This window comes from Curtobacterium luteum (genome assembly GCF_001475545.1).
Taxonomy (GTDB): domain Bacteria; phylum Actinomycetota; class Actinomycetes; order Actinomycetales; family Microbacteriaceae; genus Curtobacterium; species Curtobacterium luteum_A.
Window position 1 is genome coordinate 1 of record NZ_LDQC01000043.1, and the last position, 57,671, is coordinate 57,671.

Genomic DNA, 57,671 nt, shown 5'->3' on the forward strand with positions numbered 1-57,671 from the left:
GGGCCGGACCCCGAGGACGGCCACGGCACCGGCCAGCCCGAGAACGACGACGCCCACACCCCCGGTGGTGCCGCGGACTCGGCTGGCAACCCCTGGGCAGGCCGGACGTTCGACCATCACGACACGGCCTTCGAGGACGACGACGGCCTCGCCGACCCGAGGCTCGTCGCGGCGATCCGTGCCGTCGCCGACGGAGCCTCGCAGTCGGGGGTCGTGGACGCACTGCGGAGCGCGCGGCTCCTCATCCCGCTCGTCGCCGAGGCAGGCGACGTCGGCCACACCGACACCGGCACGCGCGTCGACAAGACGCAGGAGCTCTCCATCGTCACCGTCGCCGGGCCCGACGGCCGGGCCGTGATGCCCGCGTTCACCTCCGTCGAGGCCATGCGCTCCTGGGACCCGGCGGCGCGTCCGGTCCCGGTCGAGTCCCGCCGTGTGGCGATGGCGGCCGCGAGCGAGGACACGCAGCTCGTCGTGCTCGACCCCACCGCTCCCACCGAGTTCGTGCTGCGCCGCCCCGCCGTGTGGGCACTCGGGCAGGACCTCCCCTGGACGCCGTGCTTCGAGGACCCCGAGGTCGGGCAGGCCTTCGCCGACTCGGTCGCGGGGGAGTCTGCCGTCGCGCGGGTCGAGCTCGCTCCCGGGGATCCGCTCGGCCGTTTCCAGGGCGCCGAGCTCACCGTCGGCCTCGCGCTGCACCCCGGTCTCGACCGGGCCGCGGTGCAGGAGCTCGTCGGTCGGTTGCAGGCGCGGTGGTCCTCGGCCACGATCATCGCCGACCGCGTGGACAGCATGAGGGTGGCGATCCGTCCGGCGTGATCTGGGCCTCCAGGTCGGGTCGCCACGTGCGGGTGGTGCGGTCCACGGCCGGCCGGGAGGCACGGTGCACGCCCGCAGGGCGGGTCGCGTCGCGTCGACCGCCCCCCCAGGCAGCGCAACCGCACCACGGGCGGTGCACCGCACCACCGGCGGTGCACCCGGGCCCGGACCCCGTCGCCGGTAGCATGGGCGCGTGAGCACGAACCCGTTGACGAAGCCCGGAGCCGGCGAGACCACCTTCGGTCCGACGGGGCGACCCGTCCGGCAGTTCGCGATCCCGGAGGAACTCGACCAGCACGGGCCGGCACGCATCATCGCGCTGTGCAACCAGAAGGGCGGCGTCGGCAAGACCACGACGTCGATCAACCTCGGGGCGGCGCTCGCCGAGTACGGGCGGAAAGTGCTCGCCGTCGACTTCGACCCGCAGGGCGCACTGTCGGCCGGGCTCGGGGTCCGCACGCACGACATCCCGACGGTCTACGACCTCCTCATGGGCGCCGTGAAGGACCCGCGCGAGGTCATCCAGCCGACCAACACGCCCTACCTCGACGTGATCCCGGCGAACATCGACCTGTCCGCGGCCGAGGTCCACCTCGTGAACGAGGTCGCGCGGGAGCAGATCCTCGCGAGCGTCCTCCGGAAGGTCGCGAACGACTACGACGTCATCCTCGTGGACTGCCAGCCCTCGCTCGGCCTGCTCACCGTGAACGCGCTGACGGCGGCGCACGGGGTGCTCATCCCGCTCGAGTGCGAGTTCTTCGCGCTGCGCGGCGTTGCGCTGCTCATCGAGACGATCGACAAGGTGCGGGACCGGCTCAACCCGGCACTGCGGCTCGACGGCATCCTCGCCACGATGTACGACTCGCGGACCCTGCACTCGCGCGAGGTCATGGAGCGCGTCGTCGAGACGTTCGACGACCGGGTGCTCGACACGGTCATCGGACGCACCGTGAAGTTCCCGGACGCCACGGTCTCGGCGCGGCCGATCACGCAGACCGCGCCCGACCACGCCGCCGCACACGCGTACCGGCAGCTCGCACGGGAGCTCGTCGAACGTGGCGCCGTCGCCTGAGCCGGAGGACCCCGACCACTCGGCCGTCGCGCCGGCGGGCACCCAGACCGCGCCGGGCTTCCGCGTCCGCCTGTCGAACTTCGACGGCCCGTTCGACCTGCTCCTGTCGCTGATCACGAAGCACGAGCTCGACATCACCGAGGTGTCGCTGGGTGCGGTGACGGGCGAGTTCATCGCGTACGTCCGACAGGCAGAGTCCGCCGACGAACTCGACGAGGCCAGCGAGTTCCTCGTCGTCGCGGCCACCCTGCTCGACCTGAAGATCGCGGGACTCCTGCCGCAGGGCGAGCTCGTCGACGCCGAGGACGTGGCCCTCCTGGAGGCCCGTGACCTCCTGTTCGCCAGACTGCTGCAGTACCGGGCGTTCAAGCAGGCGGCGGACTGGTTCGGGTCGCGCTGGACCGAGGAATCGCGCCGGCACGTTCGGAGGGTCCGACTCGAGGAGCGGTTCCGGGCCCGGACGCCGGAGCTCGTCTGGACGCTCTCGCTGCAGGACTTCGCCGCGCTCGCGACCCTGGCCTTCGCGCCGCGGGAGATCCCGACGGTCGGACTCGACCACCTGCACGCGCCGCTCGTCAGCATCCGGGAGCAGGCCGCGATCGTCGTGTCGATCCTCCGCACCCGGGCCGACGAGGACGTCTCGTTCCGGGAGCTGGTCGCCGGCGTCCACGAGACGGGTATCGTGGTGGCTCGTTTCCTCGCGATCCTCGAGCTGTACCGCAACGCGTCGATCACGTTCGAGCAGGACGAACCGCTCGGGGAACTGCTGCTCCGCTGGACCGCCGAGGACTGGTCCGACGAGAGCCTCGCCAACCTGGGAGCCGACTATGACGGATGACGCGCACGGCCACGCGCACGGTCACGACCGCGGTCACGACCGCGACTCGTCGAGCGCCGAGCCCGGTGGTGCGGACGAGCTGGCCGACGCCCGCGCGATCGAGCAGGAGATCCACGACGCTCACGACCGAGCCGCCCGGCCGGAGCTCCCGATCGACCGGCAGCTCGAGGCGATCCTCATGATCGCCGATGAACCCCAGTCCCTCGTCGCGCTCGGTGCCGCCGTCGGCGCACCCGTGCCCGCGGTCCGCCAGGCGGTCGAGCGGCTCGTCGCCGACTTCGACGGTGTCCACGGGACGGTCCGCCGGGGCTTCGAGCTCCGCGAGGTCGGCGGTGGCTGGCGCTTCTACGTCCGCCAGGAGCTCGACGACGTCGTCGAGCAGTTCGTCGAGCAGGAGCGCCCCTCGCGGCTGTCGCAGGCGGCGCTCGAGACCCTCGCGGTGGTCGCCTACAAGCAGCCGATCACCCGCTCGCAGATCGCCTCGATCCGGGCGGTGAACGTCGACGGGGTCGTCCGGACGCTCGTCGCGCGCGGCCTCGTCGAGGAGTCGTTCACGGACGCCGAGACCGGCGCCGTCAACTACGTCACGTCCGACCTGCTCCTGCAGCAGCTCGGCATCAACTCGCTCGACGAGCTGCCGCTCATCTCGCCCCTCCTGGACGACGGTGCGGACGGCTTCGGGCAGAACGAAGGGATCCCCGATGGCCGCGCATGAGGAAGAACGACGAGGCCCGCGGGGCGGGTCCGGTCGGCCGGGAGGCCCGTCACGCGACCGCGACGCCGGCTCCGGACGGGCAGGTGGCCGGTTCGGCGGCGGGGGCCGCGACGAGCGCGGCGACCGCGGTGGGTACCGCGGGCGTGATGACGGCGGCGAACGCAGTGACCGCGGCGGCCGTGGTGGGTACGAGCGCCGGGACGACCGTGGGTCGTCTGGTGGGTACCGCGGGCGTGACGAGCGTCCGTCGTCTGGTGGGTACCGCGGGCGTGACGAGCGTGGCGCGTCCGGCGGCTACCGGGGGCGCGAGGACCGCGGAGAGCGAGGCGGGTACGAGCGCCGGGACGACCGCGGTCCGTCCGGTGGGCAGCGAGGCCGTGACGAGCGTCCGTCGTCAGGTGGCGGCCACCGCGGCCGCGACGAGCGGTCCGGCGGTGTCCGCGGACGCTTCGTGAGCCGCGCCGACGACCGGCGGCAGGGCGACCGCGGGGGCTTCGTCCGCCGTGACGACGACCGTGGTGGGTACCGCGGGCGCGACGACCGACAGGGTGGTGGGTACCGCGGGCGCGACGACCGTCAGGGCGCTCCCCGTCGTGACGACGACCGACAGGGCGGTGGGTACCACGGCCGGGACGACCGACAGGGCGGTGGGTACCGCGGACACGACGACCGTCGTGACGGTGACCGTGGCGGGTACCGCGGCCGGGACGACCGCAAGGGTGCTCCCCGTCGTGACGACGACCGCCGGCGCGACCCCGCTCGCGAGGACCGTCGGTCGCCGGACGGCCGACCGAGCACGGTCTGGCACAACGGCCGCCGCTACGTCGGTGGCACGACGACGGCGCGCAACGCCGACCGGCCGCGTGGTGCCGACCAGCGTGCCGGCGCACGGCGCTCCGACGGTCCGCGAGGCGTCGACCGGAGCACGACGCCGCAGCCCGAGGGGGCCCGCGACGACCACGGGCAGCCGCTCGAGGGCACGCCCGAGCGCCCGATCATCCCGGACTGGGACGCCACGGACGGGACGGCGACCGCCGGGGCCGAGCCGAGCCTCCCGGCCGACGGCGAGCGTCTGCAGAAGGTGATCGCCGCTGCCGGCGTCGCGTCTCGCCGCGTCGCGGAGAACCTCATCGTGGAGGGTCGGGTGACGGTGAACGGCGAGGTCGTCGAGGCCCTCGGGCGCCGCGTCGACCCGGACGTCGACGAGGTGGCCGTCGACGGCGTGCCGGTGCAGACGGACACCTCGAAGCGCTACGTCGTGCTGAACAAGCCGGTCGGGATCGTGTCGAGCCTCCAGGACGAGCGGGGGCGTCGCGACCTGTCCGAGTTCGTCGACCGCTACGAGGAACGGCTCTTCAACGTCGGCAGGCTCGACGCCGAGACCTCGGGGCTGATCGTCCTGACGAACGATGGCGACCTGGCACACGTGCTCGCGCACCCGTCGTTCGGCGTCACGAAGACGTACATCGCGAAGGTGCAGGGGAACGTCAACCCGGCGACCGTGCAGCGACTGCTCGACGGGGTCGAGCTCGAGGACGGGCCGATCGCCGCCGACAAGGTGCGGCTGCTCGAGTCGTCCCGAGGCGAGTCGCTCGTCGAGATCACGCTGCACTCGGGCCGGAACCGGATCGTCCGTCGCATGCTCGACGAGGTCGGGCACCCGGTGCTCGAACTCGTCCGACGGTCGTTCGGGCCGCTGCAGCTCGGGAGCCTGCCCATCGGCAGGACGCGGGAGCTGTCCACGGTCGAGCTCGGGAAGCTGCTCGCCATCGCGCGCTCGGCGGAACGATCGTCGGGGGAGTGACCGTCCCGACCGCATTCGCATAGCGCATCGCATATATACAAGAATGCAACATATCGTTGGTTCGCTCCGTCAACCAACGAAAGTGAAGCAAGATGACGCAACGAAGGCGACTCCTCGCGACGGCCGGCACCGCTGCGACGGTCCTGGCGGTCGTCGGGTCCGGGTTCGTGGCCACCGGCGCCGCGGTGGCCGTCGACTCGGACGTCCCGCGCGAGGCGATCCCGCAGGGCGGCCTCACGCTGTCCGCGCAGAACGCGGCCGGCGCGACGATCGCGTGGACGGGGAACTCCGGGACGGGTGTCGACCTGCGCGAGTACGACACCCGTGCGGAGGCCGAGGCAGCGGGGCTCACGACGTTCCGGGCAGCAGCCGACGGCAACGGCTTCGTGAAGTTCATCACCGAGCGGACCGGGGAGTGCCTGACCGTCACGACCGACGGGGTCCGGGCCGGGGTCAGCGTGAGTGCCTTCTCCTGCCGCAGCTCGACCTCCAACTTCTCCGTCGATGACGGTCGCATCGTCTCGCCGTACGGGTGGAGCGTGCAGAACGAGCGCATCACGTTGCGCAACCAGCCCAAGGCCGCGTTCGCGTTCACCGCGGGCACCGGGGCGGACCTCGGCGTCCAGCTCCGGTACCGCGACGCTGTGCCCGCCACCGAGTTCGAGGTGACGCCCCCGGCGACCACCGACCCGAACGACCGTGCGCGGGTGTCGGGACACGCGACCCCCGACAGCTTCGTCGAGATCCACGACGGACTCGGCACGCTCCTCAGCGTCGGTCAGGTCGGCACCGACGCCGACGGGAACTGGAGCGCGGTCATCAACGGGCCGCAGCGCGGCACGTTCGAGCAGGACATCCTCGTCTCGGTGAGCAACGGGACCGGTCTCGTCCAGCGCAGCCGGGGCACCGTGAGCTACGGCCAGGGTGTCTCCGCCACCGCGAGCGAGGCGGCGGTCGCGACCGACGGTACGGCACTGGTCCGCGGTCACGGTGACGCTGGCGCCCGCGTCCGGGTCCTCGAGGGCGGTTCGGCCGACCCGGTCACCGTGGCCGCCGACGGCACGTGGGAGCTCCGGGTCACCCCGGCCAGGGCGCGGACCGCGTCGACGGTCGTGGTCGAGATGACCGGCATCGGCGGGGCACGGACCGTGGTGCCCGTCGAACTCGACTCGGTCGAGCTCGACCCCGACGTCGTCTTCCCCGCGGACGTGGCCGAGTCGGCCTACGTCGAGGGCGAGGCGCCCGCCGGCGCCGACATCGCGGTGCTCGACCAGGACGGCAGCGAGGTCGGCACGGGCCGGGTGCCCGCGAACGGCCACTTCGAGGTCGACATCGACCCCGCGGACGCCGCCGGCGAGGTGGCTCGCACCGTCGTCCTGCGCCAGGGCGGCACCGAGATCGCCCGTCAGGACGCCGAGGTCGACTACGGGGCCCCGGTCCGGATCACGTCCCCGTCGGACGGCGCGGACGTCACACCGTCGACGGTCATCCGGGGGACGGGCGAGCCGGGTGCCGAGGTGACCCTCGAGCTCGGTGACCGCACGCTCTCCACGCTGGTCGGGACGGACGGTACGTGGTCCGGACGCTTCGAGGACGCCGGTCGTCGTCCGTTCGCGCTGACGAGTCCGGCGGACGTGACCTTCACGGAACGCAGCAAGCCCGCGATCACGGGCACGGGCACGCCCGGGGCGACGGTTCGGTTCCAGCCGCACGGGACCGACCCGCGGGACGCCGTCGACACCTCCGTCGGCGAGGACGGCACCTGGCGCATCGCCGGTGCGGACCTCCCCGTCCAGCAGTTCGACGGTGACCGGGGTGCCGAGTACGACGCCCTCGTCGTCCACCGGTCGGGCGCCTCCGCCCAGCAGGCGACCGTGGACCTCGAGGGACGACTGGACCCGCTGCGGGTGACGAGCCCCGAGCAGGGCTCGACGGTCGTCGCGGACCGCGGGTTCGTGACCTTCACGGGGACCGGCACCCCTGGGGACGAGATCGTCACCCGTGGTTCCGGCAACGGCCCCGTGTCGAGCACGGTCGTCCGGGCCGACGGCACCTGGACGATCCGTGACGTCGTCTTCGCCGCCGGCGAGCACACCGCCAGGATCGTCGGGCACGGCGCCACCGCGGACGTCACCTTCACGGTCGGGTCCGACACCGGCTCTGACCTGACGGTCATCGAGCCGACCGACGGCAGCACCGTCACGCCGGACGACGACTTCGTGAACCCTGGCGTGCACTTCCGGGGGACCGGGGCGCCGGGAGCCCACGGCGCCGTCGTCGACCTGCGCAGCGGAGCGATCCACGGGTTCACCGTCGACGCGTTCGGCGGGTGGAGCAGGAACGTCCCGCTCCTCGCCGGCGAGTCCCGGGTGCGGGTGATCGACAACGTCAACGCGCCGGTCGAGCTGACGGTCACGACCGTGTACCCCTGACGCCGGCCGCCCGACACCGGTTCCACCCCTCCCACGGGTCACCCGACCGCCCCCGCCGCACCGCGGCGGGGGCGGTCGTCCTGTGCCCGGCCACGACCCGGACCGGCGTGATCGCTAGGCTGACGGGGTGACCGACGCCCCCGACCCGCTCGCCGAACCGGACATCGACCGGCGGCTCCGCGGACCCGTGCGCGTGGTCGGTGCCGGGCTCCTGGGCACGTCGATCGGCCTGGCGCTGCGCGAGAAGGGTGTCGACGTCGTCCTCGACGACGTGTCGCCCGCAGCGCTCGCCCTCGCCGTCGACTACGGTGCCGGACGCCGACCGGCCGAGGGCGACACCCCCGAGCTCGTCGTGGTCGCGGTCCCACCGGACGTCGTCGCGGCCGTCGTCGAGCGCGAGCTCGCGGCCCACCCGGACGCGGTCGTCACCGACGTCGCCAGCGTGAAGTCCGGGCCGCTCGCGGCACTCCGGGCAGCGGGCGCCGACGTCTCCCGGTACATCGGATCGCACCCGATGGCAGGGCGCGAGCGCAGTGGTCCGACCGCGGCGCGGGCCGACCTCTTCGTCGGGCAGCCGTGGGTGATCGCCGGGCACGCCGACATCACGTACCAGCAGGCCGCGGTGGTCGAGGACCTCGCGCTCGACCTCGGCGCGACCGTGGTGCCGATGGACCCGGAGTCGCACGACCTCGCGGTGGCGTACGTCTCGCACACGCCGCAGCTCGTGTCGACACTGATGGCCGCCCGGCTCCGCGACGCCCCGGACGGCTCGCTCGGTCTCGCCGGGGGCGGGGTCCGCGACGTCACCCGGATCGCCGCGAGCGACCCCGGGCTGTGGGTGCAGATCATCGGCGCGAACGCTGAACGGATTCGGCCCGTGCTCGCCGACCTCCGCGACGACCTCGACCGGGTGCTCGCTGCGCTCGACGACCCGCACGGCTCGGGTTCGCCCCGCGCCCTGGCCGAGGCGATCGCGGCCGGCAACCGCGGCGTCGAGCGGCTCCCGGGCAAGCACGGCACCACCAAGCGCTTCGCCCAGGTGGTCGTCCTCGTCGACGACACCCCCGGGCAGATCGCCGCGCTCCTCACGTTCATCGGGGAGATCGGCATCAACCTCGAGGACATGCGCCTCGAGCACTCACCGGGCGCGCAGATCGGCATCGTCGAGGTGTCGGTCGTGCCCGAGCAGGAACAGCGACTCGTCGAGGAACTCGAGGGTCGCGGATGGAGGATCGCAGCAGCATGGGCCTGAACGACGACACCAACCGAGCGGTGCAGGACTCCGGCGTGACCGGCGGCCCGGACGGACCGGACTCGGGACTCCCGACGCCGGGCGACCAGCCCGGTCCGATGGGCGGCGGCGACGTCGCCGGCGGTCTCGACGGCCAGGGTGGCGGCGAACCCGGTTCCACGAGTGCGCCGGTCCCGTCCGGTCTGCCCGACGGGGCCTTCGTCGCCAAGTTCGTGGTCGCGGTCGACGGTCCCGCGGGCAGCGGCAAGTCGAGCGTCTCGCGCGCGGCGGCCCGCGCGCTCGGGTTCGGCTACCAGGACACCGGCGCGGCCTACCGTGCGTTGGCGTGGCACGCCCTGCAGCAGCAGGTGGACCTCGACGACGCCGCGGCCGTCCTCGCGAGCTGGGACACCTTCGACTACGACATCGGCACCGACCCCGACGACTACTTCGTCCGGGTGAACGGCACCGACGTCACGGATGCGATCCGCACCCCCGAGGTGACCGCCGCGGTCGCGCACATCGCGAAGCTCCCCGAGGTCCGGCAGCGCCTCGTGCAGCTCTTCCGGCAGGTCATGCGCCGCACGGACGCGCAGGGCATCATCACCGAGGGGCGGGACATCACCACGGTCGTCGCACCCGACGCCGAGGTCCGCATCCTGCTGACGGCGGACGAGTCGGTTAGGATGGCCAGGCGCTCGGCCGAGGTCACGACCCAGTCGGCCGCCGAGACCTCCGCAGCACTCGCCCGTCGGGACGCCGCGGACGCGAAGGTCGTCGACTTCATGAACGCCGCGGACGGCGTCACGACGCTCGACTCCACCGACCTCGACTTCGACCAGACCGTGCAGGCGGTCGTCGAGCTGGCCCGAAGCACGGCCACGAACTGATCACCCGCGGCCACCGGGCCGCACGCGAGGAACCCACACCATGGCCCAGCTGGACAACGACAACCCGGCGAACGACGAATTCCCCGAGTACGACGCCGCCCTCGGCGAACGGCTCGCCGACCTCGACGAGACCGAGGCGGAGCAGCGCACGACCGCACTCCGCGCCGGCCTCGACGACTACGACCTCGACGAGGAGGACGTCGCGCTCCTCGATGCGGCCGAGATCGGCGAGGACGGCACCTACCTGCTGCCCGCGCTGCCCGTGCTCGCGATCGTCGGACGCCCGAACGTCGGCAAGTCGGCGCTCGTCAACCGCATCCTCGGTCGCCGTGAAGCCGTCGTGCAGGACGTCCCCGGCGTGACCCGTGACCGCGTGAGCTACAAGGCGGAGTGGAACGACAAGCGGTTCACCCTCGTCGACACCGGCGGGTGGGAGCCCGACGCGAAGGGCATCAACGCCTCCGTCGCCGCGCAGGCCGAGGTCGCGATCGACCTCGCCGACGCCGTCCTGTTCGTCGTCGACGTCACGGTCGGGATCACCGCCACCGACGAGCACGTCGTGAAGATGCTCCGCGGCACCGACCGCCCCGTCATCGTCGTGGCGAACAAGTCCGACGACGACCGCCGCGACCTCGACGCCTACGAGCTCTGGAACCTCGGCCTCGGCGAGCCGCACCCGGTCTCCGCGCTGCACGGTCGCGGGGTGGCGGACCTGCTCGACCTCATCGTGAAGACGCTGCCGGACACCTCGGCGGTCGCCAAGCAGGAGGTCGGCGGACCCCGTCGCGTCGCCATCCTCGGTCGTCCGAACGTCGGCAAGAGCTCGCTGCTCAACAAGGCCGCCGGCGAGGAGCGCGTCGTCGTCAACGAGCTCTCCGGCACCACCCGTGACCCGGTGGACGAGCAGGTCGAGCTCGGCGGACGTGTCTGGCGCTTCGTGGACACCGCCGGCATCCGGAAGCGTGTGCACCTGCAGCAGGGCGCCGACTTCTACGCCTCGCTCCGCACCACCGCGGCGCTCGAGAAGGCCGAGGTCGCGGTGGTCGTCCTCGACGTCACCGAGCCGATCTCCGTGCAGGACCTCCGCATCATCGACCTCGTGCTCGAGTCCGGCCGTGCGCTGGTCCTCGCGTACAACAAGTGGGACCTGCTCGACGACGACCGCCGGCGCTACCTCGAGCGCGAGATCGAGCAGGACCTCGCGCACGTCGCCTGGGCGCCCCGTGTCAACATCTCGGCGCGCACCGGTCGCCACCTCGAGAAGCTCGTGCCCGCGCTCGAGACCGCCCTCGACTCGTGGGACACCCGCATCCCGACGGGCAAGGTCAACGCGTTCATCGCCGAGCTCGTGCAGGAGCACCCGCACCCGGTCCGCGGCGGCAAGCAGCCCCGCATCCTGTTCGGCACGCAGGCATCGAGCCAGCCGCCGACGTTCGTCCTGTTCACGACCGGCTTCCTCGACCCGCAGTACCGCCGCTTCATCACGCGGCGACTCCGCGAGGTCTGGGGCTTCGAGGGCACGCCGATCAACGTCAACATGCGGGTGCGCGAGCGCCGCAAGCGGTAGGCGAGCCCGATCGTGTCCGACGACGCCCGCCGACGCGTCACCCCGAAGCGGGTGCTCGCGACGGCGGGCGTCGTCGTGCTGGTGGTCGGCGGGGCGGCGTGGGCCGTGGTGTCGTCACGTCCGCCCGCGCAGGACGCCGTCGGGGCGACACCGGTGGCGGCACGGACCCCGGCCGGCGCCGGCGTCGACCCGACCGCGCCGTGGGCGGAGCGCGTCCCGCCCGTGGCCGGGGACCTCATCCCCATCGACCGCTCCGCCGCCGGGCACGTGTCGATCACACGACACGGGGACGGTGGCCTCCGGATCACGATCGACCACTTCGACGTCGCATGGCCGAGCGTCGAGGGTCCGGTGGACGTCGGAGCGGTGCGCGTGCTGCTCTCCGACGGGCAGGTCGTCGGAGATCGCCGGGGGTACTGGGCGCACCACAGCGAGCCGGTCGACGTCGGCACGGTGGAGGTCCGACCGACCGTGGTCATCGACGTGCCGGCGTCGACGCGGCTCCCCGCCGATGTGCGGTCCCTCGTCCTCCTGCGTGGCTCCGAGGACCCCGAGATCGACGACCGCGTCATCGGCGGAGCGGCACTCTTCCTCACGGAGTGACCCGGCCGTCGTCGAGCGATCGGATCGTCCTTCGGTCGAGCGATCGGATCGTCCTTCGGTCGAGCGATCGGATCGTCCGTCGGCCGACCGACGCATCGCCACGAGGCCGGGTGCGGCACCATGGGGAGCGTGACCGTTCCGGAACACCGACCCCGTCGCCGTCGGGCACGTCGCCCTCGCCGCCTCGTCCGATGACGCGCGGGTGGTGGCTCGTGGTCGGGGGAGCGGCAGTGGCGGTCGTCGGGCTGGTCGTGCTCGGCCTCGGAGTGCCGCGCGGCGAGGACGCGACGCCGGACGGCTCGGACTCGGAGACCACCACGACGGCGCGGACGGCCACCGCTTCACCGGGGCCGGGGTGGCTCCGTCCGACGAACGGCCTCGGCGACGCGTCGTCCGGCGGGGGCGAGCCCGAGGACGGTCAGCCGGAGCAGCAGGCAGCAGACCACGGGCCCGGCACTGCTCCGTGGTGGCGCCGCGTGCCGCCGGTCGCCGGGACCCTCCGGACCATCGACGGCCGACGGATCGGCCACGCGACGGTGCTCGCCTCCGACGGCGACACACTGACCGTGACCGTCGTCGGCGACGGGCGGCTCCCTCGGACCGCGACCAGGGCCGTGCTCACGGAGGACGACCGCTTCGTCGTCGAGCTGGGCAGCGTCACGTCGGGCGTGCGCGGCGCGGGGTTCGTCCTCAAGGCGGCGGACGCGGACCAGCTCCCCGACCCGGTCACCACGCTCGAACTCCGGGACGCGGAGGGCCGCACCATCGCGACGGCCACGCTGCTCCCGGTCTGACACGCCGGCACCGTCGTCCGGGCGATCCGAGGCAGGCGTGCGCCGCATGGCGGGCGCGCGCCGTGCCTCCAGGCAGTCACCTCCGGGCACCGGACGGGAGGCACGGTGCGCGACCGCCCCGTCGGATGCGGCACCATGGTCTGGTGACCCTCCAGAGCAACGGCCTCGGCGCCGCCGCCGACCGGCTGTGGTGCCGCCTGCGGCTCGACCGCCTCGCCGGTGGTCGGCAGGCCGGGTACGTCATCCGCGAGGACATGCTCGAGCACCCCGACACCGTCCGCTCGTTCCGCTGGATCCGCTGGTTGCTCGTCGCGGAGACGATCGTGGGCATCACCGCGATCGCCGTCGCCGTGCTCCTGACGCGCGCGGGGGAGACCGTGCCGTGGGCGGTGTGGTTCCGGGCGACCGTCGTGCTGCTCATCACCCTGACGCTGTACGTGTTCGCGTGGCGGGCGCAGCTCGGGTACTACTGGGCCTACCAGCGACTGCGGTTGTTCAGCCGGATCTTCCCGATCGTCACGCTCGTCGTCGCTGCGATCCCCGGGCTCTACCCGTTCTGGATGGTCATCGAGCAGATCGTGTTCTCGCTGCTGATGATCGGGATCGGGGACGTGCTCACCTCGGACCACATGCGGTCGACGTTCCCGAAGCCCGTGCGGCGGTAGCCTGCGCGGTCAGTCCTCGGGACCGCGCGTGGCCCGTTCGTCGATCCGTCCCGCCACCCGCGCCGCGGCGAGCGAGGCCAACACCGCCAGCCCCTGCGCCGAAGCCGAGCCGGGCTCCGCGTGGTGGACGACGAGCAGCTGCCCGTCCGTCCCCCCGATGCCGAGCTTCTCCCGTCGCAGCTCCAGCGCGCCGACCTCCGGGTGCCACATCCGCACCGCAGCACCACCGAGCGGCCGGACGTCGTGTCGTGCCCAGAGGCGCCGGAAGTCCTCGCTGCCGAGGGACAGCTCGCCGACGAGCGCGGTGACCCCCGGGTCCCGCACGTCGGTGCCGATGGACGCCCGGAAGGCCGCGACCATGCCCGCCATCTGGTCCTGCCAGTCCGGGTACCGCGCGGTCTCCGCGTCGTCGAGGAACATCGTGCGGAGCCGGTTCTCGCCCGCCCGCAGACCGGGGGCGAGCTCGGTTGCGAGGGCGTTCGCCGCGAGGACGTCGAAGGACCTGCCCTCGACGAACGCGGGCAGTCCGATCACGTCGAGCAGCTGGAGCGTCCCGGTGGGCACCCGTTCGGTCCGAGCGGTCCGACGCCGGGGAACGGGAGAAGCCCCGGCGAGACCGTGCAGGTAGTCGCGGGCGACCTGGTCGAGGCCGAACACCCGCGCGAGTGCGTCGAGGACCTGGACGGACGGGTTGCGGTCACGTCCCTGCTCGAGCCGGAGGTAGTAGTCGGCGCTGATGCCGGCGAGGGTCGCGACCTCCTCGCGGCGGAGCCCCGGTGTCCGCCGTACGCCGGTCACCCGGATGCCGGCGTCCTCGGGGCGCACGAGGGCGCGCCGTGCCCGGAGGTACTCACCGAGGGTGTTGTCGTCCACGACCCCGATGCTACGGACCCGTCCGCTGCCGATCCTGGCCCCGGTGGTCCCAGGGACGCCGGGGGTCTGCCGGCGGGGCCGTCCGGCGCGCATCGTGGTGTCCATGACGAACACGACCCTCCCCGGCGGCACCTACCGCCTCGCCGACGACCTCGACCTCACCCGCGTCGGGTACGGCGCCATGCAGCTCGCCGGACCCGGGGTCTTCGGCCCGCCCACCGACCGCGACGAGGCCGTCCGGGTGCTGCGCACGGTCGTCGAGCTCGGGATCACCCACATCGACACGTCCGACTTCTACGGTCCGCACGTCACGAACGAGGTCATCCGCGAGGCCTTGCACCCCTACCCCGAAGCGCTGCACCTCGTCACGAAGGTCGGCGCTCGCCGCGACGCCGACGGTGGCTGGCCGCACGCCCGCGAGCCCCACGAACTCGTCGAGCAGGTGCACGACAACCTCCGGAACCTCGGGCTCGAGCAGCTCGACGTGGTGAACCTCCGGATGGGCGGCTTCGACGCTCCCGAAGCGGGCAGCATCGCGCCGCAGTTCGAGGCGCTCGCCGAACTGCAGCAGCAGGGACTCATCCGGCACCTCGGGCTGTCCACCGTCAACGCCGAGCAGCTCGCCGAGGCGCAGACGATCGCCCCGGTGGTCTGCGTGCAGAACATGTACAACGTCGCCCGCCGCGAGGACGACGCCCTCGTGGACGCCACCGCAGCGCAGGGCATCGCCTACGTGCCGTACTTCCCGCTCGGCGGGTTCTCGCCGATCCAGTCCGGCGCACTCGACGCCGTCGCCGCACGGCTCGGCGTCTCCCGCCTCACCGTGGCGCTGTCGTGGCTGCTCCAGCGTTCGCCCAACATGCTCCTCATCCCCGGCACCTCGTCGGTCGCGCACCTGCGGGACAACGTCGCCTCCGCCGGGTTCGTCCTGCCCGCGGACGCCGTGGCCGAACTGGACGCGATCGGCGCGGCCTGACGACGTCACCAGGTGCCGGCCTGGAGGCGCGGTGCGGACCTGCACAGCGCCTCCCGTCCGATGCTGGTCACGCCGCGCCCGAGGAGCGCTGCGCGCTGTCCGATCCCGTGGTGCCGGCTGCTCCGCTGTCGATGGCCGGCCCCGCCTGGGTGCCCGGGTCCGTCCGGGCGGACCCGGCCCCGCCCGGGTTCCGCCCGGTCGGGGGACGCGCGGCCTCGGCTCGTGCGCGGCCGGATGGCGCATCCTCGGTGCATGACCGACGACCACGCCCTTCCGCTCCCCGGCGGGACCCACCGCCTCGCCGACGACCTCGAGCTCACCCGGTTCGGGTACGGCGCCATGCAGCTCGCCGGCCCCAACGTGTTCGGTCCGCCGAAGGACCACGACGGAGCGGTGCGGGTCCTCCGAGCAGTCGTCGAGGCGGGCATCACCCACATCGACACGGCGGACTTCTACGGCCCGCACGTCACCAACGAGCTCATCCGGGAGGCCCTGCACCCGTACCCGGATGGGCTGCACATCGTGACGAAGGTCGGCACGCGCCGCGACGACAAGGGCCGGTGGCGGCAGTCCCGCGAGCCGGAGCAGCTCGTCGAGCAGGTGCACGACAACCTCCGGACGCTCGGGCTCGAGCAGCTCGAGGTGGTGAACCTCCGGGTGGGCGGGTTCGATGCGCCGGAGCCCGGCAGCCTGGCGCCGCAGTTCGAGGCGCTCGCCGACCTGCAGCAGCAGGGACTCATCCGGCACCTCGGCCTCTCGACCGTCACCGCCGAACAGCTCGCGGAGGCGCAGGGCATCGCACCGGTGGTGTGCGTCCAGAACATGTTCAACGTGGCGCGGCGGGAGGACGAAGCACTCGTGGAGGCGACGGCGGAGCAGGGCATCGCCTACGTGCCGTACTTCCCGCTCGGTGGCTTCTCCCCGATCGACTACGCCACGCTCGACCGGGTGGCGGAACGACTCCACGTGTCGCGGACGACCGTGGCGTTGTCGTGGCTGCTGAAGCGTTCGCCGAACATCCTGCTCATCCCGGGGACGTCGTCGGTCGAGCACCTGCACGAGAACATCACCTCGGCGGGGTTCGACCTGCCGCCGGACGCCGTGGCCGAGCTCGAAGCACTCGGCGCAGCCTGACGCCACTCCTGGCCGGGCCCGACGCCACGAGCAGCCGACTCCGCGCGGAGTCGACGCCGCACGGAGTCGACAGGGCCCGGAGTCGGCGCCGCGCGGAGTCGACAGGGCCCGGAGTCGGCGCCGCGCGGAGTCGACAGGGCCCGGAGTCGGCGCCGCGCGCCGCCGGCGCCAGGCGCCGCCGAGGCCAGACGCCGCCGACGCCAGGCGCCACGCGCCGACGCCGCAACCGCACTCGTCACTACCGGAACCTCAGCCCACGGTCGCGAGCGCGAACGGCAGCACGGCCGCCGCCCCGGCCCGCCGGAGTTCCCGCCCCGCAACGGTCACCGTCCACCGACTGTCGACGAGGTCGTCCACGAGGAGCACCGGCCCCTCGTGCGGCCGCAGGGCTGCCGCCAACTCCGGACCCACCACGAAGGTGTCCCACACGCCGGAGAGCCGGTACGCGCTGTTCGTCGCGCCGTCGCCCCGCGGGGTCCCACCGGACCGTTCGAGCGTCCCGAGGAACTGCAATCGCCCGATCGAGGACAACGCCTGCGCGAGCGAGGCGACCAGCTCCGGGCGGGATCGTGACGACATCGCCACGACGCCCGTCGGCCGCTCGGCCCACGGCCAGTCCTTGAGCGCACGGACACACCCGTCGACGAGCTCCTTCGACACCGGTCCGTCGGGCGTGGACGCGGCGAAGAGCGCGCGCAGTGGTCCGCCCCAGCCGAGGTCGGTCAGGCGGGCGACCGCACGCCCGGGCTCGACGAGCTCGTCCGCGCCGATCTTGCCGCGGACCGGGACACCGAGCGCGCTCATGCCCGACGGCCACTGGGCACGCGGCGCGATCTCGACCCCGACCTTGTCGAGCGCTGCGGCCGCACCGGAGGCGTCGGAGGACGACACGTCGGTCGGGTACCAGACGCCCGCGCAGTTGTCGCAGCGACCACAGGGCTCGGCCGAGGGGTCGTCGAGGTCCTGCTGCAGGAGCTGCATCCGGCACGCCGAGGTCGACTCGTACGTGAGCATCGAAGCCGCCTCGGCAGCGCGGGCGGCGGCGACGCGCTCGTACCGCGGTGCGTCGTACTCCCACGACTGCCCCGTCGCGACCCAGCCGCCTGTGACCCGCTGCACGGCGCCGTCGACGTCGAGGACCTTGAGCAGCAGCTCGAGCGTCGATCGCTTGATGTCGACCAGCCCCTCGAGTGCGACGGTCGAGAGTGCCGAGCCGGACACGGTCAGGGCGTCGAGCACTGCTGCAGCCCGGGCCTCGGTCGGCATCGAAGCACTCGCGAAGTACTGCCAGATCTCGGTGTCCTCGCGGCCGGGCAGGAGCAGGACGTCGGCGTTGTCCGTCGCTCGCCCGGCACGGCCGATCTGCTGGTAGTAGGCGACCGGGGAGGACGGCGCCCCGACGTGCACGACGAACCCGAGGTCGGGCTTGTCGAACCCCATGCCGAGCGCGCTCGTCGCGACCAGGGCCTTCAGCTCGTTGCCCTTGAGCTGCTGTTCGAGCTGTTCGCGCTCTTCGGTGTCGGTGCGCCCCGTGTAGGCGCGGACCGCGTACCCGTTCTCGCGCAGGAGTCGGGCGATGTCCTCGGCCGCGGAGACCGTCAGCGTGTAGATGATCCCGCTGCCGGGGAGGTCACCGAGGTGCGCCAGCAACCAGCCGAGGCGCTGCCGGGCATCCGGCAGCGTGAGCACCCCGAGCCGCAGCGACGCCCGCGCGAGGGACCCCCGGATCGTGAACACCGGGTCGTCCGGGCCGGCGGTCAGCTGCTCGGCGACGTCGTCGACCACGCGCTCGTTCGCGGTTGCGGTCGTCGCGAGCACCGGCACGCCGTGCGGCAGCGATCGGATGAGCTCGGCGAGCCGGCGGTAGTCCGGGCGGAAGTCGTGGCCCCAGTCGGAGATGCAGTGCGCCTCGTCCACGACGAGCATGCCCATGCGGGCGATCAGCGTCGGCAGCTGTTCGTCACGGAACCGCGGGTTGTTGAGTCGCTCGGGGGAGACGAGCAGCACGTCGACCTCGTCACGGGCGAGTGCCGCCTGCGTCTCGCCCCACTCGTGCGCGTTCGCGGAGTTGATCGACACCGCTCGGACCCCGGCTCGCGCCGCGGCTGCCACCTGGTCGCGCATCAGCGCGAGGAGCGGCGACACGAGCACGGTCGGCCCGCCGCCTCGTCGACGGAGCAGCAGCGTCGCGAGGAAGTACACCGCGGACTTGCCCCACCCGGTGCGCTGGACGACGAGCGCTCGCTGCCGGTGCTCGACGAGCGCCGAGATCGCCTCGAGCTGTCCGGGATGGAACACGGCGTCGGGCCGGCCCGTCAGCGCGGCGAGCGCCTGCTGCGCCTCGGCGGCGATGTCCGCCGAGGGCGGAGCGATGCCGACGGGCGGCGCGCCGCCGGCCAGCGCATCACCGGGACGGGGTGAGTCGACGGTCGAGGCCGTGTCGGGGGAGTCCATGACCCCATCGTGTCAGGAGCGACCGACGGAACCCGACCCGCGCCTCCCGGCTGTGGACGAGCGATCCCTGTCCACAGCGATCCTCACTGGTAGGTGATGAGCGCCGGGCTCGGGAGGACGTCCCGCATCGTCTGCTCCGGCGACAGCATCGGGTGGTCCTCGTCGATGAAGTTCTTCCAGCCCCAGTGCACGCCCGCCGGAGCGCCATCGTGCAGGGCCTTCCACGTCGCCTGCTTCTCCGGCTGCGACCCCTGCCCGTCGACGTGGATGAGCACGTCGAGCTCCGGGTGCTCCTCGAGCGACGAGCGGTCCTGGATCATCGCCGAGCGGAACTGGTGCAGCACGAAGGCCTTCGGCGGCAGCCCCTTCTCCCGCACGAGGTCGGCGAGCCAGTCGGACACGCGGTTCACCTCGTCGGCGCGCACGCTGCCGATCTGGCGGAGCGGCACCTGGTCCGCCGTGAGTCGCCACTCCGGGTCGAGCGCGAGCCACACGCCCGGCTTCGACAGCAGCGACTCGTACCGCTTCGCCTGGCTGAGGAAGTCCGACCGGCCCGGCTGCAGGTCGAGGACCACCGGCATCCCCGCGTCGTGCGCTGCGTCGACGTAGGGCTCGAGCGTCGACACGGGCAGCTCGGTCGAGTAGTCCCCGTCCGCGCCGGCGTCACCGGCCGCGACGGTCGCGATGACCTCCATCGCCGGCGTGACCGGCTCGTCCGAGACGTCGTCGTACCGGTGGGCCAGCGCCACTGCGCGCTCGACCGTCGCCTCCGGGTCCTGCTCGCCGAGCACACCGAGCACCGGCGCACCGGGCGCGCCGTAGAGGGCGACGTAGCGGTGCCCGTCGAAGGGCCGCTGTCCGCCGTGCGGCAACTGCCAGCCGTCGCGCGCGGCGCGGACCGTCCAGTCCGGGTCAGGCAGGTCGCCGAACGTCCTCCCCACGAGCACGGTCGGGTGGTCCTTCCGCTCGTGCAGCGCCGTCACGACGTCTTGTGCCGCCGCCGGGTCGGTGACACCCTCCGGCATCGACACGACCCGCGCACCCGCAGCGCGTGCCGTCGCGACGACGGCTGCGTCCGCGCTGCGGTCCGCCACCACCACGGTCGCCGGCCGGGAGGCACGGGTCGACCCCGGCGCGCGCGTCGCCTCGGGTGCCTCCCGCTGTTCGACGTCCGTGTCCAGCGACACGTCGCCCTCGGCCTGGTACCAGCGGGCGCCGAGGCGTTCGAGTTCGCGGGCGACGGCGAGCGCCGCGCTGCTCTCGTCGCCGTCGCCGTCGGTCACGAGTGCGGGCACGTGCGCGCGTTCCGCTGTCTTCGCTGCCGCCGCGACCGCGCTCGCATCGTCGGCCGACGCCACGATCGCGCCCGGAGCGGACGCGAACAGCGTGCGACTCGCCCGGACCGACCGGTCGGAAGCGCTCGCCTGGTCGACGACCGCCACCGCGTCCGATGCCGTCGAGGCGAGCGTGGCGCGGGCGGCGGTCTGTCCTGCTCCCGTGCAGCCCGCGGCTCCGAGCAGCAGTCCGGCGGTCGTCAGGGCGATGGCGAGACGGGTGGTGCGGGAGGGCATCCGGACACCCTACGAGCGACGGCTCCACGAGGCGTGCACGGGGAGGGTCCGGCGTCCGCTATGCTGGTCGGGCTGCTCCGGACGGGGCAGTGGGGTCCGCTCGTCGGGCCTCGCGGGCTGTGGCGCAGCTTGGTAGCGCACTTGACTGGGGGTCAAGGGGTCGCAGGTTCAAATCCTGTCAGCCCGACCGAAAAGCCCCGATGGGACCACGGTTCTGTCGGGGCTTGCTTGTTCGCCGAACTGCCAGCCCCTCCGCAACCCCTCGCAGGCGCGGCGTACTTTCGAAACGTCGCCGAGCTGTCATGCGATCTCGAGTGGCCCTTCGCTCAGGCCGTTGGCTTAACGGAGTGCGGTGCTTCACTCACAAAGCAGGCCAACTTCCGATAATCTGCGCTCACAGGTCTCCAATCTGCTGCTCAAGGGGTGATCCGATGGCCCAAGAGGGCGACAGGCCGCGTCGAGTTTACTTTTACGGTCCAGACGACGGCGCGGTGGGAATCTTCGTGCCACGTGTGGTCGAACTGGCATCCAATTTTGAATCTGGCACAGCCTTCGAGACCGCCACGGACGCTCTCGAGCATCACAACGTCCAGAAGTACCTTGAGCACAGATTGCTGCCCTCAGGTCTCGATGAGGAGGCAATCCAGCAACTATTGCAGAAAGTGCGGCCGCTCCGCGCAGCGATTGCTCGCTTTTTCTCAGCAATTTCTGAAGACAATATTCGGGACGTGTTCGCGAGTTTGGATCATCAGTACCATCGCGATCTGCTGGAAGTGCTTGGGCAGGTGAAGGCCTTTGAGCGCTTCGACGGACCGCGCATGTTGGGGGTGCTCAAAGAAACTGGTGTCCACATTGGAGACATGCTTGAAAGCGCTAAGTTGGTGCAGGCGTATGGCGAAGAGATCAGACTTGAGATCTTAGCATCCTCCCGTAATGCAGAGTTGATAGTGCGAAAGTACCTGGAAAGTGCTCCGCGGAGAGATCTTCATCTTCCTGTAGTTTTCACCCCAGACGACTCGCGGCATGTACTCGAAGATTACATCGATAGCGAGCAGGCAAACCTGAACTATGTTCGACTCATTGCCAATGCGAAAGAAAATGCCCGTGTTGGCATCGACCCTAAATTGAAGCTGCGCGCCAAGCGGCGAGCTCAAAAATTGAATGCTGCACTTTTCACCGACAATGACGGTCTTCGTGCTACCTACGAGGTGGCAATATCGGGCGATCAGGAACATCCCTCGATCGAGGAGCGCAAGCAGGGCGATGACTCGCATTGGTTGTATTCGTACAGTCGGACCTGGCTCGACTCGACGCGGGACAACTCGAGCATATTGAACAACTTCCAGCACCTTTTTGGCTTTGCAGATGATCAGGTTCTGCTCGGTCTGCCAGCCTTTGCAGCAGATCTTAGTGTCTTCGAACGCATGGCGGGACTTGCTGGCCTAGATGAGTACAAGCATGGCGTAGCATTTGACGCACTCGATTCGGTGTCCCTGCTCCAGACACAGATGTACACCCTCTATCTAAAGAAGGAGGGCCTAGATCTCGAAAGGGTGCTCGCATGGTTTTTCGTTGAGTACCTCCCGGAAGAGTTCGGCATCAGGAACTTCTCACTAAGGGCGTCTGGAGAGGGAGCGTCTTATCTGGAGAAAGTCAGACATCTTTTTGCCGAGATTGAAAGCGTCTCTGCGCAATTCGAGCTATACGCGGAGAACGGCGAGGTGGACCATGAGTTACTCAACATGAGGTCCGATCCAGTTGCTTATGGAGGCATTTCGAGCCTCGTCCAGGGCAAGTACGTGTACGCCGGCGACAATGACGGCTTCGCGGCGGTGCTTCGCTTGTTGTTTTTCGATCAGTCGCGGATTATTTATATCGATGAGAACCTGAATGCTAATGACTTCGTTCGCCTGATCCTACAGAACTCCGTCAAATACGCCGACTTTCACGAGTATCAGGTTTCGGCGATTGACTACCTCATTGACAAAGGCATCATCGAGAACTTTGATGGGTTGATACGCTTCGTAAACCTGGAGCAGATTCGGGTTCTCCACGCACTGTTCCACAAGGAGGCGGTGAGCTACTTCCGTCTCACAAAACCCGGTCGGGAAGCCGTGGATGACATGCTTGCCAAGGGTTGGCTAGTGCGACGGTCGACGCTTTTGACGGACGCCGAAGCGGCCTATTTCAACTATGTCCTGAATCGAACATTCAGTAACGGACTGAACCTGCGGAATCAGTATTTGCATGGGTCGCAGCCTTTCTCGGATGAGGATGGCGCGTACTACAAGGATTATTTGATTGCCTTGCGCCTCGCCGTCACTCTCGTGATCAAGATGAATGACGATATCTGTCTACTTCATCTTCTCAAGGATCGAGGCGACTCTTAGTGCTGACTAGCTCCGAAGGGTGCTTGTCGGGATGCGGCGCAAGAGTCGGCCCCTCGTCAAGCGCCTCTCAAGTAAGCGGAGAACCGCGCTCGCTGCGTTGAGTAGTCCTTCTTCCGCAGGTGCGCGTACACCTTGTCAGTGATTGCGACGGAGGCGTGACCCATGTGCCGGGACAGCTCGAACATGTCGAACGCGCCCGATTCCAGGACGAGCGTTGCGAACGTGTGCCGCAGCTCGTGCAACTTGAGCGTCGGTAAGCCGATGCTCCTCGCCGCGGGCTTGAACGTGTACCGGTAGAAGCCTTTTGGATCGAAGGGACGGTCGTAGGTCAAGATCGGGTGCCCCTTCACCTTGCCCGGCCAGAGGCCCGCGTCCGGGTCGCTGCGGTTCGGATGCTGTGTCAGGTACTCCCGTAGCTCAACTACCAGCGAGTCAACGAGGATCGGCACCTCACGCTTGCTGTTCGCTGTCTTCGGCATCCCGACCAAGTATCCGGCGGAGGTGTGCGTCATGTTCAGGTGCACCCGGACCTCCTTGTGGAGCAGGTCGATGTCGCGGACGCGGAGCGCCGCCAGTTCTCCGGCCCGGAGACCGGTGTACGCCGCGAGACGGACCATCAGTCCGTAGGGCGGCTGCGTGTCAAGCGCCGCTGCAAGCCGTTCCACTTCGGCCGGCGAGAGGAAGTGCGCCTCCTGGGTGTCGGCGCGCGGTTTGTCCACGGCCGCGCACGGGTTGTACGTGATGAGTCGGTTCACCGACCGAAGCCGGAAGGGGCACCGCGGTAGTCTCTGAACATGGCGAGTCCCGAGTTCTGGCGCGAGGTTGCGTCCAACCCTCCGCGCGTACATTTCCCTCCGACGCCTTACTCAGAAGTTGAACGCCTGCAGGTGCAGCTAGCAGCGCGGCTGGATCGAGCTCGTTTGCGCGCATTGGAACTCGATTCCGAGGTAGCAGATTGGCGTCACCTACAGCCGCTGCGACTCGAAACCGTCATCGACGAGGACTATCACGGTTGGGGGCTGCGCCTTCATGTTGAACACGAAGCAGACCTAGCAAGTTGGGGATTGACGTTCGGGGAGGCAATTCACCACCTTAGAAGCGCCCTAGACACCACGCTCGTCACGCTTGCCAAGGTGGAGGGACTAGCTCCAAAGCGTCGACTGCAGTACCCGATCGTGACGGATGAGAAGGACTGGGCAGATCAGCGCAAGCGACACCTACGCGAGGTTCCAGGCTGGGTGTGGAAGCCTGTCTACGCCGCCCAGCCATTCCTGTCGGAGGACCCCCTGAGGCATCCCCTCGCCCGTCTCAATGACCTGGACAACGACAACAAGCATCGAACGCCGTCTGTTGGCACCGTCTTGCCTGCCGAACTCGAACACGATTTCACTCCCGTTTTGCGGAGCGGACGCTCGGTCGGCCCATCCAGGCAGATCGAATACGACCTCTCGCTGTCGGACGGATCCATGCTTCTCCACGAGAGCGTTGGGGACGAGGAAGTAGAAGGCGTGATGGGCGACTTGTGGTGGAGCGCAAATATCGGAGTTGCGGATCGCCAAGGAGTCTACGTGTCGAGTGTCGATTTCTACCAGGAGGCAGAGAAAGCTGTGCAGGACGCGTGCGCGATGCTCCTCGCGGTTTGGGAAGGCCGACTGGCAGGTGAAGGCCCGTTCGTCAGTCAACCAGGTGACTCTTTTCGTCGCCGCAGGCCCGATGGAGCGGGCAATGGCTGAGCCGCGGCGCTTGAAGAAGGGTGTCCGACTCGGCGTGGTCCGAGGCGGCACCGGCGACTTCCGGACTATCGCTACCCTGAGCTTCGCATCGGACGGCGGCGTTCATATCACCCCTGCCCAGCTCCCCGGCGTGACGTGGCGATATGGGCTGCACCCTTCCGGTCGCAGGCTTCTGCGCAGCGAGTACTCGGAAACGGAGCACCGCCCGAAGCTGCACTACCACTACTCGGGGTACGTCGCCGCAACTCTCGACGGCCATACAATTGAGCACAGGTCCGCCCGATTTCCTGCACTGTCGTCACTCCGCAAAGGACAAATCTTCTCCGTGAGTGCGGTCCGCCCCTGGGAGCTGCCGAAGGTCGAGAAGCCACGAGCGGGCGATATGTGGACGCTCCAGCCTCGATGGCCCTGGGCAGTCGGCTGGACACTTTCACTCCTAGAGCTTCCCGAGTTCGACGGGACTCGTCTCCACCTAATGCGTAACCGCGGGCTGATAGCAGGCGACCGCACGCGATTCGTTCTCGACCTTCGCGAGTTTGGTAGAAGCGCCCTCTTAATGTGTCATGTGCTCATCGAGGAAGACTTCGGCTTTGACATGGAGGCTTCGGTCACGGTTGGCGCTTACGCAAACGGCCCGGGGCAGACGTTGGCTCAAGACCCGTTCCTGCTCTGGAGCTCTTCGGCGCGCAACCCGATGGTCGCCTGGGAACCACGGGAACACGACATCGACGTAGCTGACCTGGACGCCGCACTCGCGGGACCTGTGTCCAGTATGACGCTCGGGGAGCGTCTGGAGAAGCGATGGGGAATTCGACCGAGACGTCCCGACCCGCCAATCGACCCCTCCTAGAACCCCTCCAACCGCGCTCCACCACGCCCAACCGATCCGAACCGACGTGAGCCACTGCGGCTCTCTTCGAAGCCCGAGAATACGGGCCAGGACAGCTCCGCGAAGGTCGGGTCGGTTCGCGTCGGTTTGTGGCTCTGGGGTGTCACCGCCCGCCTGGGGGTCAAGGGGTCGCAGGTTCAAATCCTGTCAGCCCGACCGCGAAGGAGGCTCACAGCCGTCAGGCTGTGAGCCTCCCGTCGTTCTCGGGCTGAGTACCGCATTGCGGTGGACAGGTCTTGTACATGTACACTCCTGTTCATGCCCGTCTCATCCAAGCGACGCCTCGTCGCCGACGCCCTCCGCGACGCGATCGCCACCGGCCGGTACCGAGCTGGCGAGCGTCTCCCCGGCGAACAGGACCTCGCCGAGCGCTTCGCGGTGAGCCGTGGCACCGTTCGTGCAGCCCTCGCCGACCTCGCCGACCTCGAGTACATCGCCACCAGGGGCGGGGTCGGTTCGGTCGTCACGTTCGACGGCGCGACGCTCGACCCGCGCGGGGGTTGGGCCCGGTCGATCGCCGCGTCCGGCACCGAGGTGACGACCCGCATCCTGCGGCTCGAACGATCGGACGACCCGCGCCTCCAGACCGAGCTCGACGCGGCGGAGAGCACCTTCGTCGCCGTGGACCGTCTCCGCTCCGTGGTCGGCGGACGACCGGTGTCGCTCGAGCGGAGTGTCGTACCGAGCGTCGGCCGGCTGGCCGCCGCCGCCACCGACGGGCTCGTCGACGACTCGCTGACCGCGACCATCGCCGAGGCCGGACTCGTGCCCGCGAGCGCCGAGCAGTGGATCGATGTCGCGCCCCTCGAGGTCGACGACGCCGTTCTGCTCGACCGTCCCGCAGGCACTCCGTTCCTCCGGAGCCGCCGCGTCTCGCGAACCGCCGAGGGTGCGTTCGTCGAGCGCGTCGACAGCCTGCTCGACCCGGACCGGTTCCGAATGCACATGCGGTTCGGTACGGCCCGATGACCACCCTTCCCACCCGACAGGACCACCTCGTGCACCAGCAGTCAGCCCGCGCCCACGCCGCTCTGATCGGCCTCGCGCTCGGCGATGCACTCGGCATGCCGACCCAGTCCATGTCGCTCGCCCAGATCCGAGCCGACCACGGCACGATCACCGGCCTGGTCGATGCCGGCCCGCATCAGCGGATCGCCGCGGGGATGCCCGCCGGCACCGTCACGGACGACACCGAGCAGGCCGTGCTCGTCGCGGAGTTGCTGCTCGAGGGCGACGGACGAATCGATCCCACCCGCTTCGCCGAGGCGCTCATCGCGTGGGAGCGGGCGATGGAGGCGAAGGGGTCGCTCGACCTGCTCGGCCCAAGCACGAAGACGGCCGTGCAGCGGATCCTGGACGGCGTGCCCGCGTCCGAAGCGGGTTCGACCGGTACGACCAACGGTGCCGCGATGCGCATCGCCCCGGTCGGGATCGCGGTGCCGTCAGGAGACCCAGTCCGCCTGGTCGACGCCGTGCAGGACGCCTCGCGGGTCACCCATGACACCGGGCTCGGCATCGCCGGGGCAAGCGCGATCGCCGCCGGCGTGAGCGCGGGCGTCGACGGGGCCACCCGGTCAGAGGCGCTCGACGCCGCGATCGCTGCCGCCGCGATCGGTGCCGAGCGCGGCCACTGGATCGCGGGTGCCGACATCGCTGCCCGGACGACGTGGGCGCGCGGGCACCTGCCGACCGTGCCCGGCGAGGAGCGCATCGAAGCGGTCTCGCGGCTCATCGGCACGAGCGTTGCGAGTCAGGAGTCGGTCGTCGCCGCGCTCGCCCTCCTCGCGCTCGACCTCGCACCGTGGGAGACGCTCTGCACAGCCGCCTCGATCGGCGGGGACACGGACACGATCGCCGCGATGGCGGGCGCCGTCCTCGGCGCCGTGCACGGGCCCGAGGTCTGGCCAGAGGACGCGGTCGCAACCGTCACGACCGTCAACCGCCTCGATCTCGGTCCGCTGGCGGATGGCCTGCTCACGCTTCGTCGCCGCGCCTGATCGCCGGGGGAGACCGTAGTCACCGCGATCCGCCCCCCCACACTCTTCCTTCCATCTCCTTCCATCTCCACGCTTCCGCGCACCCTTCCGACGACGTAAGAGGACCCCATGGCACACGACACGACCACGCTCTCCAGCGGCACACTGACCACGGTCGAACAACGCGGGATCGAACCCGTTCCACACGACGAACGCAACGGGGCGCCGGGCGCCCTCTTCTGGGTCTGGTTCGCGGCGAACATCTCGATCCTCGGACTGCCCCTCGGCGCGACCCTCGTGGCGTTCCAGGGGTTGACGGTCTGGCAAGCACTCGTCGTCGCCGTGATCGGGGCCGCGGGGTCGTTCGCGGTCGTCGGCGTGATCTCGATCGCCGGCCGCCGCGGCGGTGCGCCCGGGCTGACGCTGAGCCGAGCGGTCTTCGGTGTCCGCGGCAACGTCGGGCCCACCGCCGTGTCGCTGCTGTCCCGCCTCGGTTGGGAGACGGTCAACACCACGACCGCGGCGTTCGTGCTCCTGTCCCTGTTCACGATCCTGTTCGGGACCGACGGCGACGCGAAGGCGAACCCGGCGCTCACGATCGTCGCGATCCTGGTGTTCGTCGCCGCTACCGTGCTCATCTCCGGACTCGGACACGCGTTCATCGTCGCCGTGCAGAAGTGGGCGACGTGGGTGTTCGGCGCGCTCAACGTCCTCGTGGCCGTCTTCCTGGTGCTCCGCGTCGACTGGGCCGTGGTGGGCTCGCAGCCGGCCGGCCCCGTCGCAGCGATGGTGATCGGCATCGGGACCATCGCCGCAGGTACCGGCATCGGCTGGGCGACCGCCGGTGCGGACATCGCCCGCTACACCCGCACCTCGGTGAGGGCCGGCGCGCTCATCGGCGCCAGTGCCGCCGGAGCGGGGATCCCGCTCGTGGTCCTGGTCGGCCTCGGTTCCCTGGTGTCCGCTGGCGACCCGACCCTCGCGAAGGCCGGTGACCCCGTCGCCGCGATCCGTGACCTGCTCCCGAGCTGGATGGCGGTCCCGTACCTCATCGCTGCGTTCGGCGGGTTGCTGCTGTCGAACCACCTCTCGGTGTACTCGGCGAGCCTCACGACGCTCACCCTCGGGATCAAGGTGCCCCGTGTCTGGGCGGTCGGGGTCGACGTGGTCGTCACGACGCTCGGCGCCATGTACTTCATGCTCGTCGCTGACGGCTTCTACGCGCCCTTCATCACCTTCATCTCCGTGCTCGCCGTCCCGATCACCGCTTGGCTCGGCGTGTTCATGGCCGACATGCTCCGGCGGCGGTGGTACGACCCGGCGGCACTGCTGGACCTGCGCGCCGGCGGCAGCTACTGGTACCGCGGCGGCGTCGCGTGGGGAGCGCTCGCCGCCTGGGTCGTCGCGATCGTCGTCGGCTTCCTCTTCACCTCGATCCAGGTCGGCAGCGCGCACCCGGTCTACGTCGGAGCGCTGTCGGACAGCTGGATCGGCGCGAACGGCCTCGGTTGGGTCGTCACCTTCGTCGTCGCAGCGGCCGCGTACCTGCTCACCGGCGGTGCACGCGGTCAGGTCGTCGCGCCCGCGGGGGCCCGTTCCTGATGGGGCGGCTCGTCTCCGTCGGCAACGTCATCGTCGACATCGTCCTGCGCGTCGACGCCGTCCCGGAGCCAGGCGGGGATGTCATCGCCTCAGCGTCGTCGATCACCGCGGGCGGTGGCCTCAACACCATGGTCGCAGCCGCCCGTGACGGTCTGCCGGTGGTCTTCGCCGGCCAGTACGGCACGGGGCCGTTCGGCGACATCGTCCGCGCGGCACTCGAAGCGTCGGGCGTCGAGGTCGTCCAGCCCGGGCTCGAGGACATCGACAGCGGCTACTGCGTCGCGCTCGTCGACGCGTCGACCGAGCGCACGTTCGTCACGAGTGTCGGGGCGGAGGGGCGCCTCACCAGGGCGGACCTCGAGCGGGTCGTGCTCCGCTCGGACGACACGGTGTTCGTCTCCGGCTACGGCCTCGCGCACGTCGTGAACGGCCCCGCGATCGCCGACTGGCTGACGACGGTGCCGGACGGGGTCCGCGTGGTCCTCGACCCCTCCCCGTTGGTCGACACGCTGTCCCCGTCGGTGCTCGGTCGCGTCACGGCCCGTGCGGACGTGGTCAGCGCCAACGGCCGGGAGGCGCGGCTCATGGCACCGACGGCCACGGGGCTCTCCCAGGCGGTCGCCGAGATCGCCACGTCCGCCCGCGGTTCCGCCCTCGTCCGCGACGGCGCGGCGGGCTGCTGGGTGGCTCAGCCTGGGCGGGTTCCTGTCCTGGTGCCCGGATTCGCGGTCGACGCGGTCGACTCGAACGGCGCGGGCGACGCCCACGGCGGTGTGCTCGTCGCAGCCCTGTCCCGCGGCGAATCGCTCGAGGACGCGGTGCGTCGTGCGAACGCCGCGGCCGCCCTCGCCGTGACGCAGCACGGACCGGCGACCGCACCGACCGCCGAGGAGACCGACACCTTCCTCGCGGCTCGCGTCTGAGCAGGCGCGCCGAGCAGCTGCGGAGGAGCTGGTCGACGGCTCGGCTCTGAATCCACGGCTGCGGGGTGGAGACCGGGGCGGACTCGCGCACGACCGGCCCGACTCCCGGTCGTGTTCCAGTTGCTCGCCTGCCCGATGATCGACGAAGGCTTGGACACGCACACGCAGTGGGGTGCGCCAGCCCGATGCGGGGGCGACGGACGGGAGGCCCGTGGCGGCGCCGCCACGGGCCTCCCGTCCGTCACGTGGTCGCGTCGGACCGCGACCGGCGTCTCACCGGACCGCAGCCGCCCGCCGACGCGCGCGCCGCGCGACGAGCCGGCTCCGCACCGTGAGCGCCACCACGACGGCCAGCACCGCGTAGAGCACGATCGGGATCGGCCCCGCCACGAGCACCGAGAAGTCCCCGTCCGCGCTCAGCGCAGCGTCGCGCAGGCTCGTCTCGGCGAGCGGACCGAGCACCATGCCGATGACGAGCGGCGCGAGCGGGACGTCGAGCGCCCGCATGAGGAACCCGATGATGCCGATGCCGAGCAGCATGAGCAGGTCGAAGACCGAGCCGCTCGTGGCGTAGATACCGAGGCCGCAGAACACCGCGATACCGGCGTAGAGGTACGCGCGCGGGATGCGGAGCAGCTTCGCCCAGAGCATCGCGAACGGCAGGTTGATGATGAGCAGCACGACCATGGCGATGAAGAACGACGCGAGCAGCGCCCAGACGAGGTCGGGGGACCGGTCGAACAGCAGCGGTCCGGGCTGCAGGCCGTACTGCCGGAAGGCGGCGAGCATGATCGCCGCGGTCGCGGAAACCGGGAGGCCGAGCGAGAGCAGCGCGCCCATCGCCATCCCGGTCGTCGAGTTGCCGGCCGCCTCGGGTGCCGCAAGACCCCGGATCGCGCCGCGGCCGAACTGCGGGTCCTTCCGTCGGGCGTCGAGCCGCTTCTCGAGGCCGAACGCCAGGAACGTCGGGATCTCGGAGCCGCCCGCGGGGACGACGCCGAACGGCAGTCCGATCGCGGTGCCGCGCAGCCACGCAGGTGTCGCTTCGCGGAGCTCCTGCTTCGAGAGCCACGGACGACCGGTCGCCTGCACCATCTTCCCGTCCTGCATGTGCCGGGCGAGGCAGGCGACGTGGATGACCTCGCCGAGCGCGAGGACCGCGACGGTCACGGTGACGAGCGAGATGCCGTCGAACAGCTCCGGGACGCCCATCGTGAAGCGGGGCGCGCCGGAGATGCCGTCGACGCCGATGACAGCGATGCCGAGGCCGAGGCACAGCGACCCGAGCCCCTTCAGCGCGTCGTCGGTCACGACCGAGGACGTCGTGACGAACGCGAAGAGTGCGAGGGCGAAGAACTCCGCCGGGCCGAAGCTCGACGAGAACGTCGCGAGGGCCGGCGCGAGGAACACGACGAGGACCGACGCGACCATGCCGCCGACGAACGCGCCGATCGCCGCGGTCGCCAACGCCTGCGCCGCCCGGCCGTTCAGCGCCATCCTGTGGCCCTCGAACGTCGACGCGATCGCCGAGGCCTGCCCCGGCGTGTTCATCAGGATGCCCATCGTCGAGTCGCCGAAGAGGCCGCCGAAGTAGACGCCGGCGAACATGATGAACGCCGCCGTCGGGTCGAGCGAGAACGTCACGGGCAGCAGCAGCGCCACCGCCATCGACGACCCGAGGCCGGGGAGCACGCCGACGGCGGTGCCGAGGAGGCAGCCGACGACGACCCAGAGCAGGTTGGCGGGAGTCAGCGCACCGGCGAAACCCTCGCCGAGCAGACCGAGCACGTCCACGTCAGAACCTCCATCCGACGATGCCCGAGGGCAGCGACAGGTCGAGCACCATGTCGAAGGCGATGTAGCTGAGCGCGGCCACCGTGAGCCCGACGACGAAGGGGCGGAGCCAGCCGGGGGCGCCGAGGCCCTTGGCGACGCCGAGGAACAGCAGGCCGGCGCCGACGATCCAGCCGAGCACGTGCAACAGCAGCGCGAACGCGGCGAACGACACGACGACCCAGGCGAGCGAGCGCCAGTCGACGCGGACCGACCGCTCCGGCGCCGCGTGCTCGGCGACGACGGTGTCGGCCTGGCCGGCGGTCGTGGGCACGGCCACGACCCGGGCTGGTGCAGCCGCGCTCGCCGCGTCCGGTGCTGCTGCGCTGGCCGGGGGTGGTGCTGCTGCGCTCGCCGCGACCGGTGGCCCGTCCTGGCCGCGTCGGAGCTGCCGGACGGAGCGGACGACGAGCAGGCCGGCGAGCAGCAGGAGCGCCGCGGCGACGATCCCCGGGAACACCGCGGGGCCCGGGAACGCGGTACCGGCGGGCACCTCCATCGTCACGATGCCGACGATGAGGTACACCGCGAAGGCCGTGAAGAGCGCGGGCGTGGTGAGTTCCTTCGCCACCTCGGCGGTACGACCGGGGTCGGCGCGGAGCGTGAGGCGCTGCCCGACGACCGCGGACGACGACGTGGGGTTGCTCGGACGCGTCATCGGCCCAGCTCCTCGTACAGCCCTCGGATGCGCCTGCGTTCCTCGTCGATGAACGCGTCGAGATCGCGGCCCGTGATGATCCGCTCGGTCCAGTGGTACCGGTCCATCGCGTCCCGCCACTCCGGCGTCCGCAGGGTGTCCCGCACGATGCCCGTCAGCTGCGTCCGTTGCGCGGTGTCGAGGCCCCCGGGTGCGGCGATCATGCGCCAGTTGGTCAGCGTCACGTCGTAGCCCTGGTCGACGGCGGTGGGGATGTCGATGCCCTCGACCGGCTGCTGCGCCACGAGCGCGAGCGCGCGCAGGCGGCCCGTCTCGATCTGGTCGATGTTGTCGGGGTAGCCGCCGGAGGCCGCCGCGGCGGTGCCGTTGAGCAGTGCCTGGATGGCCTCGCCACCGCCGTCCGAGGGGATGTAGTTCGTGTCCGCCGGGTCGAGACCCGCCGAGACCGCGAGGTCCGTGACGACGAGCTGGTCGAACGAGCCGCCACCCGTCCACGGCACGGAGCCAGGGCGCTCGCGCCAGGCGGCGACGAGGTCGTCGAGCGTCTCGTAGGGGGAGTCGGCGGGGACGACGATGACGTCGTACTCCTCCACGGTGACCGCGAGGGGCGTGATGTCGTCGTGGGTCACGGCGGAGCCGAACTGGACCTCGGCGGCGAGCAGGCCCGTGCCGCCGACGAGCAGTGTGTCCGTCTGGCCCTCGAGCCGTGCGACGTTGCCGAGCGCGATCGTGCCGCCGGCACCGGGCATGTTCACGACCTGCACCGAGTTCACGATCCCGTTCGCGCGCTGCGCCTGCTGCATCGAGCGCGCGACGCCGTCCCAGCCACCGCCGGCGGCAGCGGGCGCGACGATGGTGACCGACGTGGTGGGGTCGCCGCCGGCCGCGGCGGAGGTGATGGACCCGAACGCCGCGACACCGATGGACACCGCGGCGACGGCCGCGCCGACCGCGCGCGCGACGGTGCGACGCGCTCGGGGTGGACCGGACGTCGCCGGTGCTGACTGCTCTGTCATGGATGGCTCCCTCCTGCGCACGACGTCGTGTCGCAGGTCGAGAAGTACGATGGCAGCCGCCGCCCGGACCGGTGTCCGGCGGTGGAGTTGTGCTCATTGACGCTCACGACGACCAGAGAGGGGGCCACGGTGCGCCGAGCATCCGTCTCCCGACTCGGACGCGTCGCCGTGCTCGCCCTGCCGAGCGTCATCGTGCTGGCAGCCACCGGTGCGACCACCGGGGTCGCCGTCGCCGTGCAGGAGCAGAGCATCCGGGCGTCCGTCGTCGACCAGGCGTCCGGGGTCGCGTCGAGCCTCGCCGCCCTGCCCGAGGTCCGGGCCGCCGTCACGTCGGTCGTCGACGCCGGCGCTCCCGGAGCGCTCGCCGACACCGAGCGTCTCGCGTCGGCCACGGCGTCGCTCCAGCCGATCGCCTCCCTGGTCGAGGGTGCCTCGGGGGTCTCCTACGTCGTGGTCACCGACGACGAGGGCGTGCGCATCACCCACCCCGACCCGTCCGAACGCGGCGAGCTGGTCGGGACGACGATCGCGCCCGTGCTCGCGGGCGAGCGGTTCGTCGGCACCGAGACCGGTCCGTCCGGCGCGACCCTGCGTGCGAAGGTGCCGATCGTCGGCGACGACGGGGAGGTGGTCGGGGTCGTCGCGGTCGGCGTGCTCGAATCGGCGATCGCGGCCGACCGTGCGCGGGCGTTCGGCGCGCTGCTGCCCTGGAGCACGGGCGCCCTGGTCGTGGCGACCCTCGCGAGCGTGCTGCTGTCGCTCGGGATCGCACGCCGGCTGCGGCGCGCCGACGCCGTCGACGCGGAGAGCCGGCAGGTGCGGCGGACGACCGATGCGCTGCGCGAGCAGGCGCACGAGTTCGGGACGCGTCTGCACGTCGTGCGCGGACTCGTGGCGCAGGGCGACGGTCCGGACGCGCTCGCCTACATCGACGCGGTCGCGCCCGGCCTGACGAGCGGGGGTGGCGCGGGGTCCCCGCGGCGCGGCGCCGTGGCGACCGCGACGATCGAGGCGGTGCGCTCCGAGGTCGACGCACACGGAGCCGCGCTCGAGTTGCTGGTCGCCGACGACGTCGTGCTCGACGACGAGGTCCTGCTCGTCGTCGCGAACCTGTGCCGGAACGCCGCCGAGGCGGGTGCGGCTCGGGTGCGCTGCACGATCGGCACCCGGGACGACGTGGTGGCGGTGACCGTCGAGGACGACGGCCCCGGCATCGACCCGGCGGACGCCCACCGGGTGCTCGGGTCCGGATGGTCGTCGAAGGCCGACGAGACCGGCCTCGGTCGCGGCGTCGGCCTCGCGGTCGTGCGACGCACGGCGACCGACCGCGGTGGCTCGGTGGTGGTCGGGCGGTCGGCATCCCTCGGCGGCGCACGGATCGACGTCGAGATGGCGGTGGCCCCGTGACGGCGCCGGTCCGCGTGCTCGTCGTCGACGACGACGCCGGCGCCCGCGCACTGCACGTGCGGTGGGTCGCCGCGACCGAGGGGTTCGAGGTCGTCGGTGCTGCGGCGTCCGGCAGCGCTGCGCTGGCCCACGTCGAGCACGGCGTCGACCTCGTGCTGCTCGACGTGCGCCTGCCCGACATCAGCGGGATCGAGGTCCTGCACCGCATGCGCCTCGCGGGTCTCGCAGCCACCGACGTCCTGGTGGTCAGTTCGTCGCGCGACCAGGTCACCGTCCGACAGGCACTCGCGGCGCACCCGGTCGGCTACCTCATGAAGCCGTTCGACCGCGAAGCGCTCCGGGACCGGCTCCGTGCGTACGCCGCCGAGCGTCGCGGGCGGGACACTCCGCAGCGAGACGTGCCGATGGGACAGGGTGACGTCGACCGGCTGCTCGCCACCGGCTCGGTCCGGGTCGCCGCGCCGGCGCGCCGTGCTGCCGCGCCGACGGGTCGCGCTCTGCCCAAGGGTGTGAGCGCCCCGACGCTCGAGCGGGTCGTCGCAGCACTCGACCCCGCGGTCGCGCGGTCCGCCGACGAGGTCGCAGCCGCGACGGGGACCTCGCGTGCGACGGCGCGGCGGTACCTCGACCACCTCGTCGCGACGGGCGCGATCGACCTCGCGCACCGGTACGGACGGCGGGGGCGCCCGCAGGTGCTCTACCGGCTGGCGCCGGCTCCCTGACGTCCGCGCCGACGGACCGGCCTGGAGGCGCGACACGACCGGCGACGTCCACCGCCGGTCCGGGACGCCCACGGCGACGGCGCTCCGGGGCGTCGCCCCGTCCCCGCGCGCGCGACCTGCCAGGATGCCCCCATGGGAACGACGGCACCGGCAGAGGACACCCCGTCCTTCCGTCGCTTCCGCGTCGAGACCATCAGCGAGAACCGCAGCCCCGAGATCGACCGCGCCTACGGCATCGTCGACGGCGTCGGCGGCGCACTCGAGGCCTACCGCTACGTGGGCGCCGGCGACGCCGACGTGTCGATGCGCGGCGCCGAGGTCGAGGGCACCCGCTCCGGCCGGCTCGACCCCCGCCCGGACCACATCGTCTTCTGGATCGGTGACGGCACCGCCACCATCGAGGACTGCACCGACGGCACGACGCTCACGGCCGAGCCTGGACACCCCCTGGTGCTCTCGGCGTCCGTGCCGTACCGGTTCACCGCGGACACCCGCAAGGTCACCATGCTCCACCTGTCCGACCGGATCCTCCGTCAGGCCCTCGCCGGTCGGGACCAGACGGTGCACGGCCCGCTCGTGTTCGGCCAGCAGCCGGACATCGCGTCCGCGCTCGCACCCCTCCGAGCGATCCTCCGCAACCGCGCCGCCGCGCTGACCGACGAGCAGGTCGACGGCGAACACCGCGACGAACTCAACGCTGAGATCGCCGCATCGGTCGTCGACGCCTTCCCGCTGGTCACCCCGGACCCGGAGGAGCCGTCCTCAGCGGCGCTCCGTGCCGCCCACTGGATGCACGAGCACGCCGCGGACCCGATCGTCCTCCGCGACATCGCGGCCGCGGTCGGGCTGAGCGAACGCGGGCTGCAGAGCGCGTTCCGGCGCCGGTTCGACGAGACCCCCATGGAACGGCTCCGCGCCGAGCGACTCGACGGCGCCCGCACCGACCTCCGGTTCGCCCAGCCGGGTACGCACGTCCGCGACGTCGCTCGACGGTGGCGGTTCGGACACTTCGGCCGCTTCGCCGCGAACTACGCGGAGCGCTTCGGCGAGGCGCCGAGCGAGACGCTGCGACGCGCCCGTGGTGCTCGCGGTGACGGAACGTCGTCGGAACGGCGGCCGTAGGATCGGGCCACGCGTCCGTCGACGGAGATGAGAGACCGGCATGACCGACACCCAGCACAGCACCCGCCGTTCCCAGGCCACCGCCTCGGTGGCGGCGATCCTCGCCGAGTCGGCGCACCGGTTCCCGGACGACGTCGCCGTGGTGGTCGGTGACCGGCGCACCACCTACGCCGAGCTCTGGTCGCAGACGCTCGAGTACGCGGGTGCACTCCGGGCCCGTGGTGTCCGGGAGGGCTCGCGGGTCGCGATGCTCGTCCCGAACGTCGAGGACTTCCCCCGCGTCTACTACGCGACCCTCGCCCTCGGAGCCGTCGTCGTCCCGGTGCACGCGCTCCTGAAGCGTGGCGAGATCGAGTACGTGCTGCGGGACGCCGACGTCTCCCTGCTCGTGTGCGCGGCACCGCTCCTCGGCGAGGGTGCCGCGGGCGCGGCGCTCGCCGGGGTCGACGTGGTCACGGTCATGGCACCGCCAGCCGTCGGGGCCGACGCGCAGGCCGGTCCCGACGCGCAGGCCGGTCCCGACGCGCACGCCGGTCCCGACGCGCAGGCCGGTCCCGATGCGCAGGCCGCGAGCGACACACCCGATCGGCTCGAGGACCTCGCGCAGGCCGCCGAACCGCTCGACACCTACGTCCCCCGCGACCCGTTCGACACCGCCACGATCCTCTACACCAGCGGTACCACGGGCCACCCGAAGGGCGCCGAGGGCTCGCACTTCGCCCTGCTCGAGCAGGCGAACACGAACCTGCTCAGCACCTTCGACCTGCACCGCGGCGACGTCCTGCTCGGCGCGCTGCCGCTGTTCCACACGTTCGGGCAGACCTGCACGATGAACACCGGCTTCCGGGTCGGCGCGACGATCGTCCTGCTCCCGAAGTTCGACGGCGACGGCGCCCTCGCGGCGATGGTCGAGCACAGCACGGGCGTCTTCATGGGCGTGCCGACGATGTACATGGCGCTCCTCGACGCCGCCACCCGGAACGATGCCCGGCCGCCGCTGCGGTACGCGATCTCGGGAGGTGCGTCCCTGCCGCTCGCCGTGCTCGAGCAGTTCCAGCAGGTGTTCGACGCCCCGGTGCACGAGGGCTACGGCCTCACCGAGACCTCGCCGGTCGCGTCGTTCAACCACGTCGGCACCACCCCGCGTCCCGGCACGATCGGCACGCCGGTGTGGGGCGTCGACGTGGAGATCGCCGACCCGGAGACGCAGGACCGCATCGTGATGCTCCCGCACGGGCAGATCGGCGAGCTCGTCATCCGCGGCCACAACCTCATGAACGGCTACCTCGACCGGCCGGAGGACACCGCCGCCGCGATCGTCGACGGCTGGTTCCGCTCGGGCGACCTCGGCACGAAGGACGACGACGGCTACCTGACGATCGTCGACCGCACGAAGGACATGATCATCCGCAACGGGTACAACGTCTACCCGCGCCAGGTCGAGGAGGTCCTCGCCCGGCACCCCGACGTCGCGATGGCCGCCGTGTTCGGCACGCCGCACGAGCAGCACGGACAAGAGGTCGAGGCCGCGGTCGTGCTCCGAGCCGGCGCGACGGTCACGCCGCAGGAGCTGATCGACGTGGTGGCCGCGGAGATCGCCGCCTACAAGTACCCGCGCGTGGTGCACGTGCTCGACGCGCTGCCGCTGGGGCCGAGCGGCAAGGTGCTCAAGCGCGAGCTCGTGCAGCGGTTCAGCACGGCGCCCACGACGACCGCCTGACCCGGAGGTCGCGCCGGCGTGCCCGGCGGCCGCGTCACCGCCTGGAGGCGCGGTGCAGGTGAGCGGATCCGTTCACCTGCACCGTGCCTCCAGACCGCTCGTCCACGCCGATGCGGCGCGCCGCGGCCGTCCGGTACCGTGACGGCACGCACCGCCGCGGACCCGCGGCCCGACGTGACGAGGACGACACGACATGACGACGACCGACCGAACCCTCGACGGACCGCACGGGCCGCTGCGCATCCGGGTCCACACGACCGACGGGCCGGCGCGCGCTGCGCTCGTCTGGTCGCACGGTGGCGGCTTCGTGTTCGGCGACCTCGACATGCCGGAGTCCGCGCAGACCGCCCGCGAGCTCGCCGCCCGCGGTGTCACGACCGTCGAGGTCGAGTACCGCCTCGCGCCGAGCGACGAGCGCCCGGACGGCGTGCACTTCCCGGTGCCGCAGGACGAGGTACGGCACGTCCTCGCCACCGTCCGCGCCGACGCATCCCTCGACACCGGGGGCCGGGACTGGGCGATCGGGGGAGCGAGCGCCGGAGCCTCGATCACGGCCTCGGCGGCGCTCCGCCTCGTCGCCGACGGGCAGGCACCACGGCTGGTGCTGCTGGCGTACCCGACCGTGCACGCCGAGCTGCCCCCGCTGTCCGACGAACTCGCCGCGGCGATGGAGGGCGTCGATCCCGCACGACGGTTCACGCCCGAGTCGGTGCGGCAGATGAACGCGAACCACGCCAGCGGCGCCACCGCGGGGGTGTTCGCCGGCGGGGCTGACCTCACGGGTTTCCCGCCGACCTGCATCGTCGACTCCGAGCGCGACGACCTCCGGGCGAGCGGCGCCGCGTTCGCCGAAGAGCTGCGTGAGGCGGGCGTGCCCGTCACCTCCGTGGTGGAGCCTGGTACGTTCCACGGGCACCTCAACGACGAGGGCACCCCTGAGGCGCTGCGGACCATCGACCGGTTCGCGGCGTTCTTGCTGGCGGACTGACCGCGGGCACAGCCGGCGCGTCCGCGGCCGGGCGCGGGGCGGGGTCAGTCGCCGGTCTGGGCGTCGGGTGCCGCCACCGGCTTCGACTGGCTCGACCCGCGCTGTCGGAGCCACACGGTCGCCACCACCATCACCGTGATGACGAGGAACTCGGACTGCCAGTTCTGCATCGACTCGAACCAGAACTGCGACGTGCCGAGGTACTGCCAGCCGGTCACCACCGAGCCGCCGTGCTCGACCTGCTCCTCGTTGTACGCAGCGGCACCGCCGATGACGTGCCCGACGACGCTGCCGACGAAGAGCACGGCGAAGAGCAGCAGCAGCGAGTTCTCGTACAGCACGAGCGCCACTCCGCCGCGACGCACCGGCCACGGAGCGCGGTGCTCGACCGAGTGTTCCCGGGGATCGGCGTCCTGCGGTGCGTCGTCGTCGAGCGGCTTCGACTCGCTCGACCCCTTCTGGAAGAGGAACGTCGTGAGCACCACGTACGACCCCATCTGGAGGAACTCGCTCTCCCAGTTCTCGAACGTCGCCTCGGCGAAGTCACCGCTCGCCAGGAATCCCCAGAGCGACTCGACCGCCTCGCGGTGCAGGAGCGCGTCGTGCACGGACACCCGCCACCCCGCGAGCACCATACCGACGAAGCAGAGCAGGAACACGGTGGCGTTCGTGAGGAACAGGCCGTTCCGGCTCGCCCACGTCCACCTGCCTGGTCGGTCCCGGAGCACCACGGTCATCGGCTCGGCCTCCCGTCGTCGTCGGTCGGGCCCGAACGTACTGCGGTCGGCCCGACCGGTGGCGCAGGAGGGGACAGCGTGCGCGGGTGGCTCGAGCCGCCCGACGCACGGTGCCTCCTCGATGCCGGGCACAGTGCCTACTTGATGCCGGTCGACGCGATGCCCTGCACGAACTGCCGCTGGAAGGCCAGGAACACGACGAGCAGCGGCAGCACCGTCACCGTCGCGATCGCCATGACCGCGCCCCACGGTGAGCTGAACGCCGGGTTGTTCGTCAGCGTGGAGAGCGCGACCGGCACGGTCAGGTTCTCGTTGCCCTGGAGCACGACGAGCGGCCAGAGGAAGTCGTTCCACCGTGTCATGAAGCCGAGGATCACGAGCACGCCGACGAGCGGTCCGCACGATGGGAGCACGACCCGGAAGAAGGTCTGGAACTCTCCGGCGCCGTCGAGCCGAGCAGCCTCCATCAGGGCGTCGGGGACACCGAGCATGAACTGCCGGGCGATGAAGATCCCCACCACGTCGAACACCGTCGGCAGGATCACCGCCCACGGGGAGTCGACCAGGCCGATCTTCGCGACGACGAGGAAGCTCGGCACCAGGGTGACCTGGATCGGGATCATGATCGTCACGAGGAACGCGGAGTACAGCAGCCCGCGACCCCTGAAGCGGAACTTGGCGAGGGCGTACCCGGCCATCAGTGACACGACGACGCTGAGCGCGGTGCCGACGCTGGTGATGAGCGCGGAGTTGCCGAGCCAGCGCCAGACCGGCTGCGTGCTGAACACCTGCGCGTAGTTCTCGAACGTGGGCCTCGTCGGGAAGATCGAGAACGTGCCGCTCTGCGACTGGCCGCCCGGGGTGAGTGCGGACACGACCATCCAGTACAGCGGGAACACCATGAGGATCGCGAGTGCGGTGAGTCCCGCAACGAGCACCCAGCGGCCTGGGCGCTGCTTCCGCCGCGCGACGGTCGGACGGGAGGCACGGGTCGCGCCCGCAACGGACAGTGCCATCAGATGGCCTCCTCTGCTTTCTTGGTGGCCCGCTGTCGGAGCAGCGTGAACACGAGCAGGATCGCGACGAGCACCAGCCCGAGCGCTGCCGCGTAGCCCATGCGTGCGTCGATGAACGCCGACCGGAACACGTACTGGATGAGGACCGTGGTGGAGAAGCCCGGGCCGCCCCCCGTCATCACGTAGATGACGTCGAAGGCCTGCAGCGAGAACACCACGTTGAGGATGAGCAGGATCGACGTCGTCGGGCGCAGCAGCGGCCACGTGATCGTCCGGAACCGCACCCACCGCGAGGCACCGTCGATGGCCGCGGCCTCCTTCAGCTCGGCGGGGACGGACTGCAGGGCGCCGAGGTAGATCACCATGCAGAACCCGATCCGGGTCCACACGACGACGATCACCAGGGTCGCCATCGCCCAGCCCGGTGCGGTGAGCCACGGCACCCGGCCGAGCCCGAGGGCGTCGAGGAGGTTGTTCACGACGCCGTAGTCGCCGTTGAAGATCCACGACATGATCACGCCCACCACGACGCCGGCGGCGACCATCGGCACGAAGAACAACGCCCGGAACACCGAGCGCCCGGGGAGCGGTCGGTTCAGCGCCACGGCGAGGGCGAGGCCGATGGCCATCGCGGTCGGGACCGTGCCGATGGTGAACACGAGCGTGTTCCGGAGCGCGGTGCCGATGAGCGGGTCGGAGCCCATGTCGACGAAGTTCTTCCCGCCGACCCAGGTGCCGTCACCCAGCGACGTGCTCGAGTCCTGGAAGCTCAGGGCGATCGCGGTGACGATCGGGACGAGCGAGAACCCGAGGAAGAGCAGCGCCGCGGGACCGACGAAGACGTACGGCACGAACCGACCGTGTCGTCGACGGGCGGCGCTGCCGACGGCGAGCCCGCCGGTCGGGGGAGCGACGGACGTCGTCGTCCGCGCGGGGCCGGTCTCAGTTCGCAGTGACACTGCGCATCGCCTCCATCATCTGGGCCGAGGCCTCCTTCGGGCTGAGCTGCCCGAGCAGGCACAGGTCGAGGTAGTCGGCGAAGACCGCGTTCAGCGACGAGAAGTACTGGCCGCTCTCCGCCTTCACCATCGACAGCGGGATGGTCGATCCCTGGTCGATGAACCGCTGCATGGTGTCCGAGTTGGACGCGTAGCCGATGTCCGCCGCGTCGAGGGACTTCCGGGCGGGCAGCCAGTTGCCGTCGTGGCAGAACTGCTGCATCTTCGACCGTGAGGTGATCATCGCCACGAGTTCGGCCGCGAGCTCCGGGTGCTTGCTCGACCTGGTCACGGCCAGGGCGTTGCCGCCGAGGTCGCTCGCCTCGCCGACGTTCCGGATCATCGGCGCCGTGCCCCAGTTGTCCGGCATGTCGGTGTCGAGCTGCACGATCGACTCCGGGTTGTTCAGCATCATCCCGATCTGTCCGGTCAGGAACAGGTTGCGGGCGACGTCGCCACCGCCGCTCTTCGAGATGTTCCCGGTGGTGGCGAGCCCGTCGGCGTACCACTTCCGCCCGAAGGCGAGCGCGTCGATCGCCTCCGCCGTGTCCATCGAGGGGGTGGCGCCGTCCTCGCCGAGGAACGCGCCCCCGTTCTGGTACACGAACGGCAGCCAGCGGTACGCGGTCTCCGGCGCGGACCAGCCGTACCCGAACGCGTACTTGCCGGTGACCTGCTTGACCTCCTTCGCGACGTCGAGGAACTCGTCCCACGTCCAGGCGTCCGCGAGTGCGGTGGGAGGCGTCACCCCGACCTGCTCCATCAGGTCGCGGTTGTAGTAGGTGATGAAGTTGTCGGTGTGCTGGAAGACGCCGTAGATGCCGTCCTCACGGGCACCGATCGCCCAGAACGGGTCGCTGTAGTCCGAGTGGTAGTCCGCCGGGATCGCTCCGGAGATGTCGACCAGGCTGCCGTTCGCGGCGTACCGGCCGATCTGCTGCGGGGTGATCCGGATGACGTCGGGTGCGAGGTCTGCCGCGAGTCGGGTGATGAACCACTGGTGGAACTGGCCGGTCGTCACCTCGACGGCGACGCTCGTCCCGGGGTGCTTCGCGACGAACTCGTCCGCGATCGCCTGGTAGCTCGTGATGTCGGTCGGGATGTTCCAGGTGGACAGCCGGATGTGCTTCGTGCCGCCGGTGGCGGCCGTGCCCTGGCCGGCGCACGCCGCGAGCGCGCCGGCCATCGAGATGCCGGCGAGTGCGAGGAAGCCGCGTCTGGCGAGCTGCCCTCCGGCGGGTTGACGGGGTGGTCGGGTCGGCATGGTCCTCTCCTTCGAGGTCGTGGTGCCGTTCAGGTCGGCCGGGAGGCGCGGTGTGCGCACCCGGAGCGCCGCACGTCCGGTGTGGGGTCGCGTCCAGGACCCGACCCCACGTCGGGCGCGACGGTTCAGACCAGGGCGGGGCGGGCCTCCCGGCCGGTCGTCGCCTGCGGTGCCGCGACCGCGCCCGCCGGGCGCAGCGACTCCGGGAGCAGCGCCGCGTGGGCGTGCAGGAGTTCGTCGGTCATCGCGGCGATGCGGTCGAGCGTCAGGTGCGCCGCCGTCAGCGGGTCGAGCGCCACCGCGTGGTGCACGTGCTCGACGTTGCCGGTCAGCGCCGCGCGGACGGCCAGGGTCTGCACGTTCGTGTTCGTCCGGTTGAGGGCCGCGAGCTGCGGGGGGAGCTCGCCGAACGAGGTCGGGGTGACCCCGTTGCCGTCAGCGAGGCACGCGACCTCGACGCAGGCGTCCGCCGGGAGGTTGCTGATCACACCGGTGCTGTTCGGCACGTTGCCGTAGACCACCGCGGGGACGCCCGTGACGATCGCGTTGACGATGCTCGCGCCGTACTCGACGGACGGCGACAGGTCGGCCTTGAGCTTCTCGAGCTGCTGGTCGACGTCACCCTGCTCGTCGTGCGCGAGGCAGATCTCGTAGTAGTCCCAGCGCTCCGGGATGTACTCGAGCACCGTTTCCGGGTCCTTGCGGAAGTACGGCACGTACTCGCTCGCGTGGTGGCTCGACTCCGTCTCGAAGTACCCGAAGGACCGCATGAGCTGCGTGCGGACCTGCTCGTTGCCGCCCTCGTAGTTGCTCGCCGCGGCCGCGGCCTCGCTGTGGTCGCCGTCGTCGTCGTGCAGGTCCGCCGCCGCGACACCGCGTCGGTGCTTCGCGGTCATGACCTCGCGGAGCCGTGGGTACAGGTCCTCGCCGCTGCGCCGTTTGAAGTCGAGGATCCACGCCTGGTGGTTGATGCCGGCGCAGACGTACTCGACCTCGTCGTAGGGCACGCCGAGGGTACGGGCGAGCATGCGCGTGGTGCCCTGCACGCTGTGGCAGAGACCCACGGTCCGCAGCCCCTTGGCGTTGAGGAACGCCGTGGCCATCGCCATGGGGTTCGCGTAGTTGATGAACTGCGCGTCCGGGCAGAGCTCCAGCGCGTCTCGGGCGATGTCCTCGTAGGCGCGCACCGACCGGAGGAACCGGAACACCCCGCCGGGGCCGACGGTGTCGCCGACCGCCTGGTCGATGCCGTACCTCCGCGGGATCTCGACGTCCCACCTGTAGGACTCGACGCCACCGACCTGGAACGTGATGATCACGACGTCAGCGCCGTCGAGGGCTTCGCGCCGATCGGTGGTCTCCAGGACCTCGACGCCGAGGCCGTGGTGCGCCACGAGCTCACGGGCGGCGTTCGCGGTGCGAGCCACCCGGCCCGCGTCCAGGTCCATGAGGTGCAGCGTCGCGTCCTGCAGGGCGGGGAAGCTGACGAGGTCGCCGATGAGGCGGAAGGGGAAGACGAAGCCGCCGGCGCCGATGATGGTGATCTTGGTCATGGTCCGACGCTAGGAAGTGGGGTGCCTGCCGTGCCTCCGGCTTCGGAGGCCGCGGTTCCAGGATCCTCCGGTGCTGCCGTCCGGCGCTCGGTGCGCTGACGTAGGCTCGGGCCGTGCTCGACGTCGAGACGATGGAAGCGGCCTACTGGAGCCATCGCGGCCCGGCGCCCGTCATGCTGTCCTCCCACCGGCACGACGACCTCGAGATCAACCTCGTGCTCGACGGGCGGCTCGACTACCGCTTCGGCGGCACGGACGTGTCCGTCCACGCCGGAGAGGTCGCGCTCTTCTGGGGATGGACACCGCACCAGCTGATCGGCGAGGGCCCGGGGGCACGAGCCGGTTCTGGAGACTTCTTGTGGGCACACATCCCGCTCGGCGACGTGCTCGCGTGGGGGTTGCCCGACCACGACCTCGGAGCGATGCTCCTCAACCGTCCGGTCCTCGTCCCGGCCGTCGCCGCCGGACGGGACGTCGAGTCGATGTTCGTTTCGTGGCAGCGCGACTTCGCCGACGACGGTGCCGAACTGATCGCGGGTCTCGAGGCCCAGGCGTTCGTCCGGCGGCTGCTCCGGCACCACCGGGACACGATCGACCTCCGGCCGGACGGTGGCCACGGGCCCGCGGGCATGGACCGGGTCATCGACATGGTCCGGTTCGTGGTCGGTCGGTTCCGGGACCCGATCGAGGTCGCCGACGTCGCCGAGGCGGCACACCTGCACCCGCACCACGCCATGACGGTGTTCCGGCAGGACGTCGGTTCGACGATCGTCGAGTACCTCACCCGGTGCCGGGTCGCCGAGGCGCAGCGGCTGCTCGCGACCACGTCGATGACGACGGCCGAGGTCGCGCACGCTGCCGGCTTCGGGTCGCAGTCGAGCTTCTACGCGCACTTCACCCGTGCGCGGGGGTGTGCGCCGGGGGAGTACCGGGCGCGGGTGCGCTGATATCTGCCGTCGTGCGGGTGCGCTGATATCTGCCGTCGTGCGGGTGCTCAACCGTCGGCGAGCGATCCCGGGAAGCACGGCGAGAACGATGAGATGCGGGCGTCTCCGTCCTCGCGGTAGATCGTGACGAGGTACTGGTCGTCGTCCGGTCCTGTGACGGTCAGGCGCGCCGCCCCCTTCGGCGTCGTGTCACGCGCACCGGAGTAGCCGTCGGGCTCGACCGCGTGCACGATCGCGTCGTACGTCTCGTCGACGTCCACCGACCCGGCGAGGGTGACGTGGACCCCGCCCGCGGTCTGGACCTGGTCCTGCGAGCACGAGAGCAGCACCCATCGGCGAGCGTTCTCCTCCGTGACCGAGCCGGCCGGGAAGGCCTCGACGATGCGGTGCTGGAGTGCTCCCGTCCGAGCCTCGGCCTGCGCTCGGGTGACCGGCTCCGTGGCTCGCTCCGAGCCCGGCGTTCCCGAACACGCTGCGAGTCCCCCGAGCGTGAGCACGGCGGTGGGCAGCGTCACGAGCCGGTACCGCGGACGACGACGTCGAGCCGTGTCAGCCATCGGCGAGTGAACCCGGGAAGCACTGCGAGAAGGAGGAGATCTGCACGCGCTTCGTATCGTTGAGGATCGACACGAAGTACTGGTCGTTCGCCGGGCCGGTCAGCACGAGTCGTCTTCCGTGCGACGTCGTGTTGCGTTCGTCGTCGTAGCCCGCGGAACGGAGCTCTCGGCTGATCGTGTCGTACGTTGCGCCCGCGGGGATTGCCCGCGTGAGGATCAGATCAGCGCCGATCGACGACTGGATCCGGTTCTCGGCGCAGTCGAGCAGGGTCCAGCTGCCAGTCCGCGTCTCGCCGACGGACCCCTCGGGAAACGCGCCGATGATCTGACGTTGCACATCGGCAGTCTGTTCTTGGGCCGCAGCGCGTGTCGCCGTCGGCATCGTTCCTCCGGTCGGACTGTTCGCGCAAGCGGTCAGGCCGAAGAGGTTCAGCGCTGCCACCACGAGCACCCCCGTTCTCTTGATGCTCACCGGATCGTCACGCAATCCACCCTCGAACACAGCCCGGCAGCTGTCTTCGCTCCTTTTCGACCGTCACCCGCGATGTCTGACACCCGCGGATCCTCCTCATTGGTCCGCCAGTGAACCGCGGAAGCACTGCGAGAAGGAAGAGATCAGCACGCGCTTCTTGTCGTTCTCGATCGCGACGAAGTACTGGTCGTTCGCCTGGCCCGTCATGACCAGTTGCGACCCTCGTGAGTTCGTGCTCTGTTCTCCCCGATAACCATCGGCCTCCAGTTCATGCGTGATCGCGTCGTAGGTCTCGTCGGCCGGCACGGTCCGTGCAAGTGTCAAGGTCGCGTTGATCGAGGACTGGATCTCGTTCTCGGAGCAATCGAGCAAGGCCCAGCCGCCTGTGCTCGTGTCACTGACGGCACCGTCGGGGAATGCATCGATGATCCTGCTCTGTACAGCGCGCGTTCGCTTCTCGACTTCTGCGCGAGTGACATGTGTGCTCGGTGTCGGTGACTCAGACATGGAAGGACCTCCGGCGCAAGCAGTCAGGGAGAGGATGGCGATCGTGACGAGGCTCAGCATCACTGTGTTTCGAGGGTTCACTGGAAGATGTCCCGTTTCAGATCGAAGAGCACTTGGCGGTTCCCCTCGACTCGGGCGACCCGGTTGTGCTGATCGAGGAGGAAGCCGTAATCGTACGGGTCCACGTCGTCCGGCTTCGGACCGTAGTAGGCATCGTGCTCGAACGCCGGGTTCCATCGCGGGTTGTTGCCGTCCCAGACATGCCTCGTCGCCTGCCCGACCTGCAGGATGTCCACGTACGAGTAGTCCTTGTACTCGGTGAGGGCATTCGGCTTCCAGTCCTGCGGCATGCCGGCGCCGGAGAGCGAGTCCACCTGGTTGTACATGGCCCCGAGCGTCTCCGAGGTGGTGATGTTCGCCGTTCCCCAACTGTGACCCATCGCGGTCGTGATGGCATTGGCCATGTTCGGATCCGTGCTGATCCCGGCGGCGAGCTGTCGAAGCCGCTCTGCCGGACCGAGCGCGAACTGGGGGTCGTTCGCCTCCTTGATGCCTCCGACGCCCGCGGTCTGCTCCCCGGGGAACACTCCGTCCTTCGCCACGAAGACGACACTGTCCTTCGGTGAGGCCTCGTGCAACCAGTTCCCGACCTGCTGGATCCCGTTGTTGTAGAAGCCCTCCATGTTGCTGAAGGTCCCGGGCACGTACGTGATCACGTGTTTGGTGTCCGGACCCGGCGTCCCGATCATCTCGATGATCCGCTTCTGCGACGGGTCGTAGAGGTACAGCTGGTGCTCGGGCGGCTGCTTGACCACGCCTTCGAGGTACGTGATCTCCTGCTGCAACGCGGCGATCTCGTCCCGGTTGGCCTTCGTGCCGTGGCCGAGCGTCTGCCCGAGGATGCCCTCGGTGAGCTGCAGCGCGGTGAGTCGAGCCTTCGCGTCCTCGAGCCGGTCGGCGGCGAGGCTCCGGTTCGCGGCGACCCGCGCCTGCGCCGGCACGCCGTTCAGCGCCCCGATGATCGACGGAACCGCGCCGACCAGCGCCGATTGCTCCGCTGACAGGTCTGTGTCGTCGCCGGTCCCGAGGGACTCCCACCAGGCGCGGACTGCACCTGGGTCGGCGGTCTCGATCCGGGCCGCCACGTCGGGGTGCTTCCGGAGGAACTGCGCGGCGTCGTCCGCGCTCATGCTCTGCAGCAGCGCCAGGAGTGTCAGCGGCGTGGCACTCGCGATGTCCGAGTCGGTCAGTCTTTTCGGCAGGCCGTTGGCAGCCCGGGCATCGAGGGCGTCGGCGCACGCGCGGTCGGCTGCCCGCCGCCGTTCGACGAGCGCGTCCCATTCGAGGTCGATGCTGCGGGCCGCGGTCAGCGCATCGGTGACGTCGTCCGCGCGCCGGTTCGCGGCACTGCTCGCGCTCGTGATCTGCTCGGGCGTGCTGTCGGCCGAGCGGGCGGTGTCCTGCGCCTCGGACCTGGCGCTGCTCGCTGCCGCCTGCGCGTCCGTCAGCGCCTGCGCCGCGGAGGAGCGGCGCGTCTCGAGGTCGCGTTGGTCCTCCTGGATCGCGGTCAGCGCGGAGGCGTAGGTCTCGAGGGCGCTCGCCTGCTCGTCCAGAGCGGTCGCGAGGGTCCCGACGTCGGTCGTGAACGCGCCCACGTTCACCTGGAACGGTTCCTTCGCCCGGCCCCGCCAGTCAGCGGTCTGGCCGTCGTGGGCCAACACGCGCAGCGACCGCGCGGTGTCGCGGAGGTCGTCGGCCTTGTCGCGTCGTGCCGTGGCCACGGCTGTGACCGCCGCGGGATCGCCCTGCCCGGGATCCGTGTTCGACCAGGCCATCAACGACCGTCCAGCTGTGCCGCGAGTTCACCCTCGGTCGTCGAGATCTGGAACGCGACCTGGGCCGGGTACTGCCCGATGGACGTCAACGACTCCGCGAGCACCTCGCCGCGGTCGGTGATGGTCGTGCCCGCTTCGCCGAGCGCGGCCGCGACCGTGGCGGAGCCGAGTGCGTCCTCGCGCGGATCCGCGATCGAGCGATCCATCCGGACCGTCGACGGCAGCGGTGCCATGGCGTGCGTCAGGGCATCGAGCGATGCCGTGTCGACCTGCAGATCCCCCACGCGGACCCCCTCCGTGTTCGCGACCACGATAACGCAACCCGCCGAGCGGACACCAGCGCGTTGTGTACGACATGTCACGACCCACGCAACACGTCCCACCGCCGCAACACGACACCGTTCGTGAACCGCTGCTCCTCGAGCAGCGCGAGCCGCGACGGCGCCCGCTCGCCGGACCGCGGCGGGTCGAGCAGCGGCCGTCCGCCCCCGAGCACCGCGGGGTGTGTGAAGAGCATCAGCTCGTCGATCAGCCCCGCGTCGAAGAGCTGGGACGCGAGGTCCGCCCCACCGACCCCGACGTCGCCCTCGGTCTCCTGCCGGATGCGGGCGAGCTCCTCGATCGCCCGGCCGTCCGAGCCGATCACGCGGGTGTCGTGGTCGGCGGTGGTCCGGGTCCGCGAGACGAGGACCTTCGGCTGCGCGGTCCAGATCTCGCCGTACTCGCGCTCGACTTCGGTCAAGGACTCGTCGGCCCGGGCGTCCGGCCAGTACGGGTCCATCAGGTCCCGCACCACCCGGCCCTCGACCGCGAGCGTCATCGCCGCGGCGCGCTGGTTGAACTCGCGGTGCAACTCCTCGTCGATGCTCACCCACTCCGGGCCGTCCGGGCCGTCGTGCTCACCGGGCGCCCGCTCGATGAAGCCGTCGACGGACACGTTCATCCAGTACACGAACCGTGCGGGCATGGCGACTCCCTCGTCGGACCTGCGATGCCGCGATGCTACGCCGCACCGGCCGCGGAACGGCCCGCCGCGCGAAGTCGAGCGGGCCGCGGCACGGCCCGCTGCGCGAAGCCGCGCGGGCCGTGGCACGGTCCGCTGCGCGAAGCCGCGCGGAGCGTTCCGGGCAGACCGTCGCTCCGGATGGGAGGATGCAACGTCAGACCCACCGAGCACGAGGACCCCATGACGCACGACGACGCAGCGCCGCTCCTCGACGGTCGGTACCGGGTCGAAGGGGTGATCGGTCAGGGCGGCATGTCCGTCGTCTACCGGGCGACCGACGAGGTCTTGCGTCGACCGGTCGCCGTCAAGGTGTTCCACTCCGGATCGGTCGACATCGCCCGGCAGGACGCCGAACTCGGGGTGCTCGCCTCGCTCGAACACCACAACCTCGTCGGCCTCCTCGACGCCGGTGTCCTCACCAACGCCGAAGGTGCGCAGCAGCGCTTCCTCGTGATGTCCCTCGTCGTCGGACAGGACCTCGAGGCGCGCCTCAAGGTCGGCCCCCTCGCCGTCCGGCACATCGCCGAGGTCGGGTTCGACATGGCCGAGGCGCTCCACTACATCCATGCACACGGGGTCGTCCACCGTGACATCAAGCCGTCGAACATCCTGCTCGTCGACTACGGCCACGACGCCGACCGGGCCCGCGCCCGGCTCACCGACTTCGGCATCGCGATCGCCGAGGGCGCCGAACGCCTCACCGCCGACGGTGTCACGACCGGCACCGCCGCCTACCTCAGCCCCGAGCAGGCCCGCGGCGGCGAGGTCGGACCGGCGAGCGATGTCTACTCGCTCGGCCTCGTCCTCCTGCAGTGCTTCACGCGCCGACGCGAGTTCCCCGGCTCCGTCGTCGAGTCGGCGATCGCCCGGCTGTCCCGCGACCCCGTCGTCCCCGAGCCGCTCCCCGAGCACTGGAAGACCGCGCTCCGCGCGATGACCGCGCAGGACCCGGCCGCCCGCCCGCTCGGATCCGAGCTCGTCGCGATGCTCCGCGACGTCGTCATCGCGGACACGTCGGCACCCGACCACGTGGTCGACCCGGACGGTCTGGAGGCCCCCACCGCCCCCGTCACGCAGCTCACGCCCGACGGCACGCACGACCAGTGCACCCAGCCCCCGTCCGACGCCGGGCCGGCGCCGGCAGCCATCCCGTCGTCCGGCGCGCACGCTGCAGCAGCACCGGCGCACCCGACCGACCGGCCGGCCACGCTCGACGAACTCCCCGAAGAGGCCCTGCACCGCACCACCGCGATGGCAGCCCGGCTCTTCGACGCGCCCATCGCGCTCGTCGAGGTGCTCGACGAGGACCGGGAGTGGTCCCAGTCCTGGATCGCCGACGGCGTCGACCCGTCCGCGCGGAAGATCAGCTTCCGCAACGGCTTCGCACCGGTGCCCGAACCCGTCGTCATCCCCGACGGCGCCACCCACCCGGAGATGCGGGAGAGTCCGCTCGTCACCGGGCCGCTCGGCATCCGGTTCTTCGTGAGCGTCCCGCTCGTGAAGCACGACGGCACGACGATCGGGACCCTCGCGGTGCTCGACGCGAAGCCGCGCGAGGCGACCGAGTCGGACCTGGCGAACCTGCGCGACCTCGCGGCGCTCGCCGTCGCACAGCTCGAACTGCGCCAGGAGTCCCTGCGGACGACGAGTGACGCGCTGCCCCTCGACCGCCCCCGCTGACCCCGCTCAGTCGGTGAGGGCCGCCGCGTACGCCCGGACCGACCGGTGGTAGCGGGGGAGCGTCGGTTCGACGGCCTCGATCGCCACCCGCAGCGCCTCGTCCACGCGTCCGGCGCTGTGCAGCGCGAGCGCGAGGAAGACCTTCGGCGCGGCCCCCGTCGCCGGGTGCTCGGGTGCGTCCCGGAGCATCGTGATCGCCTCGTCGACCCGGCCGAGGTTCCGGAGGGTCGAGGCGTGCTGCACCACCATCCGCGCGGCACGGTCGGGGTCGACCTCGGCGAGGCCCGATGACGTCGCTGCGGCGTACTGCTCGTCGGCCTCAGCTTCGTGACCGGTGGAGTCGTACGCGCCACCGAGTTCGAAGGCCGCGAGTGCCGGGTGCGGCGCAGCGGATGCGAGTGACGTCATCCGCGACACGAGCTGTTCGTCGTCGAGATCCGCCGCCCAGATCTCGGCGACGGCGTGTTCCCACTGCGCTTCGGTCATCACACGACCGTACCGCCACGACCGCGCCCGGTCGTGCCCGATCAGCGTCCGTCGCGGACCGACGCGCGGAACGACCGCACCAGCGGCACGTCCGGCCGGACGGTGACGGGGGAGCGCCAGGCGAGCGCCGATCCGATCGCGGGGTACTCGGCGACGCGGACGAACCACGGGTCGTGGTGGTCGAGCGCGGTGACCCGGATCGTCGCCGGTCCGCCGTCGAAGTCCGCGGCCCACTCGACCCACGGTGCGACGGAGCCGTGCACGGCTGCTTCGCCGACGGCCTCGGCGGTCCGGACGGACACCGGGTCGCACGGCGGGAACCGCCAGAAGAAGCCGCCGTACCCGGCGCCGACGCGCCCGTTCGAGCCGGGACCACCGAGCCGGACGGGGAAGGATCCCGGTGCGCGGAACGACGACGACCAGTCGAGCGTCCAGCCGTCCTCCTGCGCAGCCCAGGTCAGGACCCGGTCCTCGTGCAGGACGACGCCGCCGTCGGGCCCCCGCCAGACGAGCTCCTGCGCGAGCCAGCCGGGCCGCTGTTCGGCGTGCACGACCTCGACGCGGCCGTGGTCGTCCCGCCACACGTACCCGTCGCCGTGCACGTACGTCCGGCCGCCCCAGCAGTTCACGCCGTCGAGGTCGGGGATCGCGAACCCGAGGCCGCAGTGCCAGTCGTGGTCGCCGGGGTGGTGCGCCGACACCGTCACACCGGCGCGGGTGCGGACAGGGTGGAGGTAGGGCCTCGGCGACGACGTCGGGATGGTCCCCGAGCCGTCGACGACCGTCGCGACCGGGGCACCGTCGACCCGGAGCGTCGCGAGCACCTCGTCGTGCGCCGTGTGCGCCCACGGAGCCCCGACCTCGGAGAACAGCGCGAGCCGGTCGGCCGCCCGGTCGACGATCGCCTCGACGTCGGCGACGAGCGGTCGGCGAGCCGGCCCCTCGCCCTCCCACGCGACCCAGGGGTGGTCGATCTGCACCGGTTTGGCGGCGCGGACGGCCTCGAGCACCTCGACGAACGCCCCCGTGGAGGCGAGCGGCACGAGGAGCGGCGCTCCGCTCGCCCGGTGGCCGAGCAGGTTCTCGAGGAGCTCGGTCCGCTCGTGGGTCGTGGTCGTGCCGTCCACCGTGACCTCGTCGGTCGTGTAACCGAGGACGGCTCGCCCCGTCGCACCTGTGACACGGACCGTGGGCAACACCTCGGCCGGCGCGCAGAGGGTGAGGGCAGCGGTGGCCTCGCGCCCTGCGGTCGTCGTGACCCGGACGGTCGACGTGTCGTCGCCCTCGATGGCGTTCGCGCGGTACAGCTCGACCTCGACCCGGGCGACCTCGTCGGCGCGACGACACCCGACGAGTGCCAGTGCGGTCGCGACGGCGTGCGCGAGCGGGTTCGTCACGACCCCGTCGAGGACGTCGACACCGGCCACGCGTCGTCTGCCGGCCCAACCCGACCGCGACCAGTAGGCCTGGTCACGCGTCCACGTCCCGACCGCGGCGGCCGACCGCACCGGCCCGACGACCGATCCGTCACGGAGCGCCGGGAGCGCGGCCGAGCCGAGGCTCTGGAACCCGACCTGCACGACCCGGCCGGTGCGGCGTTCGGCGTCGAGCAGTTCCGCGAGGGCGGCGCGGGTCGTGACGGGCGGCTTCTCGAGCAGGACGTCGGCGCCGGCCTCGAGTGCGGCCAGTGCGAGCGGGAGGTGCGCGCCGATCGGCGCGGCGACCACGACGACGTCGACGGCGCCGTGTGCGCGGGCAGCGGTGACGTCCGTGACGACGGGCACGCCGCCGTCGGTGTCCGTCCCGAGGGTCGGGTCGACGACCGCGGTCAGGACGCACCGGCCTGCTGCGACCATCCGGTCGATGGTCGCGCGGTGGTGCAGTCCGTACCCGCGTGCGCCGACGAGGACGATGCCGGGAGGCCCGTCACCGGTCCGTCCCGCCGGCTGCGGTCCGCCGTCCGTCACGTTCACCGGACCGCGGCGGTGGTGACGTCGGTCGTCGCGACGCCGGAGACGGCGGCCCCGGCACCGGCCGGGACCGGCGTGCCGATGACGATGCGCGCACGTCCGGGCGCGCGGCCCGTGACGTGGACGTGCTGCCCCTCCGGGCGGTCGGTACCGCCGAGGAAGGCGTAGTCCTGACCGGGTGCGTAGAACGCCGGCTGTGCGTACCCGGTGCCGGAGCCCGGTCCGAAGGTGATCGTCGACTCCCCGGCAGCGTGGGTGCCTGTGCCCGCGACGAGCACGGTCTCCCCGGTGGCGGCGTCGGTGCTCACACCGGTCACCGTACCCCCGTCGCGGAAGGTGAGCTGGAGTGACCACGGTACGTCTGCGCCGTCGGTCTCGAGGTCGAGGACCACCCGCTCGGGCTCGACGGCGATCGTGACCACGGTGCGGAGCGACACCGTGTCGGCGGCGCGGGACCCGAAGGCCATGGAGCCGGAGAACCGGCCCTCGTCGGCGAGGGCGTAGTCCCCGTCCGGCCGGCGGTCCGCGGAGGCGAGTGGCTGGTGGTACCCGGCGGACACGGTCTCGCTGAGCCGCCACCGGCCGCCACCGAGCGCCTCCAGCGTGGTGGGTCGGAACGGTCCGAGCCCGAAGAACTCCCGCGAGAGCCGGACGTCGGAGAGCACGGCGTCGCCCGAGAGCACGCGGAGGAAGGTGGGGCTGTTCGCGAGGCCGGACCGCACGTGTCCCTGCGCCGGGACGTCGGAACCGGCGAAGAGCACCACGTCCCGGTGCGCCTCGCGGACGTGGACGAGCCGGGCGTCCCGGAACACGGTGGTGCCGAGGAGGAGCGGCGTGGGCGACGGGAGCGGCTCGGCGAGCAGCGGGTCGGTCATCGCCCGCGCCGCCGTGACCGCGGGCTGCCACATCGGCGCGACGGCCGCGCGGGCAGCGACCGCGGCGAGGTCGCCGCGCTGGTCGAGCACCGCGACGTGCCAGAGCAGCGGCGCGAACGGGCCGATCCCGAACGGCTCGGACTGGTCCTGTCGCCGGGACTGCACGGTCTCGACGGTGTCGTCGCGGAGCAGCAGCGCGAGGGTGGCGTCGAGCGCCCGGCGGACCGGGTCGAGGAGCGCCGGTCGGTCGAGGACCTCGGCGAGCACGAGGAACGAGGGGCAGGAGACCGCGGCGGCGTAGTTCGGGCTCCGCTCCGACCACAAGCCGTCGGCGTCGATGTCCGGCCCCTCGGCCAGCCACTCGTGGATGCGCTCGACGAGGGCGTCCGACGGGTGCAGGCGGTGGATGCGCGCGAGGGCCGCGCTGATCTCCCACCGGTGGTTCGGCGTGTGCACACCCCCGGCCAGGAGCGCCGGCGTCGCCCGTTCGACGATCCGGTCGAGGTCGACGGCGATGGCTTCGGCGGCAGCGTCGGCGTCGCGCAGCGGCGCGAGCAACTCGAGGGCGTCGCACACATCGTTCACGGTGAACGCGGAGTCCGGCGGCGAGAGCACGTTGTCGCCACCGACGAACGTCCCGCCGGGCGACTGCAGCGTTGCGAGGTGCCGGACGTACCCGTGCGCGGTGGCGAGGTCGTCGTCGGGGAGACGATCCGTGCCTCCCGGCCGCTCGTGCCGGACCCGGGCACCCACGAAGGCGAGGGCACGCGCCATCAGCTCGCGGTGCGACAGCGCCGCCGGGTCACTCGGCGTCGCGCGCCACCCGGCGAGCTCGGCCTCGGCGGCGGGGCGGACCGCGTCGAGGAACCCCATCAGTCCTTGAGCCCTGCGTTGAGGTCCGCGCCGTTCACGTACTTCTGGAACACCAGGTAGATGAGCAGCAGCGGCAGGATCGAGATCACCGAGGCACCGAGGAGCACGGTCCAGTTGACGTTCTCGGCGCCGACGATGCTCTGCAGGGCGATCTGGATCGTGAACTGGTGCGGGTCGTTGAGGACCAGCAGGGGCCAGATGTAGTCGTTCCACCGCCACTGGAACGAGAAGATCGCGAGGGTCAGCATGATCGGCCGGGAGATCGGCAGCATGATCCGGAAGAAGATCCCGAACTCGCTCGCACCGTCGATCCGTGCGGCCTCGACGAGGTCGTCCGGGACAGTGAGGAAGAACTGCCGGAACATGAAGATGCCTGTCGCGGTGATGACCGACGGCACGATGATGCCCGCGAGGGAGTCGTACATGCCGAGGTCACGGATGACGATGAACGTCGGCGCGAGGATGACCTCGGTGGGGAGCATGGTCGTCGCGAGGATGCACACGAAGAACACCTTGAGCCACCGGTTGTCGTACTTCGCCAGGGCGTAGCCGGTGGCGGCGCTCGCGAGGACCGTGAGCACGGTGGTGACGAGCGCGACGACGATGGTGTTGCCGAAGTAGCGGGCGAAGTCGAAGCTCTGCCACGCCTCGACGAAGCCGGACACGGACCACTGCTCCGGGAAGAGCGTCAGCGGGTACGAGAACAGCTCGCCGCCGGGCTTGAACGCGCTGAGGACGAACCAGAGCACCGGGAAGCCGAAGCCGATGATGAAGACCCAGAGCAGCGCGCTGACCGCGATGGCCTTGGGCTTCGGCACGCGGTCGAGTCCGCCGCGGGTCGAGCGGCGCTTCGCGGCACTCCGGGCAGCCCGTCGGGCGGCTCGCGCGTCCGCGGTCGTCACAGAACGGGTCGCGTCGCCGCCGTCGGGGCGGGTCGCATCCGGGTTCGCGGCACCGGGTGCACCGGCGCCGGGCAGGGTCGTGGTCATCGGCGCTTCTCCGTCCGACGGTTCAGGGCCAGCTGGATCAGCGCGATGGCCATGAGGATGAGCATGAGGACCATCGACGCCGCCGAGGCGTAGCCGATGTGGGCGTTCTGGAACCCGTTCGTGTAGATGTACTGCACGAGCAGGTTGTTGTCCGTTCCCGGGCCGCCGCCGTTGAGGGCCTGGATCGTCGCGAACTCCTTGAACGCACCGAGGGACGACAGCAGCACGACGATGAACGACGTCGGCGCGATGCTCGGGAGCGTGATGTACCGGAACTGGTGCCACGCGCCGGCGCCGTCGAGGGCGGCTGCCTCGTAGTAGGACTGCGGGACGTTCCGGATCGCGGCGACGAACAGCAGCATGTTGAACGCCGACCCCGCCCACGCACTCGCGAAGACCACTACGAGCAGCGAGAGGTCCGCGTTCGACTGCCACGGCACGGCCTTGCCGCCGAGTGACTCGATGACGAAGTTGGCGAGACCGAAGTTC

The 57,671-nt window shown here is 71.0% G+C and carries 52 protein-coding genes and 1 tRNA gene (1 of these 53 running past the window's edge); 30 read left to right on the forward strand and 23 right to left on the reverse strand.

The window, feature by feature from the left end; genetic code table 11:
* From NS184_RS08120 to NS184_RS08180, 13 genes are all read left to right on the forward strand, one after another.
* On the forward strand, positions 1-819 hold an 819-nt coding region (locus NS184_RS08120), incomplete at its 5' end, for an SseB family protein (RefSeq protein ID WP_152998125.1).
* 193 nt (positions 820-1,012) lie between these two features.
* Positions 1,013-1,891, forward strand: a complete 879-nt coding sequence (locus NS184_RS08125; RefSeq protein WP_058725619.1) for a ParA family protein — start codon at positions 1,013-1,015, stop codon at positions 1,889-1,891.
* Positions 1,875-2,729: a segregation and condensation protein A gene (locus NS184_RS08130; RefSeq protein ID WP_058725620.1), complete on the forward strand. Its 855-nt coding sequence runs from the start codon at positions 1,875-1,877 to the stop codon at positions 2,727-2,729. Before NS184_RS08125 ends, NS184_RS08130 begins: the two co-directional genes overlap by 17 nt.
* Positions 2,719-3,444: an SMC-Scp complex subunit ScpB gene (scpB, locus tag NS184_RS08135; protein ID WP_275935021.1), complete on the forward strand. Its 726-nt coding sequence runs from the start codon at positions 2,719-2,721 to the stop codon at positions 3,442-3,444. The genes NS184_RS08130 and scpB overlap by 11 nt, the downstream gene beginning before the upstream one ends.
* Positions 3,441-3,899 (forward strand): hypothetical protein, encoded by a 459-nt coding sequence (locus tag NS184_RS18695; protein WP_058725621.1) that lies wholly within the window; start codon positions 3,441-3,443, stop codon positions 3,897-3,899. Before scpB ends, NS184_RS18695 begins: the two co-directional genes overlap by 4 nt.
* Before the next feature lie 617 nt (positions 3,900-4,516).
* Positions 4,517-5,248 carry a pseudouridine synthase gene (locus NS184_RS18700; RefSeq protein WP_058725660.1) on the forward strand — a complete coding sequence of 244 codons (732 nt, stop codon included), beginning with the start codon at positions 4,517-4,519 and terminating at the stop codon, positions 5,246-5,248.
* 92 nt (positions 5,249-5,340) lie between these two features.
* A complete protein-coding gene (locus NS184_RS08150; protein ID WP_058725622.1) occupies positions 5,341-7,680 on the forward strand; it encodes an Ig-like domain-containing protein in 2,340 nt (779 codons plus the stop codon).
* A gap of 127 nt (positions 7,681-7,807) precedes the next feature.
* On the forward strand, positions 7,808-8,932 hold the full coding sequence (locus NS184_RS08155) for a prephenate dehydrogenase (protein ID WP_152998127.1): 1,125 nt from the start codon (positions 7,808-7,810) through the stop codon (positions 8,930-8,932).
* A 98-nt stretch (positions 8,933-9,030) separates the two neighbouring features.
* Entirely contained in the window at positions 9,031-9,801 is a 771-nt protein-coding gene (gene cmk / locus NS184_RS08160; RefSeq protein WP_083513558.1) for a (d)CMP kinase, read from the forward strand.
* A gap of 40 nt (positions 9,802-9,841) precedes the next feature.
* A complete protein-coding gene (gene der / locus NS184_RS08165; protein ID WP_058725623.1) occupies positions 9,842-11,368 on the forward strand; it encodes a ribosome biogenesis GTPase Der in 1,527 nt (508 codons plus the stop codon).
* Positions 11,369-11,380: 12 nt separating this feature from the next.
* On the forward strand, positions 11,381-11,971 hold the full coding sequence (locus NS184_RS17795; protein ID WP_058725624.1) for a hypothetical protein: 591 nt from the start codon (positions 11,381-11,383) through the stop codon (positions 11,969-11,971).
* Positions 11,972-12,162: 191 nt separating this feature from the next.
* Positions 12,163-12,765, forward strand: a complete 603-nt coding sequence (locus NS184_RS17800) for a hypothetical protein (protein ID WP_058725625.1) — start codon at positions 12,163-12,165, stop codon at positions 12,763-12,765.
* Positions 12,766-12,908: 143 nt separating this feature from the next.
* Positions 12,909-13,430: a hypothetical protein gene (locus tag NS184_RS08180; RefSeq protein WP_083513554.1), complete on the forward strand. Its 522-nt coding sequence runs from the start codon at positions 12,909-12,911 to the stop codon at positions 13,428-13,430.
* A 9-nt stretch (positions 13,431-13,439) separates the two neighbouring features.
* Here NS184_RS08180 and NS184_RS08185 read toward each other — a convergent pair whose 3' ends face one another.
* Positions 13,440-14,303 (reverse strand): helix-turn-helix domain-containing protein, encoded by an 864-nt coding sequence (locus tag NS184_RS08185; RefSeq protein WP_242862998.1) that lies wholly within the window; start codon positions 14,301-14,303, stop codon positions 13,440-13,442.
* Positions 14,304-14,406: 103 nt separating this feature from the next.
* On the opposite strand from NS184_RS08185, the gene NS184_RS08190 reads away from it, so the two are divergent.
* Both NS184_RS08190 and NS184_RS08195 read left to right on the forward strand, forming a co-directional pair.
* Complete coding sequence (locus NS184_RS08190) at positions 14,407-15,279, forward strand: oxidoreductase (protein ID WP_058725627.1); 873 nt, start codon at positions 14,407-14,409, stop codon at positions 15,277-15,279.
* 252 nt (positions 15,280-15,531) lie between these two features.
* Positions 15,532-16,413, forward strand: a complete 882-nt coding sequence (locus tag NS184_RS08195; protein ID WP_058725628.1) for an oxidoreductase — start codon at positions 15,532-15,534, stop codon at positions 16,411-16,413.
* A 249-nt stretch (positions 16,414-16,662) separates the two neighbouring features.
* On the opposite strand, the gene NS184_RS08200 is transcribed toward NS184_RS08195, so the two are convergent.
* Together NS184_RS08200 and NS184_RS08205 are read right to left on the reverse strand one after the other, a co-directional pair.
* Complete coding sequence (locus NS184_RS08200) at positions 16,663-18,867, reverse strand: RecQ family ATP-dependent DNA helicase (protein ID WP_242862999.1); 2,205 nt, start codon at positions 18,865-18,867, stop codon at positions 16,663-16,665.
* A gap of 83 nt (positions 18,868-18,950) precedes the next feature.
* The gene (locus NS184_RS08205; RefSeq protein WP_058725629.1) at positions 18,951-20,438 is read right to left on the reverse strand and encodes a hypothetical protein; all 1,488 of its coding nucleotides are present in this window, start codon (positions 20,436-20,438) and stop codon (positions 18,951-18,953) included.
* A 113-nt stretch (positions 20,439-20,551) separates the two neighbouring features.
* Here NS184_RS08205 and NS184_RS08210 point away from each other — a divergent pair.
* Together NS184_RS08210 and NS184_RS17805 are read left to right on the forward strand one after the other, a co-directional pair.
* Positions 20,552-20,625 (forward strand) — tRNA-Pro (locus NS184_RS08210).
* 304 nt (positions 20,626-20,929) lie between these two features.
* Positions 20,930-22,828 (forward strand): hypothetical protein, encoded by a 1,899-nt coding sequence (locus NS184_RS17805; RefSeq protein WP_152998128.1) that lies wholly within the window; start codon positions 20,930-20,932, stop codon positions 22,826-22,828.
* A gap of 56 nt (positions 22,829-22,884) precedes the next feature.
* Here NS184_RS17805 and NS184_RS08225 read toward each other — a convergent pair whose 3' ends face one another.
* Positions 22,885-23,583: a tyrosine-type recombinase/integrase gene (locus tag NS184_RS08225; protein ID WP_193750425.1), complete on the reverse strand. Its 699-nt coding sequence runs from the start codon at positions 23,581-23,583 to the stop codon at positions 22,885-22,887.
* A 39-nt stretch (positions 23,584-23,622) separates the two neighbouring features.
* Here NS184_RS08225 and NS184_RS17810 point away from each other — a divergent pair, with 39 nt between their 5' ends.
* The 6 genes from NS184_RS17810 (at position 23,623) to NS184_RS08245 (ending at position 29,951) form a co-directional block, all read left to right on the forward strand.
* A complete protein-coding gene (locus tag NS184_RS17810; RefSeq protein ID WP_193750426.1) occupies positions 23,623-24,561 on the forward strand; it encodes a hypothetical protein in 939 nt (312 codons plus the stop codon).
* Positions 24,554-25,411 (forward strand): hypothetical protein, encoded by an 858-nt coding sequence (locus tag NS184_RS17815; RefSeq protein WP_152998130.1) that lies wholly within the window; start codon positions 24,554-24,556, stop codon positions 25,409-25,411. The genes NS184_RS17810 and NS184_RS17815 overlap by 8 nt, the downstream gene beginning before the upstream one ends.
* Before the next feature lie 297 nt (positions 25,412-25,708).
* Positions 25,709-26,419 carry a GntR family transcriptional regulator gene (locus tag NS184_RS08230; protein ID WP_058725633.1) on the forward strand — a complete coding sequence of 237 codons (711 nt, stop codon included), beginning with the start codon at positions 25,709-25,711 and terminating at the stop codon, positions 26,417-26,419.
* Entirely contained in the window at positions 26,416-27,447 is a 1,032-nt protein-coding gene (locus tag NS184_RS08235; protein WP_058725634.1) for an ADP-ribosylglycohydrolase family protein, read from the forward strand. Before NS184_RS08230 ends, NS184_RS08235 begins: the two co-directional genes overlap by 4 nt.
* A gap of 108 nt (positions 27,448-27,555) precedes the next feature.
* Positions 27,556-29,028: a purine-cytosine permease family protein gene (locus tag NS184_RS08240; protein ID WP_058725635.1), complete on the forward strand. Its 1,473-nt coding sequence runs from the start codon at positions 27,556-27,558 to the stop codon at positions 29,026-29,028.
* Complete coding sequence (locus NS184_RS08245) at positions 29,028-29,951, forward strand: PfkB family carbohydrate kinase (protein ID WP_058725636.1); 924 nt, start codon at positions 29,028-29,030, stop codon at positions 29,949-29,951. Before NS184_RS08240 ends, NS184_RS08245 begins: the two co-directional genes overlap by 1 nt.
* A gap of 273 nt (positions 29,952-30,224) precedes the next feature.
* Here NS184_RS08245 and NS184_RS08250 read toward each other — a convergent pair whose 3' ends face one another.
* From NS184_RS08250 to NS184_RS08260, 3 genes are read right to left on the reverse strand one after another with little or no spacing between them, the layout of a single operon-like run.
* Positions 30,225-31,745 (reverse strand): tripartite tricarboxylate transporter permease, encoded by a 1,521-nt coding sequence (locus NS184_RS08250; RefSeq protein ID WP_058725637.1) that lies wholly within the window; start codon positions 31,743-31,745, stop codon positions 30,225-30,227.
* 1 nt (position 31,746) lies between these two features.
* On the reverse strand, positions 31,747-32,442 hold the full coding sequence (locus NS184_RS08255; RefSeq protein WP_058725638.1) for a tripartite tricarboxylate transporter TctB family protein: 696 nt from the start codon (positions 32,440-32,442) through the stop codon (positions 31,747-31,749).
* Positions 32,439-33,458: a tripartite tricarboxylate transporter substrate binding protein gene (locus NS184_RS08260; RefSeq protein ID WP_058725639.1), complete on the reverse strand. Its 1,020-nt coding sequence runs from the start codon at positions 33,456-33,458 to the stop codon at positions 32,439-32,441. Before NS184_RS08260 ends, NS184_RS08255 begins: the two co-directional genes overlap by 4 nt.
* 129 nt (positions 33,459-33,587) lie before the next feature.
* Between NS184_RS08260 and NS184_RS08265 the strand changes: the two genes are divergently transcribed.
* From NS184_RS08265 to NS184_RS08285, 5 genes are all read left to right on the forward strand, one after another.
* A complete protein-coding gene (locus NS184_RS08265) occupies positions 33,588-34,865 on the forward strand; it encodes a sensor histidine kinase (protein WP_083513556.1) in 1,278 nt (425 codons plus the stop codon).
* Positions 34,862-35,587 (forward strand): response regulator, encoded by a 726-nt coding sequence (locus tag NS184_RS08270; RefSeq protein ID WP_058725640.1) that lies wholly within the window; start codon positions 34,862-34,864, stop codon positions 35,585-35,587. Before NS184_RS08265 ends, NS184_RS08270 begins: the two co-directional genes overlap by 4 nt.
* A gap of 132 nt (positions 35,588-35,719) precedes the next feature.
* Positions 35,720-36,709 carry a helix-turn-helix transcriptional regulator gene (locus NS184_RS08275; RefSeq protein ID WP_058725641.1) on the forward strand — a complete coding sequence of 330 codons (990 nt, stop codon included), beginning with the start codon at positions 35,720-35,722 and terminating at the stop codon, positions 36,707-36,709.
* Positions 36,710-36,749: 40 nt separating this feature from the next.
* Positions 36,750-38,429 carry a long-chain-fatty-acid--CoA ligase gene (locus NS184_RS08280; protein WP_058725642.1) on the forward strand — a complete coding sequence of 560 codons (1,680 nt, stop codon included), beginning with the start codon at positions 36,750-36,752 and terminating at the stop codon, positions 38,427-38,429.
* Positions 38,430-38,622: 193 nt separating this feature from the next.
* Positions 38,623-39,417 carry an alpha/beta hydrolase gene (locus NS184_RS08285; protein ID WP_058725643.1) on the forward strand — a complete coding sequence of 265 codons (795 nt, stop codon included), beginning with the start codon at positions 38,623-38,625 and terminating at the stop codon, positions 39,415-39,417.
* A 44-nt stretch (positions 39,418-39,461) separates the two neighbouring features.
* Here the strand turns inward: NS184_RS08285 and NS184_RS08290 are convergent, their stop codons facing one another.
* The 5 genes from NS184_RS08290 to melA all read right to left on the reverse strand — a co-directional run bounded on the left by NS184_RS08290 (position 39,462) and on the right by melA (position 44,985).
* Positions 39,462-40,154, reverse strand: coding sequence for a DUF6766 family protein (locus NS184_RS08290; protein WP_058725666.1), 693 nt, complete (start codon positions 40,152-40,154; stop codon positions 39,462-39,464).
* Between the two features lie 137 nt (positions 40,155-40,291).
* Positions 40,292-41,170 carry a carbohydrate ABC transporter permease gene (locus NS184_RS08295; RefSeq protein WP_242863000.1) on the reverse strand — a complete coding sequence of 293 codons (879 nt, stop codon included), beginning with the start codon at positions 41,168-41,170 and terminating at the stop codon, positions 40,292-40,294.
* Positions 41,170-42,129 carry a carbohydrate ABC transporter permease gene (locus tag NS184_RS08300; RefSeq protein ID WP_058725644.1) on the reverse strand — a complete coding sequence of 320 codons (960 nt, stop codon included), beginning with the start codon at positions 42,127-42,129 and terminating at the stop codon, positions 41,170-41,172. The genes NS184_RS08295 and NS184_RS08300 overlap by 1 nt, the downstream gene beginning before the upstream one ends.
* A complete protein-coding gene (locus tag NS184_RS08305) occupies positions 42,113-43,432 on the reverse strand; it encodes an ABC transporter substrate-binding protein (protein WP_242863001.1) in 1,320 nt (439 codons plus the stop codon). The genes NS184_RS08300 and NS184_RS08305 overlap by 17 nt, the downstream gene beginning before the upstream one ends.
* A 125-nt stretch (positions 43,433-43,557) precedes the next feature.
* The gene (melA, locus tag NS184_RS08310; RefSeq protein ID WP_058725645.1) at positions 43,558-44,985 is read right to left on the reverse strand and encodes an alpha-galactosidase; all 1,428 of its coding nucleotides are present in this window, start codon (positions 44,983-44,985) and stop codon (positions 43,558-43,560) included.
* A 113-nt stretch (positions 44,986-45,098) separates the two neighbouring features.
* On the opposite strand from melA, the gene NS184_RS08315 reads away from it, so the two are divergent.
* A complete protein-coding gene (locus NS184_RS08315; protein ID WP_058725646.1) occupies positions 45,099-45,932 on the forward strand; it encodes a helix-turn-helix domain-containing protein in 834 nt (277 codons plus the stop codon).
* A gap of 47 nt (positions 45,933-45,979) precedes the next feature.
* Here NS184_RS08315 and NS184_RS08320 read toward each other — a convergent pair whose 3' ends face one another.
* From NS184_RS08320 to NS184_RS08345, 6 genes are all read right to left on the reverse strand, one after another.
* On the reverse strand, positions 45,980-46,489 hold the full coding sequence (locus NS184_RS08320) for a hypothetical protein (RefSeq protein ID WP_152998131.1): 510 nt from the start codon (positions 46,487-46,489) through the stop codon (positions 45,980-45,982).
* A complete protein-coding gene (locus tag NS184_RS08325) occupies positions 46,482-46,961 on the reverse strand; it encodes a hypothetical protein (protein WP_152998132.1) in 480 nt (159 codons plus the stop codon). The genes NS184_RS08320 and NS184_RS08325 overlap by 8 nt, the downstream gene beginning before the upstream one ends.
* 96 nt (positions 46,962-47,057) lie before the next feature.
* Positions 47,058-47,531, reverse strand: a complete 474-nt coding sequence (locus NS184_RS08330; RefSeq protein WP_058725649.1) for a hypothetical protein — start codon at positions 47,529-47,531, stop codon at positions 47,058-47,060.
* 14 nt (positions 47,532-47,545) lie between these two features.
* Positions 47,546-49,303, reverse strand: a complete 1,758-nt coding sequence (locus tag NS184_RS08335; RefSeq protein ID WP_058725650.1) for a hypothetical protein — start codon at positions 49,301-49,303, stop codon at positions 47,546-47,548.
* Complete coding sequence (locus tag NS184_RS08340; RefSeq protein WP_152998133.1) at positions 49,303-49,587, reverse strand: hypothetical protein; 285 nt, start codon at positions 49,585-49,587, stop codon at positions 49,303-49,305. The genes NS184_RS08335 and NS184_RS08340 overlap by 1 nt, the downstream gene beginning before the upstream one ends.
* Before the next feature lie 74 nt (positions 49,588-49,661).
* The gene (locus NS184_RS08345) at positions 49,662-50,270 is read right to left on the reverse strand and encodes a dihydrofolate reductase family protein (RefSeq protein ID WP_058725652.1); all 609 of its coding nucleotides are present in this window, start codon (positions 50,268-50,270) and stop codon (positions 49,662-49,664) included.
* Positions 50,271-50,489: 219 nt separating this feature from the next.
* Here NS184_RS08345 and NS184_RS18305 point away from each other — a divergent pair, with 219 nt between their 5' ends.
* Positions 50,490-51,989 (forward strand): protein kinase domain-containing protein, encoded by a 1,500-nt coding sequence (locus NS184_RS18305; protein WP_193750427.1) that lies wholly within the window; start codon positions 50,490-50,492, stop codon positions 51,987-51,989.
* A 6-nt stretch (positions 51,990-51,995) separates the two neighbouring features.
* Here the strand turns inward: NS184_RS18305 and NS184_RS08355 are convergent, their stop codons facing one another.
* The 5 genes from NS184_RS08355 to NS184_RS08375 form a co-directional block, all read right to left on the reverse strand.
* Positions 51,996-52,475 carry a tetratricopeptide repeat protein gene (locus NS184_RS08355; RefSeq protein ID WP_058725653.1) on the reverse strand — a complete coding sequence of 160 codons (480 nt, stop codon included), beginning with the start codon at positions 52,473-52,475 and terminating at the stop codon, positions 51,996-51,998.
* A 41-nt stretch (positions 52,476-52,516) separates the two neighbouring features.
* Positions 52,517-54,331, reverse strand: coding sequence for a DUF6807 family protein (locus NS184_RS08360; protein WP_242863002.1), 1,815 nt, complete (start codon positions 54,329-54,331; stop codon positions 52,517-52,519).
* A 113-nt stretch (positions 54,332-54,444) separates the two neighbouring features.
* On the reverse strand, positions 54,445-56,193 hold the full coding sequence (locus NS184_RS08365) for a hypothetical protein (protein WP_058725654.1): 1,749 nt from the start codon (positions 56,191-56,193) through the stop codon (positions 54,445-54,447).
* On the reverse strand, positions 56,193-57,182 hold the full coding sequence (locus NS184_RS08370) for a carbohydrate ABC transporter permease (protein WP_242863003.1): 990 nt from the start codon (positions 57,180-57,182) through the stop codon (positions 56,193-56,195). Before NS184_RS08370 ends, NS184_RS08365 begins: the two co-directional genes overlap by 1 nt.
* Positions 57,179-57,671: the 3' portion of a carbohydrate ABC transporter permease gene (locus NS184_RS08375; RefSeq protein ID WP_345969008.1), read on the reverse strand. 467 nt of this gene lie beyond the right edge of the window; 493 of the gene's 960 nt are visible here — the last part of the coding sequence; its start codon lies beyond the right edge, outside the window; it ends in the stop codon at positions 57,179-57,181. Before NS184_RS08375 ends, NS184_RS08370 begins: the two co-directional genes overlap by 4 nt.

Excerpts from the sequence above, each read along its gene's own strand:
- NS184_RS08320 (WP_152998131.1), bottom strand. The coding sequence starts at position 46,489 with ATGGCTGACACGGCTCGACGTCGTCGTCCGCGGTACCGGCTCGTGACG.
- NS184_RS08275 (WP_058725641.1), top strand. The coding sequence starts at position 35,720 with ATGGGAACGACGGCACCGGCAGAGGACACCCCGTCCTTCCGTCGCTTC.
- NS184_RS08245 (WP_058725636.1), top strand. The coding sequence starts at position 29,028 with ATGGGGCGGCTCGTCTCCGTCGGCAACGTCATCGTCGACATCGTCCTG.
- NS184_RS08280 (WP_058725642.1), top strand. The coding sequence starts at position 36,750 with ATGACCGACACCCAGCACAGCACCCGCCGTTCCCAGGCCACCGCCTCG.
- NS184_RS17810 (WP_193750426.1), top strand. The coding sequence starts at position 23,623 with ATGGCGAGTCCCGAGTTCTGGCGCGAGGTTGCGTCCAACCCTCCGCGC.
- NS184_RS08150 (WP_058725622.1), top strand. The coding sequence starts at position 5,341 with ATGACGCAACGAAGGCGACTCCTCGCGACGGCCGGCACCGCTGCGACG.
- NS184_RS08335 (WP_058725650.1), bottom strand. The coding sequence starts at position 49,303 with ATGGCCTGGTCGAACACGGATCCCGGGCAGGGCGATCCCGCGGCGGTC.
- NS184_RS08295 (WP_242863000.1), bottom strand. The coding sequence starts at position 41,170 with ATGGCACTGTCCGTTGCGGGCGCGACCCGTGCCTCCCGTCCGACCGTC.
- NS184_RS08290 (WP_058725666.1), bottom strand. The coding sequence starts at position 40,154 with ATGACCGTGGTGCTCCGGGACCGACCAGGCAGGTGGACGTGGGCGAGC.
- NS184_RS08205 (WP_058725629.1), bottom strand. The coding sequence starts at position 20,438 with ATGCCCTCCCGCACCACCCGTCTCGCCATCGCCCTGACGACCGCCGGA.
- NS184_RS08285 (WP_058725643.1), top strand. The coding sequence starts at position 38,623 with ATGACGACGACCGACCGAACCCTCGACGGACCGCACGGGCCGCTGCGC.
- der (WP_058725623.1), top strand. The coding sequence starts at position 9,842 with ATGGCCCAGCTGGACAACGACAACCCGGCGAACGACGAATTCCCCGAG.
- NS184_RS08365 (WP_058725654.1), bottom strand. The coding sequence starts at position 56,193 with ATGGGGTTCCTCGACGCGGTCCGCCCCGCCGCCGAGGCCGAGCTCGCC.
- NS184_RS08255 (WP_058725638.1), bottom strand. The coding sequence starts at position 32,442 with ATGACGCGTCCGAGCAACCCCACGTCGTCGTCCGCGGTCGTCGGGCAG.
- NS184_RS08360 (WP_242863002.1), bottom strand. The coding sequence starts at position 54,331 with ATGGTCGCAGCAGGCCGGTGCGTCCTGACCGCGGTCGTCGACCCGACC.
- cmk (WP_083513558.1), top strand. The coding sequence starts at position 9,031 with ATGGGCGGCGGCGACGTCGCCGGCGGTCTCGACGGCCAGGGTGGCGGC.
- NS184_RS18305 (WP_193750427.1), top strand. The coding sequence starts at position 50,490 with ATGACGCACGACGACGCAGCGCCGCTCCTCGACGGTCGGTACCGGGTC.
- NS184_RS08200 (WP_242862999.1), bottom strand. The coding sequence starts at position 18,867 with ATGGACTCCCCCGACACGGCCTCGACCGTCGACTCACCCCGTCCCGGT.
- NS184_RS08195 (WP_058725628.1), top strand. The coding sequence starts at position 15,532 with ATGACCGACGACCACGCCCTTCCGCTCCCCGGCGGGACCCACCGCCTC.
- NS184_RS08230 (WP_058725633.1), top strand. The coding sequence starts at position 25,709 with ATGCCCGTCTCATCCAAGCGACGCCTCGTCGCCGACGCCCTCCGCGAC.
- melA (WP_058725645.1), bottom strand. The coding sequence starts at position 44,985 with ATGACCAAGATCACCATCATCGGCGCCGGCGGCTTCGTCTTCCCCTTC.
- NS184_RS08235 (WP_058725634.1), top strand. The coding sequence starts at position 26,416 with ATGACCACCCTTCCCACCCGACAGGACCACCTCGTGCACCAGCAGTCA.
- NS184_RS18695 (WP_058725621.1), top strand. The coding sequence starts at position 3,441 with ATGAGGAAGAACGACGAGGCCCGCGGGGCGGGTCCGGTCGGCCGGGAG.
- NS184_RS17815 (WP_152998130.1), top strand. The coding sequence starts at position 24,554 with ATGGCTGAGCCGCGGCGCTTGAAGAAGGGTGTCCGACTCGGCGTGGTC.
- NS184_RS08190 (WP_058725627.1), top strand. The coding sequence starts at position 14,407 with ATGACGAACACGACCCTCCCCGGCGGCACCTACCGCCTCGCCGACGAC.
- scpB (WP_275935021.1), top strand. The coding sequence starts at position 2,719 with ATGACGGATGACGCGCACGGCCACGCGCACGGTCACGACCGCGGTCAC.
- NS184_RS08370 (WP_242863003.1), bottom strand. The coding sequence starts at position 57,182 with ATGACCACGACCCTGCCCGGCGCCGGTGCACCCGGTGCCGCGAACCCG.
- NS184_RS08240 (WP_058725635.1), top strand. The coding sequence starts at position 27,556 with ATGGCACACGACACGACCACGCTCTCCAGCGGCACACTGACCACGGTC.
- NS184_RS17800 (WP_058725625.1), top strand. The coding sequence starts at position 12,163 with ATGACGCGCGGGTGGTGGCTCGTGGTCGGGGGAGCGGCAGTGGCGGTC.
- NS184_RS08345 (WP_058725652.1), bottom strand. The coding sequence starts at position 50,270 with ATGCCCGCACGGTTCGTGTACTGGATGAACGTGTCCGTCGACGGCTTC.
- NS184_RS08260 (WP_058725639.1), bottom strand. The coding sequence starts at position 33,458 with ATGACAGAGCAGTCAGCACCGGCGACGTCCGGTCCACCCCGAGCGCGT.
- NS184_RS08305 (WP_242863001.1), bottom strand. The coding sequence starts at position 43,432 with ATGCCGACCCGACCACCCCGTCAACCCGCCGGAGGGCAGCTCGCCAGA.
- NS184_RS08355 (WP_058725653.1), bottom strand. The coding sequence starts at position 52,475 with ATGACCGAAGCGCAGTGGGAACACGCCGTCGCCGAGATCTGGGCGGCG.